The sequence below is a fragment of the Rhodobacter capsulatus genome, assembly GCF_003254295.1.
Lineage (GTDB): Bacteria > Pseudomonadota > Alphaproteobacteria > Rhodobacterales > Rhodobacteraceae > Rhodobacter > Rhodobacter capsulatus.
Map to the genome: position 1 here is coordinate 168,605 of NZ_QKZO01000005.1, position 53,669 is coordinate 222,273.

The 53,669-nt window shown below is 66.1% G+C and carries 62 protein-coding genes and 2 tRNA genes (2 of these 64 running past the window's edge); 43 read left to right on the plus strand and 21 right to left on the minus strand.

The genetic code is table 11. The features are described from left to right. The 3 genes in view from flaF to LY44_RS08990 are tightly spaced (each overlapping or abutting the next) and all read left to right on the plus strand, a layout consistent with a single transcriptional unit that may run on beyond the window. Nucleotides 1-132: the 3' end of a flagellar biosynthesis regulator FlaF gene (gene flaF / locus LY44_RS08980; RefSeq protein ID WP_055210283.1), read on the plus strand. 246 nt of this gene lie to the left of the window's left edge; only the last 132 of its 378 coding nucleotides appear in the window; its start codon lies off the left edge, out of view; the stop codon is at nt 130-132. Then, nucleotides 129-533 (plus strand): flagellar biosynthesis repressor FlbT, encoded by a 405-nt coding sequence (gene flbT / locus LY44_RS08985; RefSeq protein WP_055210282.1) that lies wholly within the window; start codon nt 129-131, stop codon nt 531-533. Before flaF ends, flbT begins: the two co-directional genes overlap by 4 nt. Beyond that, nucleotides 530-1,357, plus strand: coding sequence for a DUF1217 domain-containing protein (locus LY44_RS08990; RefSeq protein ID WP_055210281.1), 828 nt, complete (start codon nt 530-532; stop codon nt 1,355-1,357). Before flbT ends, LY44_RS08990 begins: the two co-directional genes overlap by 4 nt. Before the next feature lie 19 nt (nt 1,358-1,376). On the opposite strand, the gene LY44_RS08995 is transcribed toward LY44_RS08990, so the two are convergent. After that, on the minus strand, nt 1,377-2,699 hold the full coding sequence (locus tag LY44_RS08995; protein WP_111396000.1) for a FliI/YscN family ATPase: 1,323 nt from the start codon (nt 2,697-2,699) through the stop codon (nt 1,377-1,379). 93 nt (nt 2,700-2,792) lie between these two features. Between LY44_RS08995 and LY44_RS09000 the strand changes: the two genes are divergently transcribed. The 9 genes from LY44_RS09000 to LY44_RS09040 are packed head-to-tail and all read left to right on the plus strand — an operon-like array spanning nt 2,793 to nt 7,370. Then, complete coding sequence (locus LY44_RS09000) at nt 2,793-3,179, plus strand: FlgB family protein (protein ID WP_055210280.1); 387 nt, start codon at nt 2,793-2,795, stop codon at nt 3,177-3,179. A gap of 2 nt (nt 3,180-3,181) precedes the next feature. Then, complete coding sequence (gene flgC, locus LY44_RS09005) at nt 3,182-3,577, plus strand: flagellar basal body rod protein FlgC (protein WP_055210279.1); 396 nt, start codon at nt 3,182-3,184, stop codon at nt 3,575-3,577. A gap of 22 nt (nt 3,578-3,599) precedes the next feature. Further along, entirely contained in the window at nt 3,600-3,896 is a 297-nt protein-coding gene (fliE, locus tag LY44_RS09010; RefSeq protein WP_055210278.1) for a flagellar hook-basal body complex protein FliE, read from the plus strand. Nucleotide 3,897: 1 nt separating this feature from the next. After that, a complete protein-coding gene (locus LY44_RS09015; protein ID WP_013069213.1) occupies nt 3,898-4,164 on the plus strand; it encodes a flagellar biosynthetic protein FliQ in 267 nt (88 codons plus the stop codon). 3 nt (nt 4,165-4,167) lie between these two features. Then, nucleotides 4,168-4,881: a flagellar hook-basal body complex protein gene (locus LY44_RS09020; RefSeq protein ID WP_055210276.1), complete on the plus strand. Its 714-nt coding sequence runs from the start codon at nt 4,168-4,170 to the stop codon at nt 4,879-4,881. Nucleotides 4,882-4,893: 12 nt separating this feature from the next. Next, entirely contained in the window at nt 4,894-5,679 is a 786-nt protein-coding gene (gene flgG, locus LY44_RS09025) for a flagellar basal-body rod protein FlgG (protein WP_055210272.1), read from the plus strand. Beyond that, nucleotides 5,679-6,104 (plus strand): flagellar basal body P-ring formation chaperone FlgA, encoded by a 426-nt coding sequence (gene flgA / locus LY44_RS09030; RefSeq protein ID WP_055210270.1) that lies wholly within the window; start codon nt 5,679-5,681, stop codon nt 6,102-6,104. The genes flgG and flgA overlap by 1 nt, the downstream gene beginning before the upstream one ends. Before the next feature lie 11 nt (nt 6,105-6,115). Continuing rightward, entirely contained in the window at nt 6,116-6,841 is a 726-nt protein-coding gene (flgH, locus tag LY44_RS09035) for a flagellar basal body L-ring protein FlgH (RefSeq protein ID WP_055210268.1), read from the plus strand. Between the two features lie 7 nt (nt 6,842-6,848). Then, the gene (locus LY44_RS09040) at nt 6,849-7,370 is read left to right on the plus strand and encodes a flagellar basal body-associated FliL family protein (protein WP_055210266.1); all 522 of its coding nucleotides are present in this window, start codon (nt 6,849-6,851) and stop codon (nt 7,368-7,370) included. A gap of 64 nt (nt 7,371-7,434) precedes the next feature. Here LY44_RS09040 and LY44_RS09045 read toward each other — a convergent pair. From LY44_RS09045 to LY44_RS09060, 4 genes are all read right to left on the minus strand, one after another. Further along, nucleotides 7,435-7,510 (minus strand) — tRNA-Thr (locus LY44_RS09045). Between the two features lie 43 nt (nt 7,511-7,553). Beyond that, a complete protein-coding gene (locus LY44_RS09050; RefSeq protein WP_055210264.1) occupies nt 7,554-8,996 on the minus strand; it encodes a heme biosynthesis protein HemY in 1,443 nt (480 codons plus the stop codon). Nucleotides 8,997-9,006: 10 nt separating this feature from the next. Continuing rightward, complete coding sequence (locus LY44_RS09055; protein WP_146707224.1) at nt 9,007-10,065, minus strand: COG4223 family protein; 1,059 nt, start codon at nt 10,063-10,065, stop codon at nt 9,007-9,009. A 190-nt stretch (nt 10,066-10,255) separates the two neighbouring features. Continuing rightward, nucleotides 10,256-10,954: a uroporphyrinogen-III synthase gene (locus LY44_RS09060; protein WP_065118391.1), complete on the minus strand. Its 699-nt coding sequence runs from the start codon at nt 10,952-10,954 to the stop codon at nt 10,256-10,258. A 70-nt stretch (nt 10,955-11,024) separates the two neighbouring features. Here LY44_RS09060 and tsaD point away from each other — a divergent pair, with 70 nt between their 5' ends. The 11 genes from tsaD (at nt 11,025) to phoB (ending at nt 20,957) form a co-directional block, all read left to right on the plus strand. Continuing rightward, a complete protein-coding gene (gene tsaD, locus LY44_RS09065; RefSeq protein WP_055210258.1) occupies nt 11,025-12,110 on the plus strand; it encodes a tRNA (adenosine(37)-N6)-threonylcarbamoyltransferase complex transferase subunit TsaD in 1,086 nt (361 codons plus the stop codon). Next, complete coding sequence (locus tag LY44_RS09070) at nt 12,107-13,063, plus strand: NAD(P)H-dependent glycerol-3-phosphate dehydrogenase (RefSeq protein ID WP_055210255.1); 957 nt, start codon at nt 12,107-12,109, stop codon at nt 13,061-13,063. The genes tsaD and LY44_RS09070 overlap by 4 nt, the downstream gene beginning before the upstream one ends. Further along, nucleotides 13,064-13,333 carry a YciI family protein gene (locus LY44_RS09075; RefSeq protein ID WP_055210253.1) on the plus strand — a complete coding sequence of 90 codons (270 nt, stop codon included), beginning with the start codon at nt 13,064-13,066 and terminating at the stop codon, nt 13,331-13,333. It begins immediately after the preceding gene. Continuing rightward, nucleotides 13,333-13,752 (plus strand): EVE domain-containing protein, encoded by a 420-nt coding sequence (locus LY44_RS09080; protein WP_055210251.1) that lies wholly within the window; start codon nt 13,333-13,335, stop codon nt 13,750-13,752. Before LY44_RS09075 ends, LY44_RS09080 begins: the two co-directional genes overlap by 1 nt. Before the next feature lie 311 nt (nt 13,753-14,063). Beyond that, a complete protein-coding gene (locus LY44_RS09085; protein ID WP_055210250.1) occupies nt 14,064-14,726 on the plus strand; it encodes a CbiX/SirB N-terminal domain-containing protein in 663 nt (220 codons plus the stop codon). 109 nt (nt 14,727-14,835) lie between these two features. Then, nucleotides 14,836-15,891: a substrate-binding domain-containing protein gene (locus tag LY44_RS09090; RefSeq protein ID WP_055210248.1), complete on the plus strand. Its 1,056-nt coding sequence runs from the start codon at nt 14,836-14,838 to the stop codon at nt 15,889-15,891. Nucleotides 15,892-15,946: 55 nt separating this feature from the next. Then, entirely contained in the window at nt 15,947-17,407 is a 1,461-nt protein-coding gene (pstC, locus tag LY44_RS09095) for a phosphate ABC transporter permease subunit PstC (protein ID WP_055210246.1), read from the plus strand. Further along, nucleotides 17,404-18,735, plus strand: a complete 1,332-nt coding sequence (gene pstA, locus LY44_RS09100; protein WP_055210244.1) for a phosphate ABC transporter permease PstA — start codon at nt 17,404-17,406, stop codon at nt 18,733-18,735. The genes pstC and pstA overlap by 4 nt, the downstream gene beginning before the upstream one ends. 15 nt (nt 18,736-18,750) lie before the next feature. Continuing rightward, nucleotides 18,751-19,539, plus strand: a complete 789-nt coding sequence (gene pstB, locus LY44_RS09105) for a phosphate ABC transporter ATP-binding protein PstB (protein ID WP_394325854.1) — start codon at nt 18,751-18,753, stop codon at nt 19,537-19,539. 11 nt (nt 19,540-19,550) lie between these two features. Next, on the plus strand, nt 19,551-20,261 hold the full coding sequence (gene phoU, locus LY44_RS09110) for a phosphate signaling complex protein PhoU (RefSeq protein ID WP_055210240.1): 711 nt from the start codon (nt 19,551-19,553) through the stop codon (nt 20,259-20,261). Nucleotides 20,262-20,264: 3 nt separating this feature from the next. Beyond that, entirely contained in the window at nt 20,265-20,957 is a 693-nt protein-coding gene (phoB, locus tag LY44_RS09115) for a phosphate regulon transcriptional regulator PhoB (protein ID WP_055210238.1), read from the plus strand. On the opposite strand, the gene LY44_RS09120 is transcribed toward phoB, so the two are convergent. Then, nucleotides 20,958-21,836 carry a ribokinase gene (locus LY44_RS09120; RefSeq protein WP_055210236.1) on the minus strand — a complete coding sequence of 293 codons (879 nt, stop codon included), beginning with the start codon at nt 21,834-21,836 and terminating at the stop codon, nt 20,958-20,960. A gap of 54 nt (nt 21,837-21,890) precedes the next feature. Continuing rightward, entirely contained in the window at nt 21,891-24,158 is a 2,268-nt protein-coding gene (locus LY44_RS09125) for an NADP-dependent malic enzyme (protein ID WP_055210233.1), read from the minus strand. Nucleotides 24,159-24,269: 111 nt separating this feature from the next. On the opposite strand from LY44_RS09125, the gene mutS reads away from it, so the two are divergent. Next, entirely contained in the window at nt 24,270-26,909 is a 2,640-nt protein-coding gene (gene mutS / locus LY44_RS09130) for a DNA mismatch repair protein MutS (RefSeq protein ID WP_055210231.1), read from the plus strand. Between the two features lie 51 nt (nt 26,910-26,960). Here mutS and LY44_RS09135 read toward each other — a convergent pair whose 3' ends face one another. After that, nucleotides 26,961-27,509 carry a nucleotide exchange factor GrpE gene (locus tag LY44_RS09135; RefSeq protein ID WP_055210229.1) on the minus strand — a complete coding sequence of 183 codons (549 nt, stop codon included), beginning with the start codon at nt 27,507-27,509 and terminating at the stop codon, nt 26,961-26,963. A 5-nt stretch (nt 27,510-27,514) separates the two neighbouring features. After that, nucleotides 27,515-28,576 carry a heat-inducible transcriptional repressor HrcA gene (gene hrcA, locus LY44_RS09140; RefSeq protein WP_055210550.1) on the minus strand — a complete coding sequence of 354 codons (1,062 nt, stop codon included), beginning with the start codon at nt 28,574-28,576 and terminating at the stop codon, nt 27,515-27,517. Nucleotides 28,577-28,687: 111 nt separating this feature from the next. On the opposite strand from hrcA, the gene rph reads away from it, so the two are divergent. Genes rph through hemW form a run of 4 tightly spaced genes read left to right on the plus strand, consistent with a single transcriptional unit; the run spans nt 28,688 to nt 31,553 of the window. Beyond that, the gene (gene rph, locus LY44_RS09145) at nt 28,688-29,401 is read left to right on the plus strand and encodes a ribonuclease PH (RefSeq protein ID WP_055210227.1); all 714 of its coding nucleotides are present in this window, start codon (nt 28,688-28,690) and stop codon (nt 29,399-29,401) included. Beyond that, nucleotides 29,398-30,009, plus strand: a complete 612-nt coding sequence (rdgB, locus tag LY44_RS09150; protein ID WP_055210225.1) for an RdgB/HAM1 family non-canonical purine NTP pyrophosphatase — start codon at nt 29,398-29,400, stop codon at nt 30,007-30,009. The genes rph and rdgB overlap by 4 nt, the downstream gene beginning before the upstream one ends. Beyond that, nucleotides 30,006-30,386 (plus strand): RidA family protein, encoded by a 381-nt coding sequence (locus LY44_RS09155; protein ID WP_055210222.1) that lies wholly within the window; start codon nt 30,006-30,008, stop codon nt 30,384-30,386. Before rdgB ends, LY44_RS09155 begins: the two co-directional genes overlap by 4 nt. 9 nt (nt 30,387-30,395) lie before the next feature. After that, nucleotides 30,396-31,553, plus strand: coding sequence for a radical SAM family heme chaperone HemW (hemW, locus tag LY44_RS09160; protein ID WP_055210221.1), 1,158 nt, complete (start codon nt 30,396-30,398; stop codon nt 31,551-31,553). A gap of 3 nt (nt 31,554-31,556) precedes the next feature. Here hemW and LY44_RS09165 read toward each other — a convergent pair whose 3' ends face one another. From LY44_RS09165 to LY44_RS09190, 6 genes are all read right to left on the minus strand, one after another. Further along, entirely contained in the window at nt 31,557-32,456 is a 900-nt protein-coding gene (locus LY44_RS09165; protein ID WP_055210219.1) for a ChuX/HutX family heme-like substrate-binding protein, read from the minus strand. 126 nt (nt 32,457-32,582) lie between these two features. Continuing rightward, complete coding sequence (locus LY44_RS09170; RefSeq protein ID WP_055210217.1) at nt 32,583-34,820, minus strand: hypothetical protein; 2,238 nt, start codon at nt 34,818-34,820, stop codon at nt 32,583-32,585. Then, nucleotides 34,817-35,686, minus strand: coding sequence for a flagellar motor stator protein MotA (gene motA, locus LY44_RS09175; RefSeq protein WP_055210215.1), 870 nt, complete (start codon nt 35,684-35,686; stop codon nt 34,817-34,819). Before motA ends, LY44_RS09170 begins: the two co-directional genes overlap by 4 nt. Before the next feature lie 62 nt (nt 35,687-35,748). Beyond that, the gene (locus tag LY44_RS09180) at nt 35,749-36,363 is read right to left on the minus strand and encodes a MotE family protein (RefSeq protein ID WP_055210212.1); all 615 of its coding nucleotides are present in this window, start codon (nt 36,361-36,363) and stop codon (nt 35,749-35,751) included. Then, on the minus strand, nt 36,360-36,755 hold the full coding sequence (locus LY44_RS09185; protein WP_055210210.1) for a hypothetical protein: 396 nt from the start codon (nt 36,753-36,755) through the stop codon (nt 36,360-36,362). The genes LY44_RS09180 and LY44_RS09185 overlap by 4 nt, the downstream gene beginning before the upstream one ends. Before the next feature lie 10 nt (nt 36,756-36,765). Next, the gene (locus LY44_RS09190) at nt 36,766-37,260 is read right to left on the minus strand and encodes a flagellar basal body-associated FliL family protein (RefSeq protein ID WP_055210208.1); all 495 of its coding nucleotides are present in this window, start codon (nt 37,258-37,260) and stop codon (nt 36,766-36,768) included. Nucleotides 37,261-37,338: 78 nt separating this feature from the next. On the opposite strand from LY44_RS09190, the gene fliF reads away from it, so the two are divergent. From fliF to fliP, 4 genes are read left to right on the plus strand one after another with little or no spacing between them, the layout of a single operon-like run. Then, complete coding sequence (gene fliF, locus LY44_RS09195; protein WP_081024451.1) at nt 37,339-39,048, plus strand: flagellar basal-body MS-ring/collar protein FliF; 1,710 nt, start codon at nt 37,339-37,341, stop codon at nt 39,046-39,048. Continuing rightward, nucleotides 39,045-39,650, plus strand: a complete 606-nt coding sequence (locus LY44_RS09200) for a FliH/SctL family protein (RefSeq protein ID WP_055210204.1) — start codon at nt 39,045-39,047, stop codon at nt 39,648-39,650. The genes fliF and LY44_RS09200 overlap by 4 nt, the downstream gene beginning before the upstream one ends. Further along, a complete protein-coding gene (locus LY44_RS09205) occupies nt 39,643-39,915 on the plus strand; it encodes a FliM/FliN family flagellar motor switch protein (RefSeq protein ID WP_055210202.1) in 273 nt (90 codons plus the stop codon). The genes LY44_RS09200 and LY44_RS09205 overlap by 8 nt, the downstream gene beginning before the upstream one ends. 1 nt (nt 39,916) lies before the next feature. Further along, entirely contained in the window at nt 39,917-40,639 is a 723-nt protein-coding gene (fliP, locus tag LY44_RS09210) for a flagellar type III secretion system pore protein FliP (protein ID WP_055256427.1), read from the plus strand. On the opposite strand, the gene msrA is transcribed toward fliP, so the two are convergent. The 3 genes from msrA to LY44_RS09225 all read right to left on the minus strand — a co-directional run bounded on the left by msrA (nt 40,630) and on the right by LY44_RS09225 (nt 41,746). Continuing rightward, nucleotides 40,630-41,127 carry a peptide-methionine (S)-S-oxide reductase MsrA gene (gene msrA / locus LY44_RS09215; RefSeq protein ID WP_055210199.1) on the minus strand — a complete coding sequence of 166 codons (498 nt, stop codon included), beginning with the start codon at nt 41,125-41,127 and terminating at the stop codon, nt 40,630-40,632. The genes fliP and msrA overlap by 10 nt on opposite strands. A gap of 4 nt (nt 41,128-41,131) precedes the next feature. After that, nucleotides 41,132-41,578, minus strand: a complete 447-nt coding sequence (gene msrB, locus LY44_RS09220) for a peptide-methionine (R)-S-oxide reductase MsrB (protein ID WP_055210197.1) — start codon at nt 41,576-41,578, stop codon at nt 41,132-41,134. Nucleotides 41,579-41,670: 92 nt separating this feature from the next. After that, nucleotides 41,671-41,746: transfer RNA gene (locus LY44_RS09225), tRNA-Lys, on the minus strand. Nucleotides 41,747-41,852: 106 nt separating this feature from the next. On the opposite strand from LY44_RS09225, the gene dapF reads away from it, so the two are divergent. The 7 genes from dapF (at nt 41,853) to LY44_RS09260 (ending at nt 48,694) form a co-directional block, all read left to right on the plus strand. Next, nucleotides 41,853-42,686 carry a diaminopimelate epimerase gene (dapF, locus tag LY44_RS09230; protein ID WP_055210195.1) on the plus strand — a complete coding sequence of 278 codons (834 nt, stop codon included), beginning with the start codon at nt 41,853-41,855 and terminating at the stop codon, nt 42,684-42,686. Beyond that, nucleotides 42,683-43,942: a tRNA (N(6)-L-threonylcarbamoyladenosine(37)-C(2))-methylthiotransferase MtaB gene (gene mtaB, locus LY44_RS09235; RefSeq protein WP_055210193.1), complete on the plus strand. Its 1,260-nt coding sequence runs from the start codon at nt 42,683-42,685 to the stop codon at nt 43,940-43,942. The genes dapF and mtaB overlap by 4 nt, the downstream gene beginning before the upstream one ends. A gap of 91 nt (nt 43,943-44,033) precedes the next feature. Continuing rightward, entirely contained in the window at nt 44,034-44,456 is a 423-nt protein-coding gene (gene arfB, locus LY44_RS09240; RefSeq protein ID WP_055210191.1) for an alternative ribosome rescue aminoacyl-tRNA hydrolase ArfB, read from the plus strand. Further along, on the plus strand, nt 44,449-45,711 hold the full coding sequence (locus tag LY44_RS09245) for an aminotransferase class III-fold pyridoxal phosphate-dependent enzyme (RefSeq protein WP_055210189.1): 1,263 nt from the start codon (nt 44,449-44,451) through the stop codon (nt 45,709-45,711). Before arfB ends, LY44_RS09245 begins: the two co-directional genes overlap by 8 nt. Then, nucleotides 45,708-46,682, plus strand: coding sequence for a phosphotransferase enzyme family protein (locus LY44_RS09250; protein WP_081024450.1), 975 nt, complete (start codon nt 45,708-45,710; stop codon nt 46,680-46,682). The genes LY44_RS09245 and LY44_RS09250 overlap by 4 nt, the downstream gene beginning before the upstream one ends. Beyond that, nucleotides 46,679-47,125 carry an NUDIX hydrolase gene (locus LY44_RS09255; protein ID WP_055210186.1) on the plus strand — a complete coding sequence of 149 codons (447 nt, stop codon included), beginning with the start codon at nt 46,679-46,681 and terminating at the stop codon, nt 47,123-47,125. Before LY44_RS09250 ends, LY44_RS09255 begins: the two co-directional genes overlap by 4 nt. Nucleotides 47,126-47,221: 96 nt before the next feature. Continuing rightward, nucleotides 47,222-48,694: an inorganic phosphate transporter gene (locus LY44_RS09260; protein WP_055210185.1), complete on the plus strand. Its 1,473-nt coding sequence runs from the start codon at nt 47,222-47,224 to the stop codon at nt 48,692-48,694. Here LY44_RS09260 and pncB read toward each other — a convergent pair. The 3 genes from pncB to LY44_RS17915 all read right to left on the minus strand — a co-directional run bounded on the left by pncB (nt 48,691) and on the right by LY44_RS17915 (nt 50,866). After that, nucleotides 48,691-49,998 (minus strand): nicotinate phosphoribosyltransferase, encoded by a 1,308-nt coding sequence (gene pncB / locus LY44_RS09265; RefSeq protein ID WP_055210183.1) that lies wholly within the window; start codon nt 49,996-49,998, stop codon nt 48,691-48,693. The genes LY44_RS09260 and pncB overlap by 4 nt on opposite strands. 1 nt (nt 49,999) lies before the next feature. Beyond that, nucleotides 50,000-50,605: a bifunctional nicotinamidase/pyrazinamidase gene (gene pncA, locus LY44_RS09270; protein ID WP_055210181.1), complete on the minus strand. Its 606-nt coding sequence runs from the start codon at nt 50,603-50,605 to the stop codon at nt 50,000-50,002. A 102-nt stretch (nt 50,606-50,707) separates the two neighbouring features. Further along, a complete protein-coding gene (locus LY44_RS17915; RefSeq protein WP_160320035.1) occupies nt 50,708-50,866 on the minus strand; it encodes a hypothetical protein in 159 nt (52 codons plus the stop codon). Nucleotides 50,867-51,020: 154 nt separating this feature from the next. Here LY44_RS17915 and mbfA point away from each other — a divergent pair, with 154 nt between their 5' ends. The 4 genes from mbfA to LY44_RS09290 form a co-directional block, all read left to right on the plus strand. Continuing rightward, entirely contained in the window at nt 51,021-51,998 is a 978-nt protein-coding gene (gene mbfA, locus LY44_RS09275; RefSeq protein WP_055210179.1) for an iron exporter MbfA, read from the plus strand. Between the two features lie 102 nt (nt 51,999-52,100). Next, nucleotides 52,101-53,018 carry an AEC family transporter gene (locus LY44_RS09280; protein ID WP_055210177.1) on the plus strand — a complete coding sequence of 306 codons (918 nt, stop codon included), beginning with the start codon at nt 52,101-52,103 and terminating at the stop codon, nt 53,016-53,018. Further along, the gene (locus tag LY44_RS09285; protein WP_055210175.1) at nt 53,015-53,632 is read left to right on the plus strand and encodes an HAD family hydrolase; all 618 of its coding nucleotides are present in this window, start codon (nt 53,015-53,017) and stop codon (nt 53,630-53,632) included. Before LY44_RS09280 ends, LY44_RS09285 begins: the two co-directional genes overlap by 4 nt. Continuing rightward, nucleotides 53,629-53,669, plus strand: partial view of an ornithine cyclodeaminase family protein gene (locus LY44_RS09290; RefSeq protein ID WP_055210173.1) — the 5' portion only. 880 nt of this gene lie beyond the right edge of the window; only the first 41 of its 921 coding nucleotides appear in the window; it begins with the start codon at nt 53,629-53,631; its stop codon lies beyond the right edge, outside the window. Before LY44_RS09285 ends, LY44_RS09290 begins: the two co-directional genes overlap by 4 nt.

The following is a 53,669-nucleotide window of genomic DNA, read 5'->3' on the forward strand; positions in this document are numbered from 1 at the left end:
ATCTTCTACCTCAACCAGTTCACCCAGGCGCACAGCGCGAAGGTCCTCAAGGGCGAGGCCTCGGTCGATGTCCTGATCGACATCAACACCGCGATCATGCGCGGCCTGCGTCGCGAGGGCGGTGCGGAATGACCGGTCTTGTCCTGAAACTTGCCCCGAAGGAACGCGTCCTGATCAATGGCGCGGTCATTGAAAATGGCGATCGCCGCTCGCGCCTTGCGATCATGACGCCCAATGCGCATATCCTGCGCCTGCGCGACGCGATCCACCCCGAGGAAGTCAATACGCCGGTGCGGCGTGTCTGCTACATCGCGCAGCTTGTCCTGTCCGGCGACGCCGAATCCTCGGAAGCGCGGATGCAGCTTTTGCGCGGCATCGAGCAGCTCAGCCAGGTTCTGACCGATCATGACAGCCGGGCCCATCTGACGCAGGCGACCGCCGCCGTGCTGGAGGACCAGCATTATCAGGCGCTGAAATCGCTGCGCGCGCTCTTGCCACGGGAGGAGCGGCTCCTCGCCGCCGGCAGCGCATGAGCTACACGCCGGTCATTCCGGCCAGCGGGTATGCGGGCTGGAAGCTTCTGAACCGGACCATGGAAAAGCAGAAGGCGGCCTTTGCCGCCTCTGCCGACATCAAGCGCGACGAAGATTATTTTCGCGCCAAGATCGGCACGATCACGACGGCCGAGGATCTGGTCTCGGATCGTCGGTTGCTGAAAGTGGCGCTGGGCGCCTTCGGGCTCGACTCTGACATCGACAACAAGTTCTTTATCCGCAAGGTTCTGGAAACCGCCGCGGAGGACAAGACCGGACTTGCCAACAAGCTGGCCGACAAGACCTATCTCAAGCTGGCCACCGCCTTCGGCTTTGGCGACAAGCCCGACGCGCCCCGCACGCAGACCAGCGGTTTTGCCGACGAGATCCTGACCAAATACGAGACCCGGCAGTTCGAAACCGCCGTCGGCGAGAGCGACGAGAGCTATCGCCTTGCGATGGCGGCGCAGCGCGATCTGGGCGAACTGGTCGCCTCCTCCAGCACCAACAATGCGAAATGGTATTCGGTGATCGGCTCGAAGTCGCTCAGCACGGTGATGCGGACGGCCCTCGGCCTGCCCGAGAGCGTCAGTTCGCTCAATGTCGATCAGCAGCTGGTCATCTACACCCAGAAGGCGAAGTCGGTTCTGGGCAGTTCCGACTTTTCCACCTTCTCGGACAATGCGGTGATGGAGAAGACCATCCGGCTTTATCTGGTGCGCTCGCAGCTCGAGACGAACAGCACCACCTCCTCCGGCAGTGTCGCGCTGCAATTGCTGCAGGCGGGCAGCTCTTACACCTCTTTGCTGTCGAAACGCGTCTGAGGGCGGCTCTGCCGGGATCTCACCCGGCAGCTGCCAGCGCGAGGCTGAGCCGCGAAAAGCTCGAACGCGTGCCATCGGCCGCATCGCGGGCCAGAAACCCGTCCAGCGCGGGCCAGACCTTGATCGCGGCGTCGATCACCGGATCGCTGCCTGCCGCATAAAGACCCGCCTGAATCATCATCTCGGCCCGGTCGTAGGCGCCCAGAAGCTTGCGGGCCTTGGCGATCAGCTCGTTTTCGGCCGGGGTCGCCGCATCGGGCAGCGACCGCGAGACCGAGCGCAGCAGATCGATGGCCGGGAATCGGCCGCGTTCCGCGATGCCCCGATCCAGCACCACATGGCCGTCAAGCGTGCCGCGCAGGATGTCGGCCACCGGTTCCTCCATGTCCGATCCCGCCACCAGCACCGAAAACACCGCGGTGATGTCGCCGGCCCCCTCCATCCCGGGGCCGGACCGTTCCGCCAGCGACATGATCTGATGCGAGGTCGAGGGCGGATAGCCGCGCAGGCTGGGCGGTTCCCCCGCCGCCAGCGCCACTTCGCGATGCGCCTCGGCAAAGCGGGTCACGCTGTCGGCCAGAAACAGCACATGCTTGCCCTGGTCGCGGAAATATTCGGCCACCGTCATCGCCGCCCAGCCGCAGCGGCGCCGGACCAGCGGCGATTGGTCCGAGGTCGCGGCGACGATCACCGACCGCGCCATGCCCTCCGGCCCGAGCGTCTTTTCGACGAATTCGCGCAGCTCGCGGCCACGTTCGCCGATCAGGGCGATCACCACCACATCGGCCGCCACCCCCTTGGCGAATTTCGCCAGAAGCGAGGATTTTCCGACGCCCGAGCCCGCAAAGAGGCCGATGCGCTGCCCGCGCACCAGCGGCAACAGGGTGTTGAACGCGTCAAGCCCGGTCTCGACCCTATCGCCCAGACGGCGACGGAAGGCGGCGGGCGGGGGGGTGGCGCGGATGTTGCGGTCGTCTCCGCCGCGCAGCAGCGGCCGACCATCCAGCGGTCGTCCGAAAGGATCGACGATGCGCCCGATCCAGCTGTCGTCGGGGGCGATCCCCGCCTGTCCCAGCACCTCGACACGATCGCCGATGGCCACGCCCTCGACCGCGCAATCGGCCAGCAGCGTCACCGCGCCCCGGCGCAGCGCGATCACCTCGGCGCCGAAGACCGGACCGGACTGGGCATGGATTCGCGCCCTGTCGCCCAGCGTCGCCCGCGTGGTCAGGCCGCTGACCTCGATCGTGCCCTTGCCCACTTCGAAGACCCGCCCGACCGGGTGCACCGCCCCCAGATCCGCGATTTCCGCCTGCAGCCGTTCGAGTCCGTTCAACGCCATTCTGGCCCCCGTGTCTTCGGTTCGGTGTTCTTGAAACGTTTTTTAAACGATTCTCTCTTAAGCCTTGGTTGATAGCTCGGAGGAGAAACCCCGATGTTCGAAAAACTCGAAGTCTTCCAGATGTCGCAGGCCATGGCCCGCCATGCAGCCCTGCGTGAAGGGGCGGTTGCGACCAATATCGCGAATGCCGATACCCCCGGTTACCGGGCCAAGGACGTCGTGTCCTTCGTCGACAGCTACCGGACGGAACATGCGCAGCCGATGCGGGCGACCCGGCCCGGCCATCTCGGCGCCAATGGCTCCTACACCGTCTCCGTGATCAAGGATCCGACCCCCGATTCCACCTCGCCCGATGGCAACGGGGTGTCGATCGAGGACGAGATGGTCAAGGCCGTCGACGTCAAGCGGCAGCATGACCGCGCCCTTGCGATCTACAAATCCTCCCTCAACGTGCTGCGCGCCAGCCTTGGCCGGGGCTGATCATGGGCGATTTCACTTCCACTCTTTCGGTCTCCGCATCCGGCCTGAAAGCGCAATCGATGCGCCTGCGCCATGTCTCGGAGAACATCGCGAACGCCGACACCCCCGGCTACCACCGCAAGGTAGTCCGCTTCGAGGAGCTTGCGGCGCAGAAGGACGGCGGGGCAACCGGGGTTGAACTCGGTCCTGTCGAACTCGACCAGAAGGAACTCGCCCGGATCTATGACCCGGGCAGCCCGCTGGCCGACGAGAACGGCTACTACGACGGCTCGAATGTCGATCTGGTGGTCGAAATTGCAGACGCGCGTCAAGCGCAGCGCAGCTACGAGGCGAACCTCAGAATGTTCGATCAGACCCGGCAGATGTCGTCGTCGCTGATGGAGCTGCTGCGTCGTTGAAACCTGAAGACGGAGGTCCAGAATGGACATCAAGACTTCTCTTGCGACCCAGGGCTATGCCCAGGCGCGTTCGGCGGCCAACCCGCTTGCCGGAAATTCCACCGCGGATCGGGACGGGGGCCTGGGCAAGATCGCCACGAGCTTCCTCGAGACGATGCAGCAAAGCGAGGATACGGCGAAAGCCGCCATGCTCGGCAATGCCGATCCGCATACGCTCGTGCAGGCGCTCGCCCAGACCGAACTTGCGGTCGAGACCGCGGTGACGGTGCGCAACAAGGTCGTCGAGGCCTATCAGGAAATCCTCCGGATGCCGGTGTAAGATGCCCGATCTCGTCTTTTTCGACGCGATGCGGGAAGGGCTCTGGATAGCAGTGATGATCTCGGCGCCGATGCTCGTCGTGGCACTCGTCGCCGGGGTCGCCATCGGCCTCTTCCAGGCGCTCACCTCGGTTCAGGAAATGACGCTGACCTTCGTGCCGAAAGTGGGGGCCATGCTGGTCGTCTACTGGGTGTCGATGTCCTTCATGTCCGAGACGCTCGTGGATTTCTTCACCTCCGGGATCATCCCGCTCATCGTCGGAAGCTGAGCCATGGACAATACGATCTATGCCGCCCTGGCGCGGCAATCCGGCCTGATGCAGGAAATGCAGGTGGTCGCCAACAACATGGCCAACGTCAACACCACCGGCTTCCGCCGCGAGGGGGTGGTGTTTTCGGAATATGTCGATTCCCTCGACGGGGACGAAGCCTCGCTCTCGATGGCCCATGCCAGCGGTCGTATCATCGATTTCGAGGAAGGGGCGATCGCCTCGACCGGAAACCAGCTCGATTTCGCCATCCAGGGCAAGGGCTTCTTCATGGTCGAGACGCCCGAGGGCAATCAGCTGACCCGCGCGGGCAGTTTCCTGCGCTCGCCCGAGGGGGAGCTGGTCACGCCCGAAGGCTTCCGCGTGCTCGACAACGGCGGCGCGGCGATCTTCCTGCCCGCCGATCAGGGCCCGATCGCCGTCGGCGAGGATGGCACGCTTTCGGCCAAGGGCCAGCCGCTGGCGCAGCTTGGCCTTTATGAGCCGCAGAATTCCACCTCGATCAGCCTGCAGGCGGGCACCCGATTCGCCGTGCCCGAAGGCACCGTTCCGGCCGAAAACGCCCGGGTCATGCAGGGCGTGGTCGAACAGTCGAACGTCGATCCGGTGCGGGAAATCGCCCGGATGGTCGAAGTGCAGCGGGCCTATGAACTGGGCCAGACCTTCCTCGACCGCGAGGACGAACGGATTCGCAACGTCATCTCGACGCTGAAGTAAAGGAAACACCCGATGCGCGCCCTGCAGATTGCCGCCACCGGGATGAGCGCCCAGCAGATGCGGGTCGAAGTCATCTCGAACAACCTCGCCAACATGTCGACGACGGGCTACAACGCCCGCCGCGCCGAATTCGCCGATCTGATGTATCAGCAGGCGACCCGCCCCGGCACGATCACCGCCAACGACGGCACCATCGTTCCCGCGGGCGTGCAGATCGGTCTGGGCGTGCGCTCGACCGCAGTCAGCATCACCCTGGCGCAGGGGCCGCTGGCCTCCACCGGCGGCGATCTCGATCTGGCGATCGACGGCTATGGCTTCCTTGAGGTGACCCTGCCCTCGGGCGCCTCCGCCTATACCCGGGACGGCGGGCTCAAACGCTCGGCTGACGGGCAGATCGTCACCTCGGACGGCTATCCGGTGGTGCCGGGGATCACCCTGCCCGATGATGCGACGACGATCTCGATCAATGCCGCGGGCGAGGTTTACGCCTATTTCACCAACCAGGTGCAGCCGCAGTTGCTGGGGCAGATCACGCTGGCCGGGTTCACCAACGAAAAAGGGCTCGAGGCGATCGGCTCGAACCTGTTTCTTGAAACCGAGGCTTCGGGAGCGCCGACCGTGTCCACGCCAGGCGTCGACGGGCTTGGCGTGCTCAAACAGGGCTATCTCGAGGAAAGCTCGGTCGATGCGGTGCGCGAGATCACCGAACTGATCAAGGCGCAGCGCGGTTACGAGATGAACGCCAAGGTGATCACCGCCGCCGACGAGATGCTGCAAGCGACGACGCAGGTGCGCTGATGATCCGTCTGACCCTTGCCCTTGTTCTGGCGACGCTGCCCGCCCTTGCCGAAGCCGGTTCCGTCGTCGCCGCGCGCACCCTGCGGGCGCAGACCGTGATCACCGAATCGGATCTGGCGATTTCCGAAGACGCCGTGCCCGGGGCGCTCACCGATCCGCTGGCGGCGGTCGGCCTCGAGACCCGGACCGCGATCTATCCGCAACAGCCGATCAGCGCCGCAGATCTGGTCCCCCCCGCGGTGATCGAACGCAATCAGATGGTGCCGCTGGCCTATCGCGACGGCAGCCTCTCGATCCTCACCGAGGGCCGGGCGCTGGATCGCGGCGCCGTGGGTGACACGATCCGGGTGATGAACATCACGTCCAAGGCGACGCTGTTCGCCCAGCTCGGCGCCGATGGCGTCGCCTACGTCCAACCTCACTGAAAGCCTGTCTCATGCGTTCCCTCCTTTTTGTTTTCATTGCCCTTTCGCTGGCGGCCTGCGGTCGGCTCGAACAGGTCGGCAAGGCGCCCGAGTTCAATACCGTTGAAGGCAGTGACGAATTTTTCGCGATGAACAGCCCGCCGCTGCCCGAAGACGTGCTGCGACAGACCCGGGCGCAGGAAGCCTCGCTCTGGTCGGGCAACCGCGGCTCGCTTCTGGGCGACCGTCGGGCGGCGACGCGCGGCGACATCATGACCGTGGTGATCGAGATCGACGACAAGGCCGAGATTTCGAACACTTCGGGCCGGTCGCGCGCGAGTTCGGACAAGATGGGGATTCCGTCGCTGTTCGGCATCCCGCAGCGGCTGGACGCGCAATTGCCCGAAGGCGCCACCATGGCCGAGGCCTTTGAAACCGGCTCGTCTTCGTCCTACAAGGGCGACGGCTCGGTGGCGCGCAAGGAAAAGCTGACGCTGCGGGTGGCGGCCACGGTGCTGGACCGGCTGCCGAACGGCGTGCTGCGGATCCAGGGCAGCCAGGAAGTCCGGGTGAATTTCGAAGTGCGCGAACTGATCGTCACCGGCTTTGTCCGGCCCGAGGATGTCAGCCGCCAGAACGAGATCACCTACGACAAGATCGCCGGGGCGCGGATTTCCTATGGCGGCCGTGGCCAGATCACCGACGTGCAGCAGCCGCGCTACGGCCAGCAGGTCTCCGATATCCTTCTTCCGTTCTGAGGATGCCATGCTGAAGATCATTCTTCCTGTTGTGCTTGCAGTGATCGGGCTCGCCGCGGGCGGGGCGGCGGGATATTTCCTGCGTCCGCCGCCGCCGCCGCCCGAGGAGGTCGCGACCGAAGCCGGTGCCGAGGGCGAAAAACCCGCCGCCGCGGCCAAACCCGCGCCCGAGAAAGCCGCCGAAGGCGAAGAGGCCGTTCCGACCATCGAATATGTCAAGCTGAACAACCAGTTCGTCATTCCGGTGATCAAGAAGGGCGCGGTCGCCTCGCTGGTGGTGCTGTCGCTCAGCCTTGAGGTGACGGTGGGCAGCACCGAAAAGGTCTATGCCGCGGAACCGAAGCTGCGCGATGTGCTGCTGCAGGTTCTGTTCGATCACGCCAATGCGGGCGGCTTCGAGGGCTCCTTCACCGATACGGCCAACATGACCGATCTGCGCCGCGCCCTGACCGAAGCCTCGCAGAGCGTTCTGGGGGATCTGGTGCTGAACGTGCTGATCTCGGATATCGCCCGGCAGGATTCGAACTGAGCGGTTCCGCCTTGGGCAAACGAAAAGGCTGGCAACCGCGGGGTTGCCAGCCTTTCCTGTTCAGTGGTGCCGGTGAAGGGACTCGAACCCCCGACCCCATCATTACGAATGACGTGCTCTACCAGCTGAGCTACACCGGCACTGTGGCGCGCGGATAGCACGCCCTTGCGGGGATGTGTAGCCCTATTTTTCGCGTTCGCTCAAAGCGCGGGCGGTTCCTTCAAGGGTTTCGCCCGCATCGGCTTTCGTGCCCTTGGCCACGATCAGCGGCAGCATCTCGGCGCCATTGGGCAGGGGCATGTTGTTATGCGCCGGTTCCCGCCAGCTCAGCGTGTCGAAACCGCCGCAATTGTCGCAGACCGGACCCCATTGCGACTGGATGTTCTGGCATTTGTCGCAGCACCATTGCTTGCCGCGCGGCGCCGTCAGCGCCTTGGCCAGCCAGCCGCGCACCACCGCGTCATCCTCGCCCTCGCCGCGCTCGATCGCCGCCATCAGCGTCAGCACGCGCGAGGTCGGGTTGGTCTCGACCAGATTGCCCAAAGCCCGCCGCGCCGCCGGGAAATCTTCGGCCGCGATGCAAAGCTCGGCGCGCAAAAGCCGGGTTTCCTCGTGATCGGGGCGCAGCGAGAGCAACTTTTCAAAGCGCTTGAGCCGCTCGGTCGCCGATTCGCCCGGCACCATCGAGGCGAAGACGGCGGCCAGATCCGGGTGCGGCTGCGCCTCCCAGGCCTTCAGCAGCACGCGGGTCGCCGATTTCGCATCGCCCTTGTCGTAATGCGCCTTGGCCGCCATCGCCGCCGCGGGAATGAGGTCGGGCGAGGCCTTGGCCGCGGCAATCGCCGCTTCCTGCGCCTCGATCGAGGTGCCGCCATCCAGCACCGCCTTGGCCTCCTGCAGCGCCAGAACGGCATCGCGACGCTTGTGCACATCCTTCGGCAGCTGCCCCTGACGCATCTTCGCCAAAAGCACGTCGCGCGCGCCCTTCCAGTCGCCGACCTCGGTCTGCAGCTTGAACAGCGTGTTCTGCACGTCCAGGTTCTTCGGATTGAGCGCAAAGGCCTTTTGCGCCAGCTTCACCGCGGTATCGGTGTCGCCCTCGGCCAGTTTCTGCGACAAAAGCCCCTGCACGCCGACAAACCGGGTGCGCTGATCGGCCAGAAGCTTGCGATAGACCTCTTCGGCCTTGCGGGTGTCGCCGTTCATCATCGCCGCCTGCGCGGTCAGAAGGTTGGTCAGCTCGGGACGGCGCAGGTAGCGCTCGGCCTTGCTCGCCTTTGACGCCGCCAGCTTCGATTCGCCCGAGGCGACGGCCAGCATCCCCTCGGCCAGCGCCTCGTAGCCCTTGCGCTCGCGGTTGCGGTCGAAATAGCGGCTGATCGCGGTTTCATCGCCGGTCACGAAGCGGATGAAGGCGAAGACGAAGCCCAGCACCTTCAGCGCCAGCCAGATCGCCAGGATGGCAAGCCCGATCAGGATCACCACCTGCAGCGCGCCCAGGTTCAGCTCGACCCCGAAGGCGATGATGCGGATGGTTTCGCCCAGATCCGAAAGCCAGGCGGCGCCAAAGGCGAGCCCGACCACGACGGCGACGAACAGCGAGATTTTAATGAAAGACCAGATCATCGCCGTCCCCTCATTGCACGGATTGCGTCAGGTCGGCGATGGCGGTCTGCGCGGCTGCGCGCTTGGCCACCATGTCCTTCCAGGATTGCAGATCGGCCTGCGCCGCTTCGGGCAGGGCCGCGATCTCGGTCAGCGCCGCGTCGAATTGCGCCGCATCGACCGCGGTTTGCGCCCGCGACAGCACCGCATCCGGGCCGGTCCCGTCCTTCGCCGTCAGCGACCGGGCCCCGGTCTGCGCCAAGAGGAACGCGCCGAGCTTGTCGGTCATCGTCTCCCCCGCAGTGACCTTGCGCGCGGTGGTCAGCGCCTTGCGCGCCGCCTCGGGGAAGGCCGCCTTGAGCGCGGCGATCGAGGGCAGATCGCCCTTCAGCGCCGCGGGCACCGAAACGCCCGCCGCCGCCACATCGCCCAGCGCGCCATCGATCGGCGCATCGGTTTCAAAGGCCGCCAACAGCCGGGCCACCGCCGCCTGGGCGATCGCCTTTTTCGCCGCGGCCTCCGATTCGGCACGGATCTTCGCGGTTTCGGCCTCGGCCTCGGCGATCTTCGCCTTGGCTTCGACGGTCGCCACCTCAAGCTGCTGCTGCGAGGCGAAGGCCGGGCTCTTCTCGACCATCGCTTTCAGCGCGTCGATCTGTCCCTGCACGCCGGACAGATCGACCGGCGCGGCGGGGGCGGTGCCGCCCGCGGCCTCCAGCGCCTGGAGCTTGCCGGAAAGCTCGCCCACCGCGGTCTGCAGCGCCGCGACGCCGGCATTGCCCGCCTGCAGCTCGGCCATCGTCTTCACCACGGCCTCAAGCTTCGCCGCCTGTGCGGCCAGATCCTTTTCCACCGTGCTTTGCGCGCCCGGCAGCACCTTTTCGCGCAGTTCGGGCGGCAGTTTCGGCAAGACCACAATCGTGCCCACCGAGCCGATCACCGCGGCGATGATGCCCCCCCAGACCAGCGACATGCCCCCGCGCGGCGGTGGCGGCACGGGTTTCGGTTTCGCCGGGGCTGATTCGGTCGCGGGCTTCGGCGCCTTTTCAGGCGCCGCCTGCGCTGCGGCTTCGGTCTTGGTCCCCGTCACGTCCGCGCCCGGGCCGCCTGCGTCTTTGTCAGACATTTCAGGGGTTTGCGCAGCGGTCTCTGCCGTGCTGTCACGCTCCGTCTCGTCCGGGTTCGCCATGGACACTCCTCCAAGTCGCGCAACGCGGCGCGATGTCTTCATTTTGCCGCAGTCTATTGAGCGGCTCGGTGCTGCTCAACCTCAACCGCTCTCAGGCCAGTGCGACAAGTGCGTCCAGCAGCGCTTCGGCATCGGGACGCGCCGCAATCTGCAGCGTTGTCGCAGGCAAGCCGGTGCAGGTCTGCGCCGCATTCTCGGAAATCGCCACCAGCCGCAGCTCGGCGCGGGCCCCTCGTGCCGCCGCGGCCAGAAGCTTGCCGCTGTTGGGCGAAAAGATCGGCACCAGAACCGGGCCGGGCGTCGCCAGAAGCGCGCGCATCTCCGCGCTGGGCGGGCGCGGCATCTGGGCATAGACGATCACCTCGGCCGCGCGCCGCCCCGCCGCCGTCAGCCGTTCGGCAAGCGGCATCGCCGCCTCGTTGCCGCGCGTGTGCAGGATCAGGCCCGGATCGGGCGCGGCCAGGATCAGCTCGAGCAGATGCACCGCATCGGGGGCAATGCCCAGAATCGAAAAGCCCGCCTTGCGCGCCACTTCGGCGGTGCGTTCGCCGACGCAAAAGGCCGGATGGCCCGCAAGGGCGCTTGCGGCGACCGGTCCGACCGCCTGTTCCGAGGTCAGGACAAGCGCGTCTGCCGCAGGCAGCTCGGCGCCTGTCGGCTCGGTTTCCAGCAGGGGGGCGATCAGCACCGGACAGTCGGCGCCCATCCGGGCCCGGAACTGCGCGGCGAATCGTTCGGACCCGGCGCGGGGACGGGTCAGCAAAAGCGGCGGTCGGAAAGGGGTGCTCATCGGAGCCTCGGGTTGTGCGATGCCTGAGCCGGTGTTACCTGCAGGAAGGACCCCGCGCAACGACATCGGCATGACCAGACCCCTGACTTTCCTTGGCCTTGAATCGAGCTGCGACGACACCGCCGCCGCGGTGGTGCGTGCGGATGGCACGGTTCTGGCCTCGGTCGTGGCCGGTCAGACCGCCTTGCACGCGCCCTTTGGCGGCGTCGTGCCCGAGATCGCCGCGCGCGCCCATGCCGAAAAGCTGGACAGCTGTGTCGAGGAGGCTTTGGCCGAGGCGGGGCTGGGCTTCGCCGATCTCGATGGCATCGCCGTGACCGCGGGGCCGGGGCTGATCGGCGGGGTGATGTCGGGCGTGATGTGCGCGCGCGGGCTGGCGGCCGGGACCGGGCTGCCGCTGGTGGGGGTGAACCATCTGGCGGGCCATGCGCTGACGCCGCGGCTGACCGATGGTCTCATCTTTCCCTATCTGATGTTGCTGGTTTCCGGCGGACATTGCCAGTTTCTGCTGGTGCGTGGTCCCGACAGCTTTTCCCGGCTTGGCGGCACGATCGACGATGCCCCGGGCGAGGCTTTCGACAAGGCGGCGAAGCTTCTGGGCCTGCCGCAGCCCGGCGGCCCCGCGGTCGAGGCCGAGGCCGCCAAGGGCAATCCGAAGGCGTTCCGGTTTCCGCGTCCGCTGCTCGACCGTCCCGGCTGCGATCTGTCGTTCTCCGGGCTGAAAACCGCGCTTCTGCGCGCCCGCGATACGGAAATCGCGGCACATGACGGGCTTTACCGGCAGACCCGCGCCGATCTCTGCGCGGGCTTTCAGCAGGCGATTGCCGATGTGCTGGCGGAAAAGACCCGCCGTGCGCTGGCGGCTTATCTCGACACCGCGCCCGACCAGCCCGCTTTGGCCGTGGCCGGGGGGGTGGCGGCGAACAAGGCGATTCGCGCGGCGCTGGAACAGGTTTGTGCCGCGCAGGGCGTGCGCTTCACCGCGCCGCCCTTGCGGCTTTGCACCGACAATGCGGCGATGATCGCCTGGGCGGGGATCGAGCGGTTCCGGCTGGGGCTTTCGACCGAGGCCGATCTGATCGCCCGACCGCGCTGGCCGCTCGATGCCACGGCGCCGGCGATGCTTGGCTCTGGCAAGAAGGGGGCCAAGGCATGACGATTGCGGTTCTGGGGGCGGGCGCTTTCGGCACGGCGCTGGCGATATCGCTCGCCCAACGCGGGCCGGTGCTGCTTTGGGCCCGCGATGCCGCCCATGTCGCCGAGATGCGCGAAAGCCGCCGCAATGACCGCCGTCTGCCCGGGGCCGTGCTGCCCGAGGCCCTGACCGTCACCGACCGGATCGCGGATGCCGCGGGCTGCGAGGTGGTTCTGCTCGGCGTGCCGATGCAGAAGATGGGCGGGTTTCTGAGCGAAAACGCCGGGTTGCTTGACGGCAAGGTGCTGGTCTCCTGCTCGAAGGGGATCGATCTGGAGACCGGGCGTGGCTCGGTCGCGCTGATCGAGGCGGCCTGTCCGGGCGCCTTGGCCGCCGTGCTGACCGGGCCAAGTTTCGCCGCCGATATCGCCCGCGGCCTGCCCACCGCGCTGACCTTGGCCTGCCGGAGGGACGCGCCCGCTCTGCAGGCGCAGCTTTCCACCCCGACCTTGCGGCTTTACCGCACCACCGACACGATCGGCGCCGAACTGGGCGGGGCCCTGAAGAATGTCATCGCGATTGCGGCCGGGGTGGTGATCGGGGCAGACTTGGGCGATTCCGCCCGTGCCGCGCTGATGACGCGCGGCTTTGCCGAGATGAACCGGCTGGCGATGAAACTGGGCGCCCGGCCCGAGACGCTGATGGGGCTTTCCGGCTTTGGCGATCTGGTGCTGACCTGCACCTCGTTGCAATCGCGCAACTTTCGTTACGGGATTGCGCTGGGCAGCGGGTCCGCCTTTGATCCCGGCGTGACGGTCGAAGGTGCCGCCACGGCGCGGGCGGTCACCGGACTGGCGCGGGACCACGGCATCGAGATGCCGATCGCCGCGATGATCGCCGCGCTTTGCGCGCAAAAGATATCCGTTGCCGACGCCGTTACGGCGCTGCTCTCTCGCCCGCTGAAGGAGGAATGAATGCTTTACGCCGTGATCTGCAAGGACAAGCCCGGGGCGCTGCAAACGCGGCTCGACACCCGCGCCGCGCATCTGGCCTATATCGAGACGACCGGCATCGTGAAAATGGCCGGGCCGTTTCTGGAGGGGGGGCAGATGTGCGGTTCGCTGGTGATTCTGGACTGCGAGAGCCTGGACGCCGCGCAGGCCTGGGCGGCGGGCGACCCCTATGCGGCAGCCGGTCTGTTCGAATCGGTCGCCGTCACCGAATGGAAAAAGGTGATCGGCTGATGGCGAAATGGCTCTTCAAATCCGAGCCCGACGTCTGGTCCTGGGACATGCAGGTGGCCAAGGGCGCGGAGGGCGAAGAGTGGCATGGGGTGCGCAACTATCTGGCGCGCAACAACATGCGGGCGATGCAGCTGGGCGATCAGGGGTTCTTCTACCATTCCAACATCGGCAAGGAGGTCGTCGGCATCGTCGAGGTCTGCGCGCTGAGCCATCCCGATTCGACCACCGAGGATCCGCGCTGGGATTGCGTCGACATCCGCGCGCTGCGGCCCTTGAAGACGCCGGTGACGCTGGCCACGGTCAAGGCCGATCCGCGGCTGGCGCAGATGGCGCTGGTGACCTCGATGCGGCTCTCGGTGCAGCCGGTGACGGAAGAGGAATGGAAGATCGTCTGCGACCTGGGCGGGATCGATCCCTGAGCCGATCGCGCTGCGACCCTCACGCCAGGAAACGCAAGCGCCCCCCGAAAAAACCGGAGGGTCCCGGCACCCCTACCAGGACCCTCCTTCACCCCACGTGCTCCCCTACGCACCACACGTGAAACTGTTATCGGGTCCTGGCCATACTGGCCGTGGCACCCTTTCTACGGGAATGGGTGATTCCCCGCAATCGCGCAGTCTGAACAATATGATGCAATTTCAGGGGCTTGTTCGCAGGGATTGGTTAACTATGCCAAGGCGGCGCGCGGCGGCCGACTTGTCGGGCCGGGCTTTCGCGCTAGGTCTTACGCATGTCCGATTTCATCCTCGTCGCCCATGGCTTCCCCTCGAACCCCGATCCGGCCGAGGCCGCGCTGACCGCGCTGGCGCAGCAGGTCGGCGCGCGCCTGCCCGGGGTGCGGGTGCTTGCGGCGACGCTGGCGAAACCCGGGGCGCTGGCCCGCGTGCTGGAAACTCTGCCCCGGGCGCGGATCTATCCCTTCTTCATGGCCGAGGGCTGGTTCACCTCTCGGCAATTGCCGCGACGGCTGGCCGATCTGGGCAGCCGGGCCGAGATCCTCTCGCCCTTCGGCGCCGATCCCGGCCTGCCCGCGCTGGTGATCAAGACCGTGGCCGAGGCGGGGCCGGGCGATCTGATCCTTTGTGCGCATGGCTCGCAGGTGGCGCGCAGCTCGCGGATGGCGACGATGGCGATGGTCGAGCGAATCGGCGCCCATCTGCCCGGTCGGCGCATCGCGGCGGCCTTTCTCGAGGAAGATCCGCATCTGCGCGACATTGCGGCGCAGCATCCCGAGGCGATCTGTCTGCCCTTTTTCGCTCTGCGGGCCGGTCATGTCGCGCAGGACATTCCCGAAGCGCTTGCCCGGGCGGGGTTTCGCGGCCGGCTGCTGCCCGCCATCGGCGAGCGCCCGGAGGTCGCCGATCTGATCGCCGCCGCGCTGCGCCGGGCCTGACGAGCGTTTGTCACGCAGCTGTCATATTTCTTTTGCATAAGCGTCACGACCCGAGCCTAGAGGGGTTGCCAAGGTCTTAACGGCCCTTCCAGATCTTCAGGAGTGATCCATGACTTTCGTGAAATTCGGCGTCTCGGCGCTTGCCATCGTTGCCGCCTCGGCCACCGGTGCCGCCGCGCGTGACCAGATCCAGGCGGCCGGTTCTTCGACCGTCCTGCCCTATGCCACCATCGTCGCCGAAGCCTTCGGCGAAAACTTCGACTTCAAGACCCCGGTCGTCGAAGGCGGCGGGTCGGGCGCGGGCCGCAAGAAGCTGTGCGAAGGCGTGGGCGAAAACACCATCGACATCGCCAACTCGTCGTCGCGCATCAAGCAATCCGACATCGACACCTGCAAGGCGAACGGCGTCGAGGACATCATGGAAGTCCGCATCGGCTATGACGGCATCGTCTTCGCCTCCGACATCAAGGGCCCGGACTTCGCCTTCACCCCCGCCGACATCTTCGGCGCGCTCTCGGCCACGGTGGTGAAGGACGGCAAGCTTGTCGACAACACCGCCAAGACCTGGGCCGAGGTGAACGCCAAGCTGCCCGCGCAAGACATCCTGACCTTCATCCCGGGCACCAAACATGGCACCCGCGAGGTCTTCGACATCGAAGTGCTGGAAGAAGGCTGCAAGGCCACCGGCGCCTATGATCTTTACATGGCGAGCGCCGAAGGCGCCGACGAGGATGCGAAGAAGAAAGAAGCCGTGAAGAAATGCGGCACGCTGCGCACCGATGGCGTGGCCGTGGACATCGACGGCGACTACACCGAGACGCTGTCGCGCATCGACGCCAACAAGAACGCCATCGGCGTCTTCGGACTGTCGTTCTACCAGAACAACACTGACAAGCTGCGCGTCGCCACCATCGACGGCATCGTCCCCTCGACCGAATCGATCGCCAAAGGCGATTATCCGGTGTCGCGTCCGCTCTACTTCTACGTCAAGAAGGCGCATCTGGGCGTGATCCCGGGCCTGAAGGAATTCATCACCTTCTTCGTCTCGGACGAGATGGCCGGTCCGGAAGGCCCGCTGGCCGCTTACGGCCTTGTTTCGGACCCGGAACTGGCCGCGACCCAGGCGATGGTCGAGGCGGAAACCCCGATGGCGCCGCTGAAATAACCTGATCTCGGGGGGCGCCTGCGGGCGCCTCCCTTCCCTTGTTGCGGATGAACACATGACCCCCGGTCTTCTTGCGCTGATCGTGCTCGCCCTTGCCTGCGGCGGCTTTTTCCTGGGCCGCTTTCGGGCGTTGCAACTGGTCGGCAAGGATCTGCGCCTGTTGCATTCCCTTCCCGGTTACTATGGCCAGACGGTGGCGCTGTTCACTGCCGTGCCCGCCCTTGCGCTGATGGCGGCCTGGCTGCTGGCGCAGCCGGTGGTGATCGACAGCCGGATTTCCGCGATGATCCCGGCCGCAGATCTGCCGCAGGGGTCAAGCCGCAATCTGGTGATGGCCGATGTGCGCCGCATCGCCGGGGGCATCGATCTGATGCTGGCCGACGGCAGCCTGACCGAGGCCGATCTGCGCGACATGCGCGCCGATTTCAGCGACATCCGCTCGCGCATGGCCGATGTCGGCGTCGCGCTGGGCGCGAATGTGCAGCCCTCGGTCTTCGAGGCGGCCAAGGACTGGCGCGCTCTGACCGGCTTCGGGCGCCTTGCGCTGACGGCGCTGACGCTGGCCGCGTCGCTGGGCGGCTTCGCCTTCGCGATCCTGCGCATCCGTCCCGAGTTCCGCGCCCGCAACGTCTCCGAGACTTTCCTGCGCTGGCTGCTCATCGCCGCCTCGCTGGTGGCGATCGGCACCACCATCGGCATCGTCCTGTCGCTGGTCTTCCAGACCGTGCATTTCTTCCAGCTCTATCCGTTCCGGGACTTCTTCTTCTCGCTGAGCTGGAACCCGAAATTCGGCGGCGGCTCCGATCTGTCGATCTGGCCGCTGGTCTGGGGCACGCTTTACGTCTCGTTCATCGCGCTGGCCGTGGCGGTGCCGGTGGGGCTTTTCGCGGCGATCTATCTGGCCGAATATGCCTCGAAACAGGTCCGCTCCATCGCCAAGCCGCTGCTCGAGGTTCTGGCGGGCATCCCGACCATCGTTTACGGTCTTTTCGCGCTGATCACCGTCGGGCCGCTGCTTCGGGACTGGGTGGCCCAGCCGCTGGGGCTTGGCTCCTCCTCCTCCTCGGTGATGACGGCCGGTCTGGTGATGGGGGTGATGATCATTCCCTTCGTCTCCTCGCTGTCCGACGACATCATCAACGCGGTGCCGCAATCCTTGCGCGACGGGTCGTTCGCCATGGGCGCGACGCATTCCGAGACGGTGAAACAGGTGATCCTGCCCGCCGCGCTGCCCGGCATCGTCGGCGCCGTGCTGCTGGCCGCCTCGCGCGCCATCGGCGAAACGATGATCGTGGTTCTGGGCGCTGGCGCCGCCGCGAAACTCTCGATGAACCCGTTCGAGGCGATGACCACCGTCACGGTGAAGATCGTCAGCCAGCTGACCGGCGACACCGAATTCGCCTCGCCTGAAACTCTTGTCGCCTTCGCGCTGGGGCTGACCCTGTTCATCTTCACGCTGGTGCTGAACGTCCTTGCGCTGGTGATCGTGCGCAAATACCGGGAGCAATACGAATGACCATGGTCGAGACTTCCGCGCCGCGGTCGCTTTACACCGCCGATGCCCGCACCAAGGCCCGCAATGCCGCCGAAAAGCGTTTCCGCATCTACGGCATCACCGCCGTCGTCATCGGCCTTCTGGCGCTGGTGGTTCTGCTCTCTTCGGTGCTCGGCTCGGGTCTGGGCGCCTTCCGGCAGACCGTGCTGAGCCTGCCGATCACGCTTGATGCCAAGGCGCTTGATCCCAAGGGCAACCGCGATCCGGCCGAGATGGCCAAGGCGACGACCGTCACCTATGCCAAGCTGATCACCAAGGCGCTGGAAGCGGTGGTGATCGAACAGAACCTGGCCCCCGAGATGAGCACCAAGAACATCGGCGCGCTGATCTCCAAGGAGGCGCCCGCCGGGCTGCGCGACATGGTTCTGGCCGATCCCGATCTGCTCGGCACCACGATCACCTATGACGTGCTGGCCTCGGGCCGGGTCGACGGCTTTTTCAAGGGCCGGGTGACGATGGAAAGCGCCGCGCTGGACAGCAACATCACCCCCGAACAGCTGCAGCTGGCCGAAAAGCTGCGCGACGCGGGGCTTTTGAAACTGGCTTTCAACACCGGCTTCCTGACCAACCCGGATGCCTCGGAACTGCGGCCCGAATCCGCCGGTCTCGGCGTCGCCATCCTCGGCTCGATCTACATGATGGTGCTGGTGCTGTGTCTGGCGCTGCCGATCGGTGTTGCCGCCTCGATCTACCTTGAGGAATTCGCGCCGAAGAACCGCTTCACCGACCTGATCGAGGTGAACGTGGCCAATCTCGCCGCCGTGCCCTCGATCGTCTACGGCATCCTTGGCCTTGCCGCCTTCATCAACTTCGCCGGCATGCCGCAAAGCTCTCCGCTGGTGGGGGCGCTGGTGCTGACGCTGATGACGCTGCCGCGGATCATCATTCCGACCCGGGCCGCGCTGAATGCCGTGCCGCCCTCGATCCGCGAAGCCGCGCTGGGCGTCGGCGCCTCGAAGACGCAGACGATCTTCCATCACGTCCTGCCGCTAGCCGTGCCCGGGATCCTGACCGGGGCGATCATCGGGCTGGCGCAGGCTTTGGGCGAGACCGCGCCGCTTTTGCTGATCGGCATGGTCGCCTTCGTCAAGGATTACCCCGGCGCCCCGCCCGAGGGCATCCTCGATCCGGCCTCGGCGATCCCGGTGCAGATCTACAACTGGACCCAGCGCGCCGATCCGGCCTTTGTCGAACGGGCTTCCGGGGCGATCATCGTGCTTCTGGTCTTCCTTCTGGTGATGAACTCCCTTGCCGTGATCTTGCGGCGCAAATTCGAACGGCGGTGGTAAGACATCATGAACAACATGCGACTGACGGAGAGAGCCGTGACCACCGACGTGACGAAATTCACCGCCCGCAAGGTGCAGGTCTATTATGGGGCCTCGCATGCGATCAAGGATGTGGACATCGACATCCTCGACAAGACGGTGACGGCGTTCATCGGGCCCTCGGGCTGCGGGAAATCGACCTTCCTGCGCTGTCTGAACCGGATGAACGACACGATCGACATCTGCCGCGTCGAAGGCGCGATCCAGCTGGATGGCGAGGATATCTACGACAAGAAGGTCGATCCGGTGCAGCTGCGCGCGCGGGTGGGGATGGTGTTCCAGAAGCCGAATCCGTTCCCGAAATCGATCTATGACAACGTGGCTTACGGGCCGAAAATCCACGGGCTGGTGCGCAACAAGACCGAGCTGGACGAGGTGGTCGAAAGTGCGCTGCGCAAGGCCGCGCTCTGGAACGAGGTCAAGGACCGTCTGGCCGCCCCCGGCACCGGGCTTTCGGGCGGGCAACAGCAACGGCTGTGCATCGCCCGCGCCGTCGCCACCTCGCCCGAGGTGCTCTTGATGGACGAACCCTGCTCGGCGCTTGACCCGATCGCCACCGCGCAGGTCGAGGAGCTGATCGACGAGCTGCGCTCGAACTTCTCGGTCGTCATCGTCACCCACTCGATGCAGCAGGCCGCCCGGGTCAGCCAGCGCACGGCCTTCTTCCACCTTGGAAACCTGGTCGAGTTCGGCGAAACCGGGCAGATCTTCACCAATCCGCGCGATCCCCGCACGGAAAGCTACATCACCGGCCGTATCGGTTGAGGAAAGATCCCATGTCACAGCATATCGTTTCATCCTTCGACCGGGATCTCGAGTCGGTTCAGGCGATGGTCGTCAAGATGGGGGGCCTTGTCGAAACCCAGGTCCTCGATGCCGCCCAGGCGCTGGAAGAACGCGACGAGGATCTGGCCGAGACCGTCCGTCTGCGCGACAAGCAGGTGGACGTGCTCGAAGAGCAGATCAACATCGAGGCGGCGCGGCTGATCGCGCTGCGGGCGCCGCATGCCACCGATCTGCGCATCGCGCTGACGGTGATCAAGGTCGCGGGCCATCTGGAGCGCGTCGGCGATTACGCCAAGAACATCGCGAAACGGTCCAAGGTGATTGCCGACCTGCCGTCGATCAATGGCTCTTCGGGGGCGATCCGGCGCATGGCCGCCGAGGTCGAGGGCATGCTGAAGGATTCGATCGACAGCTTCATCCAGCGCGATGCGAAACTGGCCGCCGATGTCCGCGCCCGCGATGTCGCCATCGACCAGATGTACAATGCGCTGTTTCGCGAATTCCTGACCTACATGATGGAAGATCCGCGCAACATCACCCCCTGCATGCATCTGCATTTCATCGCCAAGAACATCGAGCGGATGGGCGATCTGTGCACCTCGATCGCCGAGCAGGTGACCTATCTGGTGACCGGCCAGATGCCCGAGGAGCCGCGGCCGAAATCCGATGGCGTGGTGGCCGTCAAGCCGCTGGAGAGCTGATCGATGAGTCCTGCGCAACAGCCCTGTGTGCTGGTGGTCGAGGACGAATCGGCGCAACGCGAAGTTCTGCAATACAACCTTGAAGCCGAAGGCTTTCGGGTGGTGATGGCGGTGAACGGTGACGAGGCGCTGTTGTTCCTGCGCGAGGAAAAGCCCGATCTTGTGGTGCTGGACTGGATGCTGCCCAATGTCTCGGGCATCGAGATCTGCCGCCGGGTGAAGGCCAATCCGGAAACCCGGTCGATCCCGATCATCATGCTTTCGGCCCGGTCCGAGGAAACCGACCGGGTGCGGGGGCTGGAAACCGGCGCCGATGATTACGTGGTGAAGCCCTATTCGGTGGTGGAGCTGATGGCGCGTCTGCGCACGCAGCTGCGGCGCACCCGGCCCGCCACGATGGGCGAGCGGCTGGTCTTCGACGACATCATTCTCGATGCCGCCGAGCACCGGGTCTTCCGCGACGGTCAGCCCCTGAAACTGGGGCCGACCGAGTTCCGGCTGCTGTCGACGCTGATGGAAAAGCCGGGCCGGGTCTGGACGCGCGATCAGCTGCTCGACCGGGTCTGGGGGCGCGACATCTATGTCGACACCCGCACCATCGACGTGCATGTCGGGCGGCTGCGCAAGGCGCTGATGGTGAATGGCGGCGCCGATCCCGTGCGCACCGTGCGCGGAACCGGCTACAGCCTCGGCTGATCAGCGGTCTTGCAAAAAGACATCGACCTCGGCGCGGGTCGGGATGGCGGCGGCCGTTCCGGCCCGCGTCACTTTCAGCGCCGAGGCCCCGGCGGCCAGCCGCAGCGCCTGCGGCGGCGTCATCCCCTCGGCCAGACCGGCGACCAGATAGCCCGCAAAGGTGTCCCCCGCCGCCGTGGTATCGACGGGCGTGACCTTGAAGGCCGGTTGTTCCTGCACAGTCTTGCCCGCCAGATCGTGCCAGACCGCCCCTTTCGCGCCATGGGTGACGCAGACTGCCTTGACCGGCAAGGCGTCCAGCGTGGTGCCGAGCGCTTCGCACAATTGCGCCGCCTCGACCGCGTTCAAAAGCAGAAGATCGAGATCGGCCAGAACCTTGCGCACCGCTTCCGCCTCGAACGGCGCGGCGGAATAGGCGACCTTGACGCCGCGGGCCTTCGCCAGCGCCACCGCCTCGAGCTGGGCCGAGGTTTCGTTCTGCATCAGCAGCCAGTCGCCCGGTGCGGCCGTTTCCATCGCGTCCTGCAGCGCCGTCAGCGGCACCGCCCGGTTCGCCCCCGGAAACAGCACGATCGAATTTTCGCCCGAGGCATCGACCATGATGATCGCATGACCCGAAGCCACCTCGACCTCGGCGACATGGGCGCAATCGACACCATCCGCCGCCAGTTCCGCCCGCATCCAGGCGCCATCGGCCCCGGTGGCGCCGATGTGGCGCACCACCGCCCCGGCCCGCGCCGCCGCCACCGACTGGTTCGCCCCCTTGCCGCCCAGCCCCCGGTCATAAGCGGTCGCGGCCAGCGTTTCCCCGGGAAGGGTCAGATGCGGCAGACGGTAAAAGTGGTCGGCGTTGATCGAGCCGAGGTTGAAGATGGTCATGGGTCTTCTCCGGGGTCTTGACCCGGGCCGAGACGCCCCGGCCCGGAGGGGTTCTCAACGTTTCAGCCCCAGACGGCTGGCCGAGAGGGCCGCCATATGCAGGATGTCGTTCACCGTCGCGCGGTTCGAGCAGATCTGCACCGAATGCTGGATGCCGGTCAGGATCGGGCCGATCACCGTCGCCCCGGCCATTTCCTGCATCAGCTTCACCGAGATCGAGGCCGAATGCCGCGCGGGCACCACAAGGATGTTCGCGGGCCCGGTCAGACGGCAGAACGGATAATGCTTCATCTGCTCGGGGTTCAGCGCGACATCGACGGCCATTTCGCCATCATATTCGAAATCGACGCCGCGTTCATCCAGGATCTGCGGCGCCACATGCATCTTCATCGCGCGCTCGGAAACGGGATAACCGAAGGTCGAGAACGAGGCGAAAGCGACGCGCGGATCGATGCCCAGACCGCGGGCGACGCGCGCCCCGGCCATGGCGATATCGGCCAGATCGTTTTCGTCGGGCCATTCATGCACCAGCGTATCGCCGATGAAGACGACCTTGCCCTTGTGCAACAGCGCGGTTATCCCCACGGCGCCGTCCGAGGGCTTGGCGTCGATCACCTTGTTGATCAGCTCGAGCACATGCGCCGATTTCCGCGTCGCGCCGGTGATCATGCCGTCGCCGTGCCCATGCACCAGCATCAGCGCGGCAAACACATGCCGGTCGCGGGTGGCCAGCTTGTGCGCGTCTTCCCGGTCCATCCCCTGCCGCTGCAGGCGGCGATAAAGGAAATCCTTGTAGGTATCCATGTGCTTGCAATTCGTCGCATTGACGATCTGCAATTCGCGGAAGGCGTCGCCGATCCCGGCCGCTTCCAGCTGTTCCTTCACATCCGAGTCGCGGCCGACGACCAGCGCCGTGCCCATGCCGCCGCGCTGATAGGCGACCGCCGCGCGCAGCACGCGCGGGTCGTCGCCCTCGGCAAAGATCATCCGCGCCTGCGCCTGACGGGCCCGGGCATGGATGCCCTGCAAGATCGCCGCCGTCGGGTCCATCCGCGCCTTCAGGCTTTGCGCATAGCCCTCCATGTCGATGATCGGACGCCGGGCGACGCCGGTATCCATCCCGGCCTTGGCCACGGCAGGCGGGATCAGATAGATCAGCCGCGGGTCAAAGGGCGTCGGAATGATGTAGTCGCGCCCGAAGGTCAGCTTGCGGCCGTAAGCCATCGCCACCTCGTCGGGCACGTCCTCTCGCGCCAGCGCCGCCAGAGCCTTGGCACAGGCGATCTTCATCTCGTCATTGATCGCGCGGGCATGAATGTCCAGCGCGCCGCGGAAGAGATAGGGGAAGCCCAGCACATTGTTGACCTGGTTCGGATAATCCGACCGCCCGGTGGCGACGATCGCATCGGGGCGGACCGAATGCGCTTCTTCCGGGGTGATTTCCGGGTCCGGGTTCGCCATCGCGAAGATCACCGGATTGTCGGCCATCGAGGCGACCATCTCGGGTGTCACCGCGCCCTTGGCCGAGACGCCCAGGAACACGTCGGCGCCCACCATCGCCTCTTCCAGCGTGCGCGCCTCGGTATTGGCCGCATGGGCCGATTTCCACTGGTTCATGCCCTCGGTGCGGCCCTGCCAGATCACGCCCTTGGTGTCGCACATGATGCAGTTGTCATGCTTGGCGCCCATGGTCTTGATCAGCTCGAGGCACGCAATCCCGGCAGCGCCCGCGCCATTCAGCACGATCTTGCAGTCTTCGATCTTCTTGCCCGAGATTTCGAGCGCGTTCAAAAGCCCCGCCGCGCAGATCACCGCCGTGCCGTGCTGGTCGTCATGGAACACCGGAATGTCCATCATCTCTTTCAGCCGCTGCTCGATGATGAAGCACTCGGGGGCCTTGATGTCCTCAAGGTTGATGCCGCCAAAGGTCGGGCCCATCAGGCTGACCGCCTTGATGATTTCTTCCGGGTCTTCGGTGGCCAGTTCGATGTCGATCGCGTTCACGTCGGCGAAGCGCTTGAACAGCACCGCCTTGCCTTCCATCACCGGCTTGCTGGCCAGCGCGCCAAGGTTGCCCAGACCGAGGATCGCCGTGCCGTTCGAAATCACCGCCACAAGGTTGCCCTTGTTGGTGTAGTCATAGGCGGTTTCGGGCCGTTCGGCGATGGCTTCGACCGGAACCGCGACGCCGGGGGAATAGGCCAGGCTCAGATCCCTCTGCGTGGTCATCGGCTTCGAGGCGACGACCTCGTATTTCCCCGGCACGGGGTCGAGGTGATAGGCCAGCGCCTCTTCGGGCGTGACGCGGTTCTTGGTGGACATGGGCCGAACTCCTCCAGTGGGCGCTTTTTCCTTATCCCCCTTGCGGCGCTGCCTCAATCGGTTTGCACGGGGGTGCGGCGTTTAATAAGTTGCGCGCGGCAGGGGGAAACCATGACAAGCGAAACCGTGACGCCGATGATGGCGCAATATCTGGCGATCAAGCAGGCGAACCCCGGGGCGCTGCTGTTTTACCGGATGGGCGATTTCTACGAGATGTTCTTTGACGATGCCGTGGCGGCGGCGGCGGCGCTGGATATCGCGCTGACGAAACGCGGCCTGCATCTGGGCGAGGACATCCCGATGTGCGGCGTGCCGATCCATGCCGCCGAGGGCTATCTTCTGACGCTGATCCGCAAGGGCTTTCGCGTGGCGATCGCCGAGCAGCTGGAAGATCCGGCCGAGGCGAAGAAACGCGGCTCGAAATCCGTGGTGCGGCGCGATGTGGTGCGGCTGGTCACGCCCGGCACGCTGACCGAGGAAAGCCTGCTGGAAGCGCGGCGGCACAACTATCTGGCCGCCTGGGCCGAGCTGCGCGACGAAGGCGCGCTCGCCTGGGCCGATATTTCCACGGGCGAGTTTCGGGTGATGCCCTGTCCGCTCTCCCGTCTTGGCCCCGAGCTGGCCCGGCTGGCCCCCCGCGAAGTGCTGGTAAGCGAGGTGAAAGAGGCCGATTGTGCTGGAATCGTCTCTGATCTGCGCGCGTCGCTGACCCCGCTCGCCCGGTCGAGTTTCGACAGTCAGGGGGCGGAAAAGCGGCTCTGCGATCTCTTCGCCGTGGGCTCGCTCGATGCTTTTGGCGCCTTTTCGCGCGCCGAAATCTCGGCGATGGGCGCGCTGGTCGATTATCTCGATCTGACGCAGCGGGGGAAACTGCCGCTTCTGGCGCGGCCGCTGCGGGAAGAGGCGGGCAGCCTGGTGCAGATCGACGCGGCGACGCGGCGCAATCTGGAGCTGACGCAGGCGCTTTCGGGCGGGCGCGAAGGCTCGCTTCTGGCCACGATCGACCGCACCGTGACGGCGGCGGGGGCGCGGCTTCTGGAACGGCGGATTTCCGCGCCCTCGCGCGATCTGGCGCAGATCCATGCGCGGCATGATGCGGTGCGTTTTCTGGCGCAACAGGGTCGATTTGCCGAAGACCTGCGCGAGGCGCTGCGCCGCTGCCCCGATATCGACCGGGCGCTGAGCCGCCTTGCGCTCGACCGCGGCGGTCCCCGCGATCTGGCGGCGATCCGCAACGGGCTGGAACAGGCGGGCCGCATCGCCGAGCGTTTGGCCGAGACCGAGGCCCCCGCGCTTCTGGCCGAGGCCGGGGCGCGGCTGCTGGGTCACGACGACCTTGTGGCGCTTCTTGATGCCGCGCTGGTGGCCGAACCGCCGCTGCTGGCCCGCGATGGCGGCTTCATCGCGCCGGGCTACGAGCCGGACCTGGACCAGACCCGGCAGCTGCGCGACGAAGGCCGCGGCGTGATCGCCCGGATGCAGGCCGATTACATCGGCGAGACGGGGATTTCGTCGCTGAAGATCAAGCACAACAACGTGCTGGGCTATTTCATCGAGACCACCTCGACACATGCGGAAAAGATGCTGGCCCCGCCGCTCTCGGCGCGCTTCATCCACCGGCAGACGACGGCCAATCAGGTCCGCTTCACCACGCTGGAGCTGAGCGAGCTGGAAACCCGGATCCTGAACGCGGGCAATCATGCGCTGGAGATCGAAAAGCGGCTCTATGACAGCCTGAAAGGCGCGATTCTGGCCGCCGCCGGGCCGATTTCCGAAACCGCGCGGGCGCTGGCCGAAATCGACCTGAACGCCGCCTTCGCCGATCTGGCCGCGGCCGAAGACTGGGTCGAACCCACCGTCGATCACAGCCACGCTTTCGAGATCGAAGGCGGCCGTCATCCGGTGGTGGAAGCCGCGCTGAAACGCCAGGGCGAGCCCTTCATTGCGAACGATTGCGCCCTGACCTCCGGGCAGACGCCTGCGATCTGGCTGCTGACGGGGCCGAACATGGCGGGCAAATCGACCTTCCTGCGGCAGAATGCGCTGATCGCGCTCTTGGCGCAGGCGGGCAGTTTCGTCCCGGCGCGGCGTGCCCATATCGGCCTTGTCAGCCAGCTTTTCAGCCGCGTCGGCGCCGCCGACGATCTGGCGCGCGGCCGGTCGACCTTCATGGTCGAGATGGTCGAAACCGCCGCCATCCTCAATCAGGCCGACGACCGGGCGCTGGTGATCCTCGATGAAATCGGCCGCGGCACGGCGACCTATGACGGGCTCTCGATCGCCTGGGCGGTGCTGGAACATCTGCACGGGGCAAACCGCTGCCGTGCGCTTTTCGCCACCCATTACCACGAAATGACCGCGCTTTCGGCGAAGCTTGACGGCGTCGAAAACGCCACCGTCTCGGTCAAGGAATGGCACGGCGAGGTGATCTTCCTGCACGAGGTGAAAAAGGGTGCGGCCGACCGCTCCTATGGCGTGCAGGTGGCGAAACTGGCGGGCCTGCCCGAAAGCGTCGTCGCCCGCGCCCGTGTCGTGCTGGAGGCGCTCGAAAAGGGCGAACGCGAGGGCGGCAAGAAACAGGCGATCATCGACGATCTGCCGCTTTTTGCACTCGCCCCGCCGCCCGCGCCCGCGGCCCCGCCCGCAAAATCCGCGGTCGAGGACCAGCTGCGCGCCCTGCATCCTGACGAGATGACGCCCCGCGAAGCGATGGACGCGCTTTACGCACTGCGCGCCCTGCTCAAGGATTGAGTTTCATCTTGCCCGAAATACCTCGGGGGTGTGGGGGCAGAGCCCCCACCCTTACGCTTTCGGCATCGAGCTGACGCCGACTTTCGCCGGGCGCAGCAGACGGTCGTGCAGCAGGAACCCGTCGTCCATCACCTGAATGATGTCGCCCGCCACCGTGCCCGGCAGCGGCGCCTCGAACATCGCTTCATGCAGCAGCGGGTCGAACTTGTCGCCCAGCTTCGGCTGGATCGCCACGATCCCGTGCCGCGCAAACACGTTCAGCAGCTCGCGCTGGGTCAGCTCGACCCCTTCGATCAGCGCCGGCGCCGCGGCGCGGACCTCGTCGCCCGCCGCATCCAGCGCGCGCTTGAGCGCATCGAACACCGGCAGCATGTCGCGCGACAGTTTCGAGCCGCCGTATTGCTCGGCCTCGCGCCGATCCCGCTCCGCCCGCTTGCGCGAGTTTTCGGCATCGGCGAGCGCCCGCATGAAGCGGTCGCGCAGCTCGTCGCGTTCGGCGCGCAGCATTTCGATCTCGTCCTGCTCGTCGCCCAGAGCCGCGGCCAGCGCCTCGTCCAGCTGCGCCTGATCCTCTGCCATTTCGTCCTTCTTCTCGGTCATCCGTTTCACCCTTTGCCCCGGCCGGCCAGCATGCGCCCGACCAGTTGCGCCGTATAATCCACGATCGGCACGATCCGCCCGTAGTTGAGCCGGGTGGGGCCGATGACCCCCACCGCGCCGATGATCTTTCGATCCGCGTTCATATAGGGAGAGACCACCAAAGAGGAACCCGAAAGTGAGAAGAGTTTGTTCTCCGACCCGATAAAAATGCGCACGCCTTCGCCGTCCTCGGTCAGATCGAGGAATTCGGCGATGTCGCGTTTGCGTTCCAGATCGTCGAAAAGCGTCCGGATCCGGTCCAGATCGCCCTCGGGCTCCAGCAGATTCGAGCGGCCCCGCACGATCAGCCGCTCCCAGGGCTCGCCCTGATCGGCCCATTGCGCCAGACCGCTTTCGACCATCTCGGCGGCCAAGGCATCCAGTTCCTGCCGCCGCGCCAGGATTTCCACGGCGATTTCGCGGCGCAGATCGGACAGCGTCTTGCCCTCCGCCAGCGCATTGAGAAAATTCGCCGCCTCGCGCATCGAGGAGGGCGTCTGCCCGGCGGGGGGGGTGAAGACGCGGTTTTCCACCTGACCATCGGCCATCACCAGCACCACCAAAGCCCGGTCGGGTGCCAGCGAGACGAATTCGATATGGCGGATCGGTGCCTCGGTCTTCGGCGCCAGCACCAGGCTTGCCCCATGCGTCAGCCCCGAGAGCGCCGAGCCCACCCGGTCGAGCAGCGAGCCCACATCGGGTTCGGCCCCGCCCACCGTGGCTTCAAGCGCGGCACGGTCGGTCGCCTGAACCTCGCTCACCTCCATGAAGCCATCGACGAACATCCGCAGCCCCAACTGCGTCGGCACCCGCCCCGCGGAGACATGCGGGCTGCCGAGCAGCCCCAGATATTCCAGATCCTGCATCACGTTGCGGATCGTCGCCGCCGAGAGCTTTTCGCTCATCATCCGGGTCAACGTGCGCGAACCGACCGGATCGCCGGATTCCAGATAGCCCTCGACCACCCGGCGAAACACTTCGCGGGAGCGGTCGTTCAAGTCCGAGATCAGCTGGTTCTGGTTCGTCATGGCCACGCTTTGCATTATTGCGGGGAAAGCTTTTCCGTCAATCGTGCCTTCGGGGTTGCATCGGGTCTTCTGCCGTTTCAAATGGGGTCAAATCCAGCGAAAGGACAGCCCATGCGCCCCTCTGGCCGCAATCTTGCCGATATCCGTTCCATTTCCATCGAAACCGGCGTGACGAAACATGCCGAAGGCTCTGTGCTGATCAAGATGGGCGACACCCATGTTCTGTGCACCGCGACGATCGAGGACAAGGCGCCCTCGTTCCTCAAGGGCTCGGGTCTGGGCTGGGTGACGGCGGAATACGGGATGCTGCCGCGCGCGACGAATTCGCGCAACCGGCGCGAGGCGGCGGCGGGCAAGCAATCGGGCCGCACGCAGGAGATCCAGCGTCTGATCGGCCGGGCTTTGCGGGCGGGGATCGACCGTTCGGCGCTGGGCGAGCGGCAGATCGTCGTTGACTGCGACGTGCTGCAGGCCGATGGCGGCACCCGTTGCGCCTCGATCACCGGCGGCTGGGTGGCGCTGCGTCTGGCGGTGAACAAGCTCTTGAAATCGGGGCTGATCGTGTCGGACCCGATCATCGACCATGTGGCGGCGATTTCCTGCGGCATCTATGCCGGGCAGCCGATCGCCGATCTGGATTATGCCGAGGACAGCGAGGCAGGTGTGGATGGCAACTTCATCCTGACCGGGCGGGGCCGTCTGGTCGAGGTGCAGATGACCGCCGAGGGCTCGACCTTCTCGCGCGAGGAGATGGGGAAATTGCTTGATCTGGCCGAGGCCGGGGTGGCGCAGCTGGTGGCGGCGCAAAAGGCTGCGGTCGCATGAGGGCTTTCACCGAAAAGCGTCTGCTGGTGGCCACCCACAACAAGGGCAAGCTGGCGGAAATGCGTGACCTTCTGGCCCCTTACGGGGTCGAGGTCGTCGGTGCGGCCGAGCTGAACCTGCCCGAACCGGCGGAAACCGAGACGACCTTTGTCGGCAATGCGCGGATCAAGGCGCATGCGGCGGCGAAAGCCACCGGCCTGCCCGCGCTGTCCGATGACAGCGGCATCGAGGTCGACGCGCTGGATGGCGCCCCGGGCGTTTACACCGCCGATTGGGCGGAGACGCCGAACGGGCGCGATTTCGGTCTGGCGATGACCCGGACCTGGGCCGAATGCGAGGCGAAGAACGCGCCCTTTCCGCGCAAGGCCCGGTTCCGCTCGACCCTGGTTCTGGCCTGGCCTGACGGGCATGACGAAGTTTTCGAGGGAAGCGCCGAGGGGCAGCTGGTCTGGCCGATGCGCGGCGCGCAGGGGCACGGCTATGATCCGATGTTCCAGCCCGAGGGGTTCGAGGTGACCTTCGCGGAAATGGACCCGGCGCAGAAGAACGAGATTTCCCACCGTGCGGATGCGTTCCGCAAATTCGTCAAGGTCATGGAGGCAAAATGACTCGCGTCAACATTTCGGGCGGCTCGCCCTACGAACCCAAGCTTGGCTATTCCCGCGCCGTGGTGCAGGGCGACTGGTGCTTTGTCGCGGGCACGACCGGCGTTGATCCGGTGACGAAGACCTTCCCCGACTCGGTGCTGGAACAGGCCCAGAACACGCTGGCGACGATCAAAACGGTGCTGGAAGGCGCGGGCTTCCGGCTCGAAAACGTCGTGCGGGCGAATTACATCATCACCGATGCCGCCTATATGGAACAGATCATCCCGGCGCTGTCGGCGACCTTTGGCGAGATCCGTCCGGCGGCGACGATGATCGTGGCCGGTCTGGTGAACCCCGCGATGAAGATCGAGATCGAAGTCACGGCCTTCAAAGGGTAGGTTTTGGGGATGACCGACGACTGGCGGCACGGGGGCTTTGGCCTTTACCTCCACTGGCCCTTTTGTGCCGCCAAATGCCCCTATTGCGACTTCAACAGCCATGTTGCGGCCGCGATCGATCACGACCGCTGGCTGCGCGCCTATCTTTCCGAAATCGACCGGATCGGCGCGCAAACGCAGGGCCGCGTGCTGAACACGGTGTTTTTCGGCGGCGGCACGCCGTCCCTGATGGCGCCCGAGACGGTGGCGGCGGTGATTGACCGGATCCGTGCCACCTGGCCCACGGCGAATGATCTGGAAATCACCCTTGAAGCCAATCCGACCAGCATCGATGCGGGCAAGTTCCGCGCCTTCGCGCAGGGGGGCGTGACGCGGCTGTCGATGGGCATGCAGGCGATGGACGATGACAGCCTGCGCCGTCTGGGCCGGATGCATACCGCGGCCGAGGGGCGGGCGGCGTTCGACATCGCCCGGGCGCATTTCCCGCGTGTCAGCTTCGATCTGATCTATGCCCGGCAGGGGCAAAGCCTGACCGATTGGGCGCGCGAATTGCGCGGGGCGCTGGCGATGGCGGTCGATCACTTCTCACTTTACCAGCTGACGATCGAGGACGGCACCGCCTTCGGGCGGCTTTTCGCGGCGGGCAAGCTGCGGGATCTGCCCGAGGACGATCTGGCCGCCGACATGTATCTGAAAACGCAGGAAATCTGTGACGCTGCCGGGTTGCCCGCCTATGAGGTCTCGAACCATGCGCGGCCGGGCGCCGAATGTCGGCACAATCTGGTTTACTGGCGCTATGGCGATTATGCCGGGATCGGCCCCGGCGCGCATGGGCGGCTGACGCTGGGCGGTGTCCGTCAGGCGACCGAGGCGCCGAAGTCGCCCGCCGACTGGCTGGACCGGGTCGAGCGTCTGGGCAATGGCGAGATGCCGCGAGAACCGCTTGAGCGGCAGGAACAGGCGACCGAATTCCTGCTTTTCGGGCTGCGACTGGCCGAGGGGATCGACCCGACCCGCTATGAACGCCTCTCGGGGCAGGCGCTGCCCGCGCAGGCCCTGGCCGATCTGGAGGCGATGGGGATGATCGCGCGCGACGCGGGGCGCATCCGCGCCACCGCAGAGGGGCGTGCAGTGCTCAATGCGGTGATTCGCGCCCTGATGCCCTGAGGCTCAAGGCTGGAAATCCCCCTCGGCCGCCAGAAGATCGGCCCAGCCCTCCGCCCCCGACATCCGCACGATCAGCTGACCGGCCGCGCCAAAGGCATCGACCGAGCCGTCGGGCCGCGCCCAGATTTCGGCCATGTGATCCATGCGCAGATGCAGCTCCAGCCCCGGATCGAGGACATTGATCCAGGGACCGGCCTCCAGCACCCGGACGATCACGCCCGAATGCCGCTCGATGCAGCCGGGGTTGCCGACCGCGAAATCCACCGGAACGGCGGTTTCGGCGGCGCGAACCATCAGCCGTTCGATCGCACCTTTGGCCAGCCGACGCGCAGACAGACGGCCTTCGCGCAGGGGGGCAATCGGGCTCAGATCCGCCCAGAGATCGGCTTCCGGATCGGTGGGCGCGGGCGTGAAGCCTTGATCTTGATCCGCCAGCCGCAGCGCAGCGACCAGCGGCGCCCAGGCCTCGGCATTCGTTTCCTCGCGCAGATGGATCTTGTGCACCGCCTCGCCCGCGGCATCGAAGATCTGGATCGAGCGCTTCGGCTCCTTCGGCCCCGCCTCGTCCAGCGCGAAGGCATGCTGCCACTTTGCGCGGAGCAGCGTCAGATCGATCGGCGGGTTGACGATCCGGGCGATCGCGCCGGGTTGATAGCGGTCATAGCAGCCGACCTTTTCCAGCACGCAGCTGTCGTTGCGGGTCAAGGCCATGACCTGACCCAGCGCGGCCAGGCCCGGCAGGATCCGGTCCGGATCGGCGGAAATCCGCGTCGCGGTGCTGCCGACGAAGGCGGCGCAAAGCGCGGCCTCGGGGATGCCAAGCCCGTCGGCGAAGTCGCGGGCATAGATCCGCGGCTTGCGGGCGCGGGCGGTGCGGATCTGCTCTGGGGTGATGGCCGTCATCGCGGTCCCTCCGGTGGGCTTCTGTCCCCGCAGAGCTAGCGCAGAGCCGGAGCGACCGAAAGGCCGGAGGTGATCAACAGGGCCGGGCGCGGCAATTCGATCCGCCCCGAAGCCGCGCGGCGCGGATCACGGGGCTTTCAGCTCCTCCATCAGCTTCTCGAAGGCCTCCCGCTCGGATTGGCTCTGGCTGATCAGCTGTTGCGCTTGCGACAACGGACCCCGCGGCACGACATCCTGCGGCTCCGCGGGCGGGGTCGTTTCCGGCGCGAAGAGTTCGACAAATCGTTTCTGCGTCTCCGACCCCTGTTGCGCGACCAGCGTCCAGTTCCCCGCGCGCCAGGCCTCGTCAAGCTGTGACTGGGTCTGCCCGGCCTCGGCGAATTCGCCTTCGGCGGTGCTGTGCTGGCCCAGCATGCTCATCGCCTCGCCGCGCAGTTTCGCGGCCTCCTCGCCGGGCAGATCGCCCAGATAGGAATAGGCCGCCGCGGCATCCCGACCGGCCAGCGCCGCCCGCGCGAGAGCCATGCGGCCCGGCGGGCTGCGCCGGGTCTCGGCGGCAAGGATGTCGCGCGCCGATTGCCAGAACCCCGCCTCCGAGAGCCGATCGGCCAGCGCGACCTGCACGTCGGCATCCAGCACGGACGGAGGGATCTGGTCGCGATGCCGGAAAAATGTCTCGATGAACCGCCCGTCATCCGGAACCCTGCCCAGCTGGGCGGCCAGATCGCTGGTCGCGGATTGCTTCAGCGCGTCGAACCGCGCCGCATCCCAGGTCGAGAGGGTCTGGAACGCCTCGTCGAACCGCGCCGTCGATCCCAGCCCGAGCACCTCGGCGCGAATCAGCCGCGCGCCGGTTTCAGAGCCACGCAGCTGCCGCCCCAAAGCGCCCGCATTGTCGACATCGGTGGCGGGAATCGCGGCCCCCAGGGACAGCTTGGTTTCGATCGAGGTGTAAAGCGCCTCTGCCGCGGCCGGGCTGCCCGAGAGCGCCAACCCGTCCAGCAGCCGTGCCGCCTCTTCCTTGCGCCCGGCATTCAGATCGATCCGGGCATCGATTTCGGCAAGCGCCCCCTTGTCGGATTTCGGCGCGCGGGCCAGCATCGAGCGGACCGTCGTTGCCACATCCGGCGCCCCCATGTCGATCAGCCGCGCGCTGAGCGCGGGGCCGACGAGGGCGCGGATATTCGGGGGCAGGGCGGAATAGGCGCGCAACAGGGCGCCGAAATTCACGTCTGCCTTGCGCGGGGGCTGGTCCGCCGCCAGCACCGCCCAAAGCGCCACCTTGCCGTCGCAGGCGGTCAGGCCCGACAGGCTTTTCTGCATCGCAGGCGGGTTTCCCTCGATGATGTCGGCCATGACCGGCAGCGGTCCGGCCTCTTCGGGGCTGATGCCGAAGCTGCGCAGGGTCGCCTTGGCTTCGGCGCCGAAGCCGAAGGCGACATAGACCCGGGCCAGTTTCAGCACCGCCTCCGGTCGGGGACGGTCGAATTCCCCGATCAGATCCTGTCGCGCGTCGGTCAATTGCTCATGCGCCGGTTTGTCGGTCTGCCAGGACAGAATGTCGAAATCCTGATCGGGCGGACAGCTGTGACCCGACTGGGAAAGCTGATGCCGGGCAAAGGCCGAGGCGGTGTCGCGATCGATCACCGTCTCCGATTGCAGCGGCAGCTCCGGCGCGGCCGCGTCCGGCGGCGCGTCGGGACCGGGCTCGGCCGCGGCTTCGGGAGCCTCCTTCGGGGCCTGCTTCGGCAATTCCATCGTGATCAGCCCTTGCGAGGCCGCGCGTCCCAGTTGGTCAAAGAGATCGCGTTCCGCCGTTCTGACCCGCGCATCCGGCAAGGCGAGCGGAGAGACGATTCGCGCCGGTGGCGGGGCGGCGGGCGCGGGATCCGCAGCCGGGGTCTGCGGCGCCGGTTTCGACCAGTAAAGATCAAGATAGCCGCGATCGGGAAGCGGCCTGAAGCTTTGCGCCGACGGCGTCTCCGGGATCGGAGGGTTCGGTTCAGGGCCATCGACGATGTCGATCACCGCCGCCCCGATCGGCAGCGGAAAGGATTCGAGACGCACCGAGGGCGATGTTGCGATGAAGACCGAGCGCGCATCCACATCGGGCGTGACCGAGAGGATGCGCGTTTTCGGGATCAGATCGAAGACCCGGGAGAGGTCGAAACGGGTTTCCTGCCCCGGGGTGGTGAGCCGGTAACCGCCCGCCACGCGTTCGGTGGTCCAGGCGGTTCCCGGCGGCAACATGAAGACCAGACGGGAGAAGGTCTCGTGCTCGCCCGAACGAACGGCGATCTGCTGCGCCGCCGCCGGGGCGCCCGCGAGCAGGATCACCCCGAGCGCAAGGATGAACCGGGTCATGCCGCCTCCGATTTCACCGCCTTGAGCGCCTCTTCGAGTTCCGAGAAACTGGGGCGGATGTGATGCGGGGTGTTCTGACGCCCGACTTCGATGCAGATGTTGGTGGCGTGATTGTGCAGGTTGGCCACCAGAACTTCGCGGATCAGCTTGTAGAAATGCGCATCCTCGTCGACGACCGCCTTGATGCGGGTGGCGAAGGGGCCCATGAAGCCATAGGCCAGAAACACGCCGAGGAAGGTGCCCACCAGCGCGCCGCCGATCATCTTGCCAAGGATTTCCGGCGGCTGGTCGATCGAGGCCATGGTCTTGATCACGCCCAGCACGGCGGCGACGATGCCGAGTGCGGGCAGGGCATCGGCGATCGACTGGATCGCGTGGCTCGAATGCAGCGCGTGGTGATAATTCGCCTCGAGCTGCTTTTCGAGCACTTCCTCGACCTGATGGGGGTCGTCATAGTTCATCGAGGCAGAGCGCATCGTGTCGCAGATCATCTCGACCGCTTCGTGATCATGCAGGATTTTCGGATATTTGCCGAAGATCGACGAATTCTCGGGCGCTTCGATATGTTCCTCGATCGCGACCGGGTTCTGTCGCGCGAGCCGGATCAGCTCGAACAGCAGGCACAGCAGGTCGCGGTAATCGGAGGGTTTCCACTTCGCGCCCTTGAAGACCTTGCCGATGTCCTTCACCGTGTGCTTGATCGAGGGCAGGTCGTTGGACAGGACGAAGGCGCCGACCGCCGCCCCGCCGATCATGATCATCTCGAATGGCAGGGCCTTGAGGATGATCCCCATCTTGCCGCCTGCGGCGACGTAGCCGCCGAACACCATTGCGAAGATGATGACGATCCCGACGATGCCTATCATTGAAGTTCTCCATGCTCTTGCCGAGACCTTGGCAGAGTTCGCTTAACAAAAGCTCTTCAAAGTCAGTTTTGCGGCGCCCCGGCATTGCGGCCGGCCATGATGACGCTGATCGTGTAGGCGACCTTCGGATCCAGGGCCGCCATCACCGCCGCAGAGGTCTCCGGCCGCATCCGCGACAGGAATCCGGCCGCAAAATCCGGGGACATCGCCGAAAACAGCGGCGCGGCTTCCTTCGGTTTCATGTTCTCGTAGACGGTCACCAGCCTGGTCACATCTTCGTCAGCCGCATTGTCCGCAATGGTCACGGTCTGCGCCAGATTCCGTTCCGCCTCGACCAGCGAGGCGAGTCGCGCCTCGATGCGCTTTTCCGCCAGGCTGATCGCCTGCGACCGGTCCGACAGCACCTTTTCGCGCTCGGCCAGCTTGCGTTCCCGGGTCTGGACCTCGGAGTAAAGCTGCATCACGCCGGGTTCGGTGACGCATTGCGCGGTTGCGGCCGCGCCGGGCGTGGCCTCGGCGCTGTCGAGCGCCAGCGCGAAGCCCGAGCCGAATCGGACCAGAGCCGAGGCGGCGAACAGCGCCGCGATCAGCACGAGGGAACCGCGGCCGATCCTTCTGCGCAGTTTCTTCGCAGCCGGTTTGGGCGTGGGCACGGGGGCCGGGCGGGGCGCTTTCATTCCGCCGCCTCCAGATCGGACGGACGCACCCGGCGGCGCAACACGCGTTGGCGTTGCGGTTCCGGTTCGGGCATGGGCGCCGCGGGCGCTGCCGGGGCCGCCGTCGGCGTGGCCGCGGCCTGCGACATCGCCATCATCAGTTCCAGCCGCTGCGCGCTCTGCTCGGCGCGTTCCGTCAGGCTGCGCAGCTGCTCCGCCGAGGTGGCCGCCGTCGCCTGCGCCCGGTTGAGCGCCTTGGTCATGTCGTCAACCTGCGCCGAGAGCACGGCGATGGCGCCGCCCATGCCGCTTTCCAGCTGGTTGAACCGCTTCAGCCTGCGGGCCAGGACCATGCAGTAGACGCTGGCCCCCAATGCGCCCAAACCCATGAGAATATCTGCGATCATCTGCATTTTTCTCTCCCTAGTTCATCACGAATTCGATCACGAGCAGGTCGTTCACCATGCCCTCGCCGACCACGATCTGGACCCGGCGCAGCATCTGCGCACGCAGCCGCAACAGCGCGGCGGGGTCTTCGAGATCGGTCACCTCGACCGCGCGCAGGAAGCCGTTCAGGACATCCATCACGCGCGGCTTGAGCAGCTCGACTTCTTTTTGTCTCGGCAGCGGCACTTCAAGCTGGGCGGAAAACCGCAGATGCCGCGCCTTGCCCTCGGTCAGCGAAATCACCATCGGATCGAGCGCGACAAAGGCGATTTGCGGCTCGGTCTTTTCGGGATGCTCTTCCTCGGCGGCAGCTTCGGCGCCGCCCGGATGCGCCGGTGCAAGGATCATGCCGGAATAGGCGGCATAGAACGCCCCCCCGCCGAGCAGGAGCATCAGCACCAGCCCGATCAGAATCGGCAGTTTCGATTTCTTCTTTGGCGCTTCTTCGCCTTCAGCTTCTGGCTCGGCCATGGCGGTCCCCGATTTCTTCGATCCATCCTGCTATACCCCTGCACCCACTAACCGATTGTTAAGGGCGATCGGAGAAAGATGCGCAGGACGACGGGGCAGAAGTCCGCTCGATGGAGGTGCGTCTTGCAGCAGTTGATGGCCTTATGGCAAGGATTGGACACGACGCGACGCGTGCTTGTGGCCGGGGCGACGATTCTGATGTTCGCGGCGATCTTGGCGCTGTCGGGCTTCGCTTCGCGGTCCGATAAGGCGCTTCTTTACGCGGGTCTGGAAGGGGCGCGCGCCGGGGAAGTGGTGACTGCGCTGGAAGCCCGCGCGGTTCCCTATGAGGTGCGCGGCGATTCGATCTATGTCGATGCCGCGCGGCGCGACGAACTGCGGATGGCGCTGGCGGGCGAGGGTCTGCCGGCGACGGGCGGGGCGGGCTATGAGCTGCTCGACGGCCTGTCGGGCTTCGGCACCACCTCGCAGATGTTCGACGCCGCCTATTGGCGCGCGAAAGAGGGCGAACTGGCCCGGACGATCGTGGCCAATCCGATGATCCGCGCGGCACGGGTGCATATTGCTGCGCCCTCGGGGCAGTCCTTCCGCAAGGAAAACCATCCGACCGCCTCCGTCACCGTGACGACGGCCTCGGGCGGGCTCTCGCCCACCCATGCCAAGGCTTTGAAATTCCTTGTGTCCTCGGCGGTGCAGGGGATGAGCCCGGATGACGTTTCGATCATCGATTCGGTGGCGGGGCTGATTTCGACCGGGGATGAGGCCTTCAACCCGGCCGCGAACGACCGCGCCGAGGAGCTGCGCCGCAATGTCGAGCGGTTGCTCGAGGCGCGGGTGGGCTATGGCAATGCGGTGGTCGAGGTCGCGGTGCAGACGGTGACCGAACGCGAGGCGATCACCGAAAAGCGGATCGAACCCGACAGCCGGGTGGCGATTTCGACCGAGACGCAGGAGCGCTCCGAGAAATCCGACGATACCAAGCCCGCCCCGGTGACGGTGGCCTCGAACCTGCCGCAGGGCGATGCCGCGAATGGCGGAAAATCGCAAAGCCAGGCCTCGGAAACTCGCGAACAGGTGAATTTCGAAGTCTCCGAGACGACCCGGGAAGTGCTGCGCAATCCGGGCGATATCAAGCGCCTGACCGTCGCGGTTCTGGTCGATGGCGTCGAGGGCAAGGATGCGAACGGGGTGACGGCGGTCACGCCGCGCACCGAGGAGGAACTGGCGGCGCTGAAGGAACTGGTGGCCTCGGCCGTGGGCTTCGACGAGAAGCGCGGCGACGTCATCACCATCCGCTCGATGGCCTTCGAACCGCTCGCCGAGACCGGCACCGAGGCGACCAGCAGCCTCTTCGCCTCGGCGCCCCTCGATACGATGCAGCTGATCAAGATCGCGGTGCTTGCCATCGTGGCGCTGATTCTCGGCCTCTTCGTGATGCGTCCGATCCTGGCGCAACGCGCGGCGGCGGCCGAGGCGGAGCGGGCGATGAACCTGCCCGGCGGCATGATCGGCTCGGATGAAGGCACCGGCCGGGCGCTGACCGGAGAGATCGCCGATGGCGACATGCCGATCGGGTCGATGAGCGTGGTCTCGGACTTCGACCTTGGCGACATGCCGATGACGATGGGCACCGGGAACTTCGGCGACATGGGCATGGGCGGCATGGGCGGCGGGTCCGACCAGGCCGGCGATCCGGTGGCACGCCTGAAGAAGCTGATCGAGGAACGTCAGGCCGAATCGGTGGAGATCCTGCGCAGCTGGATGGATGAGGCGGAGGAACGCGCATGATCCGGAACCGGGTTCAGCTGGAATCCTTCGAGGCGGACCCCGCCCCGCCGCCGCCGCCGCAGATCGAGATCGATCCCGGCGCCTTCGAGGAAGAACGTCTGGCGGCCTTTGAAAAGGGCTATGCCGCAGGTTGGGACGATGCGATCGCGGCGCAGGAGGCCGAGGGCACCAGGCTGCGCGCGGATCTGGGGCAGAACCTGCAGGAGCTGTCCTTCACCTATCACGAGGCGCGGCAGGAGATCCTGATGGCGCTGCGGCCGCTTCTGGTCGATATCGCCGCCAAGCTGCTGCCCGCGATGGCGCGGCAGACGCTGGCGCAGATGGTGGCCGAACAGCTGCAGCCGCTGGCCGAATCGGCGACCTCTGTGCCGATCACCATTCTGGCCAGCCCGCTCAGCCTGCCGGTGATCGAGGAGGTTCTGGGCAAAAGCTCCGGCCTGCCGCTTGTCTTCACGGGCGACACGACCCTTGGCGAAGGTCAGGTCTATCTCAAATTTGCCGAAACCGAGACCCGGATCGACCTCGATGGGGTGATCCGGCTGATCGCGGAAGCGATCGACACCTATTTCAGCGCCAGCCAGCAGGAGGCCGCTCATGGATGACACCCCCCCGTCCAGCAACCCGTTTTCGCAAGTTCCGATCGAAATCACCATTTCGGTGGGCAAGGCCCGGCCGCTGGTGCGCGATCTGTTGCGGATGAAGCGCGATTCGATCCTGCCGCTGGACCGTCGCGTCGAGGACCCGGTCGAGCTTTACGTCGGCGACAAGCTGATCGCCCGCGGCGAGCTGACCGAGATGGAAGGCGAATCGAACGGCCAGCTCGCCGTGCGTCTGACCGAAGTCGTCGACCTGCAGAACGGGCTCTGACATGCGCGCTCTCGCCCTTGCATTAACGTTAATTCTTTGCGCGCTGCCCGTCGGTGCGCAGGAAATCACCCTCGACATGGGCGGGAACGGCAGTCTGACGAATTCCTCGCTGATCCTGATCGCGGGGATCACGCTGCTCAGCCTCGCGCCGGGTCTGGCGATCATGGTGACCTGCTTTCCCTTCATCGTCACCGTGCTCTCGATCCTGCGCCAGGCGATGGGGCTGCAACAGTCGCCGCCGAACATGCTGATCATCAGCCTGGCGCTGTTCCTGACCTGGTTCGTGATGGAGCCGACCTTCATGGCCAGCTATCAGGCCGGGATCGAGCCGCTGATCGCGCAAAAGATCGACATCGTCACCGCCTTTGAACGCGGCGTCGAGCCGTTCCGCATCTTCATGGCGGGCCGCACCGATCCCGAGACCTTCACCCAGCTGGCCGCGATCCGCGACGGCGCCACCTACACCGGCACCGCGCGCGAGGCGCCGCTGTCGATCCTCGTGCCCTCCTTCATGCTCTCCGAGATCACCCGCGCCTTCGAGATCGGCTTTCTGGTCTTCCTGCCGTTCCTGATCATCGACCTTGTCGTCTCGGCGATCCTGATGTCGATGGGGATGATGATGGTGCCGCCCGCCGTGGTGGCCCTGCCGTTCAAGCTGGCCTTCTTCGTGGTGGCGAACGGCTGGGTTCTGCTCTCGGGGGCGCTGGTGCGCAGTTATTCCTGACGTTTGGGAAGCACCCAATTCGGGCGGATCCGGTGGCAGGTGTAGCCGTTCGGGATCCGCTCCAGATAATCCTGATGCTCCGGCTCGGCCTGCCAGAACGGCCCGGCCGGGGCGAGTTCGGTCACCACCTTGCCCGGCCAGAGGCCGGAGGCATCGACATCGGCAATCGTGTCCCGCGCGATCCGTTCCTGGTCGGCATCGGTGAAATAGATCGCCGAGCGATAGGACAGGCCGATGTCATTGCCCTGCCGGTTCGGCGTCGTCGGGTCGTGGATCTGAAAGAAGAATTCGAGCAGCCGCCGATAGCTGATCCGCGCCGGATCAAAGACGATCTCGATCGCCTCGGCATGGGTGCCATGGTTGCGGTAGGTGGCATGCGCCACGTCGCCGCCCGAATAGCCGACGCGGGTCGAGATCACCCCGGGCAGCTTGCGGATCAGATCCTGCATCCCCCAGAAGCAGCCGCCCGCCAGTATTGCCTTTTCCATCGTCTCAGCCCTCCAGGTCTGCCAGCCAGTCGCCGTAACCCTCGGCTTCCATGCGATCTTTCGGGATGAACCGCAAACTGGCCGAGTTGATGCAATAGCGCAGCCCGCCGCGGTCGCGCGGGCCATCGGGGAAGACATGGCCCAGATGGCTGTCGCCATGCATCGAGCGCACCTCGGTGCGGATCATGCCATGGCTGATATCGCGATGCTCGCTGACATGCGCGGGCACGACCGGCCGGGTGAACGAGGGCCAGCCGCAGCCGCTCTCGAACTTGTCGCGCGAGGAAAAAAGCGGCTCGCCCGAGACCACATCGACATAAAGCCCGGGTTCGGTGGTGTTCCAGAATGCCCCGGTAAAGGCGCGCTCGGTGCCGCTTTCCTGCGTCACGCGGAACTGCTCGGCCGTCAGCCGGGCCAGCGCTTCGGGGGTCTTGTGATATTTCTTGTCCATCTTTCGGCCTCCTGCGGCCCAGATGGTCCGGGTGCGCAAAAAGTCCAGCCCCCGAAGGGGTTGTTTCTTTTCACGGTCGGCAGGGAGAGTGATGGTGAGCCGTGCAGGATTCGAACCTGCGACCCGCTGATTAAAAGTCAGCTGCTCTACCAACTGAGCTAACGGCCCATCACTGCGGCGGTCTCTACTGGTCCGTGCCGGGGGGGTCAAGGGCCAAAACGCGAAAAAAATCGCGGCACTGGAAAAAACTGCAGACGGGGTGTAGAGGGCGCGCATGGACAACAGACCCCTTTCCGAACCCGGCCTGCGCTTTCTGAAGATGCACGGCCTTGGCAACGACTTCGTCGTGATCGACGCGCGCAGCGGTGAAAACCCGGTGACGCCTGCGCTGGCGCGGGCGCTGGGCGACCGGCATCGCGGCGTCGGCTTCGACCAGCTTGCGGTGATTCTGCCCGCCGAGGGCGCGGATTTCACGCTGGAATTCTGGAACTCGGATGGCTCGAAGGCGGGGGCCTGCGGCAATGCCACGCGCTGCGTCTCGGATCTGATGATGCGCGATCTGGGCAAGGATCGCGTGACGCTGATCACCGCGCGTGGCCGTCTTGCGGCGGAACGGCGCGCGGACGGGCTGGTGTCGGTGAACATGGGCGCCCCGATTCTGGAGGCCGCGGCGATTCCCGTGGCGGGGGATCCGCTGGCGCTGCCGCTGGCGGGCGATCCCGTCGCCGTGGGCATGGGCAATCCGCATTGCATCTTCTTCGTCGAGGATGCCGAGGCCGCCGATGTCTCGGGCCTTGGCCCGAAGATCGAGCATCATCCGCTGTTCCCCGAACGCACCAATGTCGAATTCGCCGCGCTGGTCGGCCCCGATCATCTGCGGATGCGGGTCTGGGAACGCGGCGCGGGCATCACGCTGGCCTGCGGCTCGGGCACCTGTGCGACGGCGGTGGCGGCGCATCTGCGCGGTCTGACCGGGCGGCGGGTGATCGTCGATGTCGATGGCGGGCGGTTAGAGATCGACTGGCGCGAAGACGGCGTTTGGATGACCGGCCCGACCGCGCTTGTCTTCGAGGCGGAACTTTCGCCTGCCTTCCTTGCCGCGTCATGAAGCCGCCGGTTTTCTCGACGCTGGGCTGCAGGCTGAATGCCTATGAGACCGAGGCGATGAAAGAGCTGGCCGCGCAGGCCGGGCTGTCGGGCGCGGTGGTGGTGAACACCTGCGCCGTGACGGCGGAGGCCGTGCGCAAGGCGAAGCAGGAGATCCGCAAGCTCGCGCGGGAAAACCCCGGCGCGGCGATCATCGTCACCGGCTGCGCCGCGCAGACCGAGCCTGAGACCTTTGCCGCGATGACCGAAGTCACCCGCGTCGTCGGCAATCATGAAAAGATGCAGCCCGAGACCTGGGCGGCGCTGGCGCCGAAAGGGGCGGATTTCATCGGCGAAACCGAGCGGGTGATGGTCGATGACATCCTTTCGGTCAAGGAAACTGCGGGCCATCTGATCGACGGCTTCGGGCGGCACCGCGCCTATGTGCAGGTGCAAAACGGCTGCGATCACCGCTGCACCTTCTGCATCATCCCGTTCGGGCGGGGCAATTCGCGATCCGTCCCCGCCGGGGTGGTGGTCGAGCAGATCAAGCGGCTGGTGGGTCGCGGCTTTGCCGAGGTGGTGCTGACCGGGGTCGATCTGACCTCCTGGGGGGGCGATCTGCCGGGGGCGCCGCGGCTTGGCGATCTGGTGATGCGGATCTTGCGGCTGGTGCCGGATCTGGCGCGGCTGCGGATATCGTCGATCGACAGCATCGAGGCGGATGACAACCTGATGCTGGCGATCGCGACCGAGCCCCGGCTGATGCCGCATCTGCATCTGTCGTTGCAGCATGGCGATGACATGATCCTGAAGCGGATGAAGCGGCGGCACCTGCGCGACGATGCGATCGCCTTTTGCGAGGAGGCGCGGCGGCTGCGCCCCGGCATCGTCTTTGGTGCCGACATCATCGCGGGGTTCCCGACCGAGACCGAAGAGATGTTCGAAAACTCGCTGCGGCTGGTCGAGGATTGCGGCCTGACCTTCCTGCATGTCTTCCCCTATTCCGCCCGCAAGGGCACGCCCGCGGCGCGGATGCCGCGGGTGGCGGGGCCGCTGATCAAGGAGCGCGCGGCACGGCTGCGCGCGGCGGGGGAGGCGGCGTTGCTGCGGCATCTGACGGCCGAGGTCGGTCAGCTGCGGCAAGTGCTGACCGAGGGGCCGCGGCTGGGCCGGACCGAATATTTCACCGAAGTGTCGTTCGACCGTGATATGCCGGAGGGCACGGTGATGCCCCTGCGCATTTCTGGTCATGACGGCGCCCGTCTGCTGGCCTGAGAGCGGGGCTCTGCCCCGCGCCCCGAGGTATTTTTGGCAAGATGAAAGCTGCGGGGCTTTTGTTTTTCGGATCGGTGGTTAGGTTGGCGTGATGCTGTGGATCGATGACACATTGGCGATTGCCGACTGGGAACTGTCGGAAAGCTTCACGCGCTCGCAGGGGCCGGGGGGGCAGAATGTCAACAAGGTCTCGACCGCGGTGGAACTGCGCTTCGAAGCCGCGCGCAGCCCGCATCTGACGCCTCCGGTGAAGGCGCGGCTGCAGCGGCTGGCGGGGCGGAAATGGACTTTGGACGGCGCCATCGTGATCCGGGCCGAGGAGACGCGCAGTCAGCTGCGCAACCGCGAGCTGGCGCGGGAACGGCTGGCCGAGATGATCCGCGCCGCGCTGGTGGCGCCAAAGCGCCGGGTGGCGACGAAGCCGACCTTGGGCAGTCAGCGGCGCCGGCTGGCGGCGAAGACGGTGCGGGGCGAGGTCAAGGCGCTGCGGGGCAGGGTGGGCGAGGATGAGTGACCTTCTGGCCCGCCGCAGGCGGCTTCTGGGGCCGAATGTGCCGACCTTTTATGAACGCCCCTTGCAGATTGTCCGGGGCGAGGGCGTCTGGCTGTTCGATGACACCGGGCAGCGCTATCTGGATTGCTACAACAACGTCGCGCATGTCGGCCATTGTCATCCGCGCGTGGTCGAAGCGATTGCGGCGCAGGCGGGTGTGCTGAACACCCACACCCGCTATCTGCATGACGGCATCCTGAATTACGGCGAACGTCTGGTGGCGAAATTCTCCCACGATCTCAGCCAGATGCTGATGACCTGCACCGGGTCCGAGGCGAATGATGTCGCGCTGCGGATGGCGCAGGCCGCGACCGGCAAGACCGGGCTGATTGCCACCGACAACACCTATCACGGCAACACCACCGCCGTTGCGCATCTCTCGACCCGGCGTCCGCCGATTGGCGGCTACCCGCCCCATATCCGCCGCGTGCCCGCGCCCGACAGTCTGGCGCCGCTGGGTGGTTCGCTGGCTGCGCAGCCGCAGGCCTTTGCCGAGGGTGTGGCCCGGGCGATTGCCGATCTGGAGGCCTCGGGCCACGGTTTCGCGGGTCTCATGCTTTGCCCGATCTTCGCCAATGAAGGCACGCCCGGCATTGGCCCCGGCTTTCTTGACCCGACCGTCGAGGTGGTGCGCAGGGCCGGGGGCCTGATTCTCTGCGACGAGGTGCAGCCGGGCTTTGGCCGGGTGGGGTCGCATTGGTGGGGGCATGATTTCCTTGGCTTTGCCCCCGATGTGGTGACGCTGGGCAAGCCGATGGGCAATGGTCATCCGGTCGCCGCGGTGATCGCGCGCCCCGAGGTGATGGCGGCCTTTCGCAATGCCTTCGGCTATTTCAACACTTTCGCGGGCAATCCCGTTTCCTGTGCCGCGGCCAATGCCGTGCTCGACGTGATCGAGGACGAGGGGCTCGTTGAAAACGCTCGCGACGTGGGGGACTACGCGCTGGGCCTTTTGCGCGGCTTGCGCCATCCGCTGATCGCCGACACCCGCGGCTTCGGCCTGTTCTTCGGCATCGAATTTGCCCGCGACGGGCAACCGGCGACAGAGTTCTGCGGCCTGGTGGTCGAGGCCGCCAAGGACGCGGGCATCCTTCTGGGCCGGGTCGGGCGCGGTCAGCATATCCTCAAGATGCGCCCGCCGATGCCGTTTTCACGCGAAAACGCCGCGCAGCTGGTCGCGACGCTCGACACGATTTTGCGAAAGATGCCCGCATGATGGAGGATGCCGCCGCCTATGAGATCGCCGCCGAGGCGCAACGCGCCTGGCTGTGCAGGGGCGCGCCCTTGCAGCTGATCTGGCGGTCGGAAAACATCGTCTTCGGCACCATCCTGCCCAGCGGCACCAAGGCGGCGCTGCGGCTGCACCGGCCCGGCTATCAGGATGCGCCCGCGATCGCCGCCGAGCTGGCGTGGTCGGCGCGGCTGTGCGATGCCGGGGTGGCGGTGGCCGAACCGATCCCCGCGGCGAACGGCGCCTGGGTGGTGCAGGCGCGCGGGCTGACCTTTTCCTGCCTGCGCTGGATCGAGGGGCGGCCGCTGGGCGAGGCGGTGGCGCCTTTGGAGAACTCTGCCGTGCTGGCGCGGGCCGGGGATTTCGGCGCGCTGATCGCCGATCTGCACAATGCCACCGATGCGGGCGCCTGCCCCGAGGCCTTTCCGCGCGCGGGCTGGGCGGCCGAGGCGCTTTTGGGCGAGACGCCGCGGCTGGGCCGGTTCTGGGAAGCGCCGATGCTGACCGCCGAGGAAGCTGCCCTGCTGCTGGCCGCGCGCGACAAGGCGCTTGCGCTGTTGCCGCTGGCCACGGATTTCGGCCTGATCCATGCCGATACCCTGCGCTCGAACGTGATGATGACCCGCGGCGGGCTGCGATTGATCGATTTCGATGACAGCGGGCCGGGCTGGCGGCTTTACGACCTCGCCTCGGCGCTGGTGCAAAGCTGGGGCGATCCGCTTCTGCCCGAACATGCCCGCCGACTGGTTGCGGGCTATCGCAGCCGCCGCGACCTGCCCGCGGATCAGCTGGCGCTTTTGCCGCTGTTCCTGGCTTTGCGCAGCTTCGTCTCCGCCGCTTGGGTCGTCACCCGCGCCCCCGACGACAGCCGCCGCCAGCGCGCCTATGCCTATCGCGCCGTGGCCCTGGCGCGGATGCTGCTGGACGACGGCAGCCCCTGGGGAGAGATCGGATGATCGGCCTGCCCCCGTTTTTGCGCAATCTGCTGGGCCACCGCCCCGAGGCGCTGCAGGTGGCGGCGATCTGTCGGCGCGGCCGCGGCAAGGAGGCCGAGGTGCTGCTGGTCTCCTCGCTCGACACCAAGCGCTGCATCGTGCCGAAGGGCTGGCCGATGCGCGGCAAGACCCTGGCCGAGGCGGCGCTGCGCGAAGCCTGGGAAGAGGCGGGGGTGCGCGGTCATGTGAATGCCGATCCGATCGGCGCCTTTCACTACACGAAGCGGCGCAAGAACGGGCTCGAGCAGCGCTGCAAGGTGCTGTGCTTCGTCGTCGATGTCGAAGGGCTGGACGACGACTATCCCGAGGCCGGGCGCCGGGCGCGACAATTCGTTTCGCCGAAGGCGGCGGCGAAACGGGTGCAAGAGCGGGAATTGAAGCAGATCCTGCGCACGTTTTCGTGATAGCCGCATTGCCTTGACGCCTCAACCGGTCTAACCCACGCGCGAACGTAACGGGCGCCTGTCACTTTTGTGACGGCGTTGCGCAGGGGAACGACCGTGGCCACACCGCCCATCAACCAGTGGAAAACCCTCGACAAGGATCTTGGCCGCATCGGCCTTCTGGAGGAGGCGACGCAATTCGTTGCCCGGCCGCTGGTGGCGCCGGGGATCGGTCTGGCCTTCATCGTGCTGGCAGGTGTCTTTGCCGCGATCCTGATGGGGGCGCAGCCGGGCGGGCTGATCGTGGTCTTCGCCGCGGCGATCGGCGCCTATATGGCGCTGAACATCGGCGCCAATGACGTCGCCAACAACATGGGACCGGCGGTCGGCGCCAATGCGCTGACGCTGGGCGGCGCGCTGATCATCGCCGCGATCTTCGAGGTCTCGGGCTCGCTGATTGCCGGGGGCGATGTGGTCAAGACCGTCTCGACCGGGATTCTGGCGCCCGATGCCGTGCCCGATGCGGCGCATTTCATCTGGGCGATGATGGCGGCGCTGCTCGCCTCGGCGCTGTGGCTGCATGTGGCGACCTGGATGGGGGCGCCGGTTTCCACCACCCATTCGATCGTCGGCGGCGTCGTCGGCGCGGGCGTGGCGGCGGCGGGTTTTGGCGCGGTGAACTGGCCTGCGATCCTGAAGATTTCCGCCAGCTGGGTGATTTCGCCGGTGCTGGGCGGGATCTTCGCGGCGCTCTTCCTTGCCTTCATCAAGACGAAGATCATCTATGTCGAGGACAAGATCACCGCGGCGCGCAAATGGGTGCCGGTGCTGATCGGCTTCATGTCCGGCACCTTCGCCGCCTATCTGGCGCTCAAGGGCCTGACGAAGATCCTCGACATCTCGCTTGGCGCGTCGCTGCTGATCGGGGTTCTGGTCGGGCTTGTCGCCTGGGGCGTTTCGGTGCCGCTGGTGCGGGCGCAATCCGAAGGCCAGGAGAACCGCAAGAAGACGCTGAAGAAGCTTTTCACCATCCCGCTGATCGTCTCGGCGGCGCTTTTGTCCTTTGCGCATGGCGCGAATGACGTGGCCAATGCGGTCGGGCCGCTGGCCGCGATCGTGCATGCGGTGCAGGACGGCACGCTGAGCGACAAGGTCGAGGTGCCGTTCTGGATCATGGCGGTCGGCGCTTTCGGCATCTCGGTCGGGCTGAGCCTGTTCGGGCCGCGGCTGATCAAGCTGGTCGGTTCGGAAATCACCAAGCTGAACGCGATGCGGGCCTATTGCGTCGCGCTGTCGGCGGCGATCACCGTCATCGTCGCCTCGTGGCTGGGGCTGCCGGTGTCTTCGACCCATATCGCGGTGGGCGGCGTCTTCGGTGTCGGCTTTTACCGCGAATGGCATGCGGAACGGCGGGCGCGGATGCTGGGCCTGCAAAAGGGCAAGGTGGTCCCGGCCGAGGAACGCTCGCGCAGGCTTCTGGTGCGGCGCTCGCATATCACCACGGTCGTCGCGGCCTGGATCATCACCGTGCCGGCCTCCGCGGTGCTCTCGGCCGGGCTTTACTGGCTGATGAACGCGCTCGACGGCTAAACGACGACCGGCGTCGAGGCCTGCATGCCGGTGTCGAACACCTGCCGATAGCGGGCGATTTCGGCGGCGGGGCCGGTGGCCTTTTCCGGGTTGTCCGACAGTTTCACTGTCGGGCGCCCGTTTGCCGCCACCGCCTTGCACACCAGGCTGAAGGGGGACAGCTCGTCCTCCGCCACCAAGCCGCGGAAATCGTTGGTCAAAAGCGTGCCCCAGCCGAAGCTGACCTTGACCCGGCCGCGGAACTGCGCATGCAGCGCCTCGATCTGCGCGACATCAAGCCCGTCGGAAAAGATCACCAGCTTCTTCGTCGGGTCCTCGCCGCGCGATTGCCACCAGGAGATCGCGGTCTCGGCGCTCTCATAGGGGTTGCCGGAATCGATCCGGATGCCGGTCCAGGCCGCCAGCCAGTCGGGCGCGCGTTGCAAAAACCCTTTCGTCCCGTAGGTGTCGGGCAGGATGATGCGCAGATTGCCGTCGTGTTCCTCGTGCCAATCCTCCAGCACGCGATAGGGCGCCTGCCGCAATTCCTCGTCGGTCTCCGACAGCGCCGCCATCACCATCGGCAGTTCATGCGCGTTCGTCCCCACCGCCTCCAGATCGCGGCGCATCGCGATCAGGCAATTCGAAGTGCCGGTGAAAGAGCCGCCCTGCGCGGCATCGCCCAGACCCTCGACCATCGCCTGCACGCACCAGTCCTGCCAAAGGAAGCCGTGCCGACGCCGGGTGCCGAAATCGGCGATCTTCAGCCCCTCGATGCGTTTCAGCCGTTCGATCTTTTCCCAGACCCGGGTCATCGCGCGGGCGTAAAGCACCTGCAATTCAAAGCGTTTCATGCCCCGCAGCACGGCGCGCGAGCGCAGCTCCATCAAGATCGCCAGCGCCGGAATTTCCCACATCATCACCTCGGGCCAGGCGCCTTCAAAGGTCAGCTCATACTGGCCGTCGCGTTTTTCCAGGTGATAGGGCGGCAGCCGGAACGCCTCGAACCATTCCATGAAATCGGGGCGGAACATCTGCCGCTTGCCGTAAAAGGTGTTGCCGCGCAGCCAGGTGCTTTCGCCGCGCGTCAGCCGCAGGCCGCGGGCGTAATCGAGCTGCTCGCGCAGCTCGCCCTCGTCGATCAGATCGGCGAGGCGGATGGATTTCGTGCGGTTGATCAGGCTGAAGGTGACCTGCGTTGCCGGCCGATGCCGGAACACCGACTGGCACATCAGGAGCTTGTAGAAATCGGTGTCGATCAGCGAGCGGATGATCGGGTCGATCTGCCAGCGGTGATTGTAGACGCGGGTGGCGATATCGACCATCTCAGGGCTCCAGCCCCACGCCCGCCGCAAGCATCTGCGCCCGCGCGGTGTCAAGCGATCCGTTCAGGTCGATGGCCCGGCAGGCGCCTTGCAGAACCCGGGTGCGGAACCCGAGCTTCGCCGCGTCGATCGCCGACCAGGCGACGCAGAAATCCAGCGCCAGCCCGACGAAGGTCAGCTCGGTGATGCCGCGCTCGCGCAGATAGCCCGCAAGGCCGGTGGGGGTGGTGTGGTCATTCTCGAAGAACGCCGAATAGCTGTCGATGGCGCGCCGAAACCCCTTGCGCAGGATCAGATCGGCATCGGTGCGCAAGGCGGGGTGGAAATCGGCGCCCCTTGTGCCCTGCACGCAATGGGCGGGCCAAAGCGTCTGCGCGCCATAGGGCATCGCGATCTGCGAGAACGGCGCCGCCCCCGCGTGGTTTTCCGCGAAAGAGGCGTGATCGGCCGGGTGCCAGTCCTGCGTCAGCACGGTGACGGGGGCTTCCGTCATCAGCGCATTGACGCGGGGGAGGATCTCGTCGCCCCCCGCCACCGCAAGCGCGCCACCCGGGCAGAAGTCGTTCTGAATGTCGATGACGATCAGCGCGTGGTGCGGTCCGGCCATGGCTTCCCCCGTTCGGTGACCCTGTCCGCCCATGCGTAGGGTGCGGGTGCGGCAGGGTCAACCACTCGTGGCAAGCCTTCGGGCCGGGCGCTAGCGTCGGGCTTACTGGCTGCAGCTCTGCGTCAGCAGGTTGCAGGTCTGCGTCACCTCGGCGCCAGCCCCCGGAAAGTCGAGGCGCGGCAAATCGAAGCTCATGCCTCCGGCCGCGGCGGCAGACGCGGTCATCGTGACAAGCGCAAGGCCAAGGAAGAAGCGTTTCATCATGGTCTCCAATCTGAACCAATCGGTTTACATGCGGTTATATGAACCGAGTCGTTCAGCTTTTCAAGGGCAAATTGAACTGGACGGTTCACATCAATCGGTTGCAAGATGCGACACAGCGTCTATGTTGGAATTATTCTAAACTGGGGCCGCCATGTTTTCCGCACTCGCCAACCGCCGCCGCTTTTCCGATCTCTCCGAACGCGAGGTTCTGGCGCTTGCCATTTCCTCCGAGGAAGACGATGCCCGGATCTACCGCAGCTTTGCCGAACGGCTGCGCGACGATTATCCCGCGACGGCGGCGGTCTTCGACGGCATGGCCGAGGAAGAAGACGGCCACCGCAAGGCGCTGATCGAGCGGCATCGGGCCCGGTTCGGCGAGGTGATCCCGCTCATCCGCCGCGAACATGTGGCGGGGTTTTATGCCCGCAAGCCGATGTGGCTTTCGGCGAACCTCTCGCTGGCCACGATCCGCGCCGAGGCCGAGGCGATGGAACGCACGGCCGAAGCCTTTTATGTCCAGGCGGCGAAAAGCACTTCGGATGCGGCGACGCGCAAGCTTCTGGGCGATCTGGCGGCGGCCGAGGCGCGGCATGAACGTCATGCCGAAAACCTGACCGAGGACAATCTGACCGGCGCGGCAAAGACCGCGGAAGACAGCTCGGCGCATCGGCAATTCGTGCTGACCTGGGTGCAGCCGGGTCTGGCGGGGCTGATGGACGGCTCTGTCTCGACGCTGGCGCCGATCTTCGCCACCGCCTTTGCGACGCAGGACACCCATACGACGCTGCTGGTGGGTCTGGCGGCCTCGGTCGGTGCGGGGATCTCGATGGGCTTCACCGAAGCCGCGCATGACGACGGGGTGATCTCGGGCCGCGGCAGCCCGCTCAAGCGCGGGCTGGCTTCGGGGGTGATGACGACGCTGGGGGGCCTTGGCCATGCGCTGCCCTATCTGATCCCGGATTTCTGGACCGCGACGGCGATCGCCATGGTGGTCGTTTTCGTCGAATTGTGGGCGATCGCCTGGATCCAGAACCGATACATGGAAACGCCCTTCTTCCGCGCCGTGCTGCAGGTGGTGGTGGGCGGCGCCTTGGTCTTTGCGGCGGGGGCGCTGATTGGCGGCGGTTGAAAGGGCGTATTTGCGCCAAGAAAAAACTGCGGGCTTTTTCTTGGCGCAAATACGCAAATCGCGTCGCTGGTGCCGATTGCCGCGGCATGTTAGCCCTGCACCATGATCGAGATCTTCCTGAAGACACTGCCGTTCTTCGCGCTGATCGGGCTGGGCTGGGCGGCGGGCCGTCTGCGCTTCTTCCCGCCCGAGGCGACGGCCTGGCTGACGAAATTCGTCTTCTACTTCGCGCTGTCGGCGATGCTGTTTCGCTTTACCGCGACGCTGCCGATTGCGGATCTGTTCGATCCCGCCTTTTTCGCCGCCTATCTGACCGCCTCGATCGCGGTCTGGGCCCTGGGCTTTGCGGTGGCGAAACTGCGCGCCCGGCCCCTGGCCGAAGCGGCGATGGAGGCCCATACCGCGATGACCGGCAACACCGGTTTTCTGGGCGTGCCAATGCTGGTCGTGCTTTTGGGGCCGAAGGCGGCGGGGCCGGTGCTGATGGTGCTGGCCGCCGACATGATCGTGTTTTCGACGCTGATCACGCTCATTGTCACCTATGCCCGCCATGGCCGCGTGGCGCTCGCGCCGCTGGCGCTGGGGCTGGCGAAGAACCCGATGATCGTTTCCATGCTGGCGGGGCTCGCCTGGGCGCTTGTGCATCTGCCGATGCCGGGGCCGCTCGAGGAATTCATGACAATCCTCGGCGGTGCCGCCACGCCCGGGGCGCTCTTTGCCATCGGCGCCTCGCTTGCCGGGCGCTCGGCCGAGAGGCTTGGTCCCGCGCTTTGGCTTTCGGCGGCGAAGCTGGTGCTGCATCCGCTGGCCGTCGCTATTGCCGCCTTCCTGATCTTCCCGGTCGAGCCCTTCGCCGCAGGTGTCATGGTCGCCGCCGCCGCGCTGCCGGTGGCGGGCAATGTCTATATCCTGGCCGCGCATTTCGGCGTCGCGCCGCAGCGCGTTTCGACCGCGATCCTGATCTCGACCGCGGTCTCCATCCTTTCCATCCCCGCCGTCATCGCATGGGTGCACACATGACAAAAGCCGTGGTTTTCGACATCGGAATGGTGCTGGTCGAATGGCACCCCGAGGCGTTTTATGATCGTCTGATCGGGCCCGAGCGCCGCCGCGCCTTCTGGGCCGAAACCGGCATCGCCGCGATGAACGAACGCCTCGATCTGGGCGCGCCCTTTGCCGAAACCGTGCGTGCCCATGCCGATCTGCACCCCGACTGGCGCGCCGAGGTGATGGCCTGGCACGACCACTGGCTTGACATGTGCACCCCGGCCATTCCCCATTCCGTGCGCCTGCTGGCCGCTTTGCGCGCCAAGGGCACGCCGGTTTTCGCGCTGTCGAATTTCGGCGTCGGCACCTTTGAAATCGCCTGCCGCGCTTACCCGTTCCTGACCAATTTCGACCGGCTCTTCGTTTCGGGCTATCTCGGTCTGATCAAGCCCGATCCGCGGTTTTATGCGGCGCTGGAGGCGGGCACGGGCTACTCCGGCGCCGATCTGCTTTTTGCCGATGACCGCCCCGAAAACATCGAAGCCGCCGCCGCGCGGGGCTGGCGGACGCATCTGTTCACCACGCCCGAGGGCTGGGCCGCAAGGCTGGTGGCCGAGGGCGTCCTGACCGAAGGAGAGGCCGCATGACCCCCGCCCTGATCGGCCCCGAGGCCGAAGCGCAGCT

Bases quoted from the DNA above. Each gene is read 5' to 3' on its own strand.
- LY44_RS09205 (WP_055210202.1), top strand. From the start codon at position 39,643: ATGGATGACACCCCCCCGTCCAGCAACCCGTTTTCGCAAGTTCCGATC.
- pstB (WP_394325854.1), top strand. From the start codon at position 18,751: ATGCGACTGACGGAGAGAGCCGTGACCACCGACGTGACGAAATTCACC.
- tsaD (WP_055210258.1), top strand. From the start codon at position 11,025: ATGACCAGACCCCTGACTTTCCTTGGCCTTGAATCGAGCTGCGACGAC.
- flgA (WP_055210270.1), top strand. From the start codon at position 5,679: ATGATCCGTCTGACCCTTGCCCTTGTTCTGGCGACGCTGCCCGCCCTT.
- pncB (WP_055210183.1), bottom strand. From the start codon at position 49,998: ATGGTCGATATCGCCACCCGCGTCTACAATCACCGCTGGCAGATCGAC.
- flgC (WP_055210279.1), top strand. From the start codon at position 3,182: ATGGGCGATTTCACTTCCACTCTTTCGGTCTCCGCATCCGGCCTGAAA.
- rph (WP_055210227.1), top strand. From the start codon at position 28,688: ATGCGCCCCTCTGGCCGCAATCTTGCCGATATCCGTTCCATTTCCATC.
- hemW (WP_055210221.1), top strand. From the start codon at position 30,396: ATGACCGACGACTGGCGGCACGGGGGCTTTGGCCTTTACCTCCACTGG.
- mutS (WP_055210231.1), top strand. From the start codon at position 24,270: ATGACAAGCGAAACCGTGACGCCGATGATGGCGCAATATCTGGCGATC.
- LY44_RS09040 (WP_055210266.1), top strand. From the start codon at position 6,849: ATGCTGAAGATCATTCTTCCTGTTGTGCTTGCAGTGATCGGGCTCGCC.
- LY44_RS09125 (WP_055210233.1), bottom strand. From the start codon at position 24,158: ATGTCCACCAAGAACCGCGTCACGCCCGAAGAGGCGCTGGCCTATCAC.
- flgG (WP_055210272.1), top strand. From the start codon at position 4,894: ATGCGCGCCCTGCAGATTGCCGCCACCGGGATGAGCGCCCAGCAGATG.
- LY44_RS09280 (WP_055210177.1), top strand. From the start codon at position 52,101: ATGATCGAGATCTTCCTGAAGACACTGCCGTTCTTCGCGCTGATCGGG.
- fliE (WP_055210278.1), top strand. From the start codon at position 3,600: ATGGACATCAAGACTTCTCTTGCGACCCAGGGCTATGCCCAGGCGCGT.
- phoU (WP_055210240.1), top strand. From the start codon at position 19,551: ATGTCACAGCATATCGTTTCATCCTTCGACCGGGATCTCGAGTCGGTT.
- msrA (WP_055210199.1), bottom strand. From the start codon at position 41,127: ATGGAAAAGGCAATACTGGCGGGCGGCTGCTTCTGGGGGATGCAGGAT.
- LY44_RS09070 (WP_055210255.1), top strand. From the start codon at position 12,107: ATGACGATTGCGGTTCTGGGGGCGGGCGCTTTCGGCACGGCGCTGGCG.
- LY44_RS09085 (WP_055210250.1), top strand. From the start codon at position 14,064: ATGTCCGATTTCATCCTCGTCGCCCATGGCTTCCCCTCGAACCCCGAT.
- dapF (WP_055210195.1), top strand. From the start codon at position 41,853: ATGGACAACAGACCCCTTTCCGAACCCGGCCTGCGCTTTCTGAAGATG.
- LY44_RS17915 (WP_160320035.1), bottom strand. From the start codon at position 50,866: ATGAAACGCTTCTTCCTTGGCCTTGCGCTTGTCACGATGACCGCGTCT.
- msrB (WP_055210197.1), bottom strand. From the start codon at position 41,578: ATGGACAAGAAATATCACAAGACCCCCGAAGCGCTGGCCCGGCTGACG.
- LY44_RS09000 (WP_055210280.1), top strand. From the start codon at position 2,793: ATGTTCGAAAAACTCGAAGTCTTCCAGATGTCGCAGGCCATGGCCCGC.
- LY44_RS09245 (WP_055210189.1), top strand. From the start codon at position 44,449: ATGAGTGACCTTCTGGCCCGCCGCAGGCGGCTTCTGGGGCCGAATGTG.
- LY44_RS09170 (WP_055210217.1), bottom strand. From the start codon at position 34,820: ATGACCCGGTTCATCCTTGCGCTCGGGGTGATCCTGCTCGCGGGCGCC.
- LY44_RS09060 (WP_065118391.1), bottom strand. From the start codon at position 10,954: ATGAGCACCCCTTTCCGACCGCCGCTTTTGCTGACCCGTCCCCGCGCC.
- LY44_RS09185 (WP_055210210.1), bottom strand. From the start codon at position 36,755: ATGCAGATGATCGCAGATATTCTCATGGGTTTGGGCGCATTGGGGGCC.
- LY44_RS09080 (WP_055210251.1), top strand. From the start codon at position 13,333: ATGGCGAAATGGCTCTTCAAATCCGAGCCCGACGTCTGGTCCTGGGAC.
- fliP (WP_055256427.1), top strand. From the start codon at position 39,917: ATGCGCGCTCTCGCCCTTGCATTAACGTTAATTCTTTGCGCGCTGCCC.
- pncA (WP_055210181.1), bottom strand. From the start codon at position 50,605: ATGGCCGGACCGCACCACGCGCTGATCGTCATCGACATTCAGAACGAC.
- mtaB (WP_055210193.1), top strand. From the start codon at position 42,683: ATGAAGCCGCCGGTTTTCTCGACGCTGGGCTGCAGGCTGAATGCCTAT.
- LY44_RS09015 (WP_013069213.1), top strand. From the start codon at position 3,898: ATGCCCGATCTCGTCTTTTTCGACGCGATGCGGGAAGGGCTCTGGATA.
- LY44_RS09285 (WP_055210175.1), top strand. From the start codon at position 53,015: ATGACAAAAGCCGTGGTTTTCGACATCGGAATGGTGCTGGTCGAATGG.
- mbfA (WP_055210179.1), top strand. From the start codon at position 51,021: ATGTTTTCCGCACTCGCCAACCGCCGCCGCTTTTCCGATCTCTCCGAA.
- LY44_RS09020 (WP_055210276.1), top strand. From the start codon at position 4,168: ATGGACAATACGATCTATGCCGCCCTGGCGCGGCAATCCGGCCTGATG.
- LY44_RS08990 (WP_055210281.1), top strand. From the start codon at position 530: ATGAGCTACACGCCGGTCATTCCGGCCAGCGGGTATGCGGGCTGGAAG.
- LY44_RS09075 (WP_055210253.1), top strand. From the start codon at position 13,064: ATGCTTTACGCCGTGATCTGCAAGGACAAGCCCGGGGCGCTGCAAACG.
- LY44_RS09050 (WP_055210264.1), bottom strand. From the start codon at position 8,996: ATGATCTGGTCTTTCATTAAAATCTCGCTGTTCGTCGCCGTCGTGGTC.
- fliF (WP_081024451.1), top strand. From the start codon at position 37,339: ATGCGCAGGACGACGGGGCAGAAGTCCGCTCGATGGAGGTGCGTCTTG.
- rdgB (WP_055210225.1), top strand. From the start codon at position 29,398: ATGAGGGCTTTCACCGAAAAGCGTCTGCTGGTGGCCACCCACAACAAG.
- LY44_RS09155 (WP_055210222.1), top strand. From the start codon at position 30,006: ATGACTCGCGTCAACATTTCGGGCGGCTCGCCCTACGAACCCAAGCTT.
- LY44_RS09180 (WP_055210212.1), bottom strand. From the start codon at position 36,363: ATGAAAGCGCCCCGCCCGGCCCCCGTGCCCACGCCCAAACCGGCTGCG.
- LY44_RS09200 (WP_055210204.1), top strand. From the start codon at position 39,045: ATGATCCGGAACCGGGTTCAGCTGGAATCCTTCGAGGCGGACCCCGCC.
- LY44_RS09255 (WP_055210186.1), top strand. From the start codon at position 46,679: ATGATCGGCCTGCCCCCGTTTTTGCGCAATCTGCTGGGCCACCGCCCC.
- flgH (WP_055210268.1), top strand. From the start codon at position 6,116: ATGCGTTCCCTCCTTTTTGTTTTCATTGCCCTTTCGCTGGCGGCCTGC.
- pstA (WP_055210244.1), top strand. From the start codon at position 17,404: ATGACCATGGTCGAGACTTCCGCGCCGCGGTCGCTTTACACCGCCGAT.
- LY44_RS09120 (WP_055210236.1), bottom strand. From the start codon at position 21,836: ATGACCATCTTCAACCTCGGCTCGATCAACGCCGACCACTTTTACCGT.
- LY44_RS09090 (WP_055210248.1), top strand. From the start codon at position 14,836: ATGACTTTCGTGAAATTCGGCGTCTCGGCGCTTGCCATCGTTGCCGCC.
- arfB (WP_055210191.1), top strand. From the start codon at position 44,034: ATGCTGTGGATCGATGACACATTGGCGATTGCCGACTGGGAACTGTCG.
- phoB (WP_055210238.1), top strand. From the start codon at position 20,265: ATGAGTCCTGCGCAACAGCCCTGTGTGCTGGTGGTCGAGGACGAATCG.
- LY44_RS09165 (WP_055210219.1), bottom strand. From the start codon at position 32,456: ATGACGGCCATCACCCCAGAGCAGATCCGCACCGCCCGCGCCCGCAAG.
- LY44_RS09250 (WP_081024450.1), top strand. From the start codon at position 45,708: ATGATGGAGGATGCCGCCGCCTATGAGATCGCCGCCGAGGCGCAACGC.
- flbT (WP_055210282.1), top strand. From the start codon at position 129: ATGACCGGTCTTGTCCTGAAACTTGCCCCGAAGGAACGCGTCCTGATC.
- LY44_RS09190 (WP_055210208.1), bottom strand. From the start codon at position 37,260: ATGGCCGAGCCAGAAGCTGAAGGCGAAGAAGCGCCAAAGAAGAAATCG.
- LY44_RS08995 (WP_111396000.1), bottom strand. From the start codon at position 2,699: ATGGCGTTGAACGGACTCGAACGGCTGCAGGCGGAAATCGCGGATCTG.
- pstC (WP_055210246.1), top strand. From the start codon at position 15,947: ATGACCCCCGGTCTTCTTGCGCTGATCGTGCTCGCCCTTGCCTGCGGC.
- LY44_RS09135 (WP_055210229.1), bottom strand. From the start codon at position 27,509: ATGACCGAGAAGAAGGACGAAATGGCAGAGGATCAGGCGCAGCTGGAC.
- motA (WP_055210215.1), bottom strand. From the start codon at position 35,686: ATGATAGGCATCGTCGGGATCGTCATCATCTTCGCAATGGTGTTCGGC.
- hrcA (WP_055210550.1), bottom strand. From the start codon at position 28,576: ATGACGAACCAGAACCAGCTGATCTCGGACTTGAACGACCGCTCCCGC.